The organism is Amycolatopsis acidicola, from assembly GCF_007713735.2.
GTDB lineage: Bacteria > Actinomycetota > Actinomycetes > Mycobacteriales > Pseudonocardiaceae > Amycolatopsis_E > Amycolatopsis_E acidicola.
This window is the reverse complement of the sequence record NZ_VMNW02000081.1, coordinates 1-41,866: the sequence shown is the minus strand read 5'-3', so window position 1 is coordinate 41,866 and position 41,866 is coordinate 1. Positions and strand designations below refer to the sequence as shown.

Genomic DNA, 41,866 nt, shown 5'->3' with positions numbered 1-41,866 from the left:
GCCCGGCCAGCAACCCCCGCCCCCAGCACCACAAACACCAGCCCACTCAGCCCGAACCGCACCCAGCGCCAAAACCCGCGAAGTTCCCGGAAATCGCCACATCCTTGCCTGCGGCGTGGATGGTCAGCCCCTGCTCCCCGACATCCGCACCCGTCGCGAGCAGGCCGGCGGGCATCGCGGGCAGTGGCACCGTGCGGGCGTCGAGCAGCCCGGCGACGGGGGTGCGGCGCAGCGCGGTCGCGGACATCTCCTGGCCGAGGAACCGCACGATCTCGGGCTCCACCTGCAAGGCCGTGCCGTCCACGCGCACGGCGGCCAGCACCGAGCCGAGGCCACCGGCGACGTCGATGGCCATCCGGGCGCCCTCGGCGTGCGCCGTCGCGGGCAGGCCGTTCTGGCTCAGCTGCGACGAAACCGTCGCCCACGGCACCGTCGCTGTCACCGTCACCCCACCGACAGCGCCGTCGCCGCTGATCGGGATGTCTTGTGCCTCCAGGTGCACCCGCGCGTCAGCCGTGGTGAAGTCCGCGGTGACGTCACTCAGCCGCCCGGACACCAGCTGGGTCAGCACCGGAAACCCGTGCACGTCCGCCGTCCCGCCGCAGCCCAGCCGCTCGCCCATCTTGGACGCGATGACCGCCGCGGTCACCCGGTCGGCCGCCACGACGAGCCCCGCGACCGCCACGACCACCACGGCCGAGAGCACGATCCATCGCCGATTCATGACCCCCAGGAAACACGATCACCCCGGCGACCCGCGAACCTGCCGTCCCGCGATCCACAATGGACAGGCCACGAGCGCCTCCCGAGACCGGGCCGAACGGCCGCGACGGGAGGGCGAATCACCCTACCGGTCGGCGGCTCGGGCCGAAAGACTCTCGCCCGAACCCGGAGCGAGCTGGAAACTCTGGGTATTGTTCAGCAACCTGGCAGCGAGAGCACCAAGGCGGTACCAGGAAATGAACCAGAACAAGGCGGCCGGAGTGTGGTCCGCGATCGTGGCGCGGGCGCGCGACGAAGCAGCCCCGGTCGCGCTCCGCCACGTGTGCCTGGCGTGTGCCGAAGCGGTGTCGGCCGATGACGCCGCGCTTTTGCTCGCCAGTACGCTGCAGTCCTGGGAGTTGGCGTGTGCCACGAACCCACTCGGCGAGGAGCTGGTGGAGCTGCAAACCACATACGGCGAAGGGCCCGCGATAGACGCGGCCGCCGGGTTCGGCCCGGTGCTGGTGGAGGAGCTGGACTCGCCCATGAGCCATGCCCGGTGGCCCGCCTACGCGCCTGAGGCGCGAAGGGCCGGGGCGTGCGCGCAGTTCTCGATCCCGTTGCGGGTCGGCGCGGTCCGGCTCGGGGCGCTCGACCTTTTCCGCCGCACGCCGGGGCCGCTCAGCGCCGCCGAACTCGCCGAGGCGGTCGTCTACGCGGACGCGGCGCTCGCGATAGTGCTGAACACGCGTGCCGGCAGCGGGCGGAACGCCACCGAGGAAGACTTCCTGGCCCGCGGCGCCGAACTGCACCAGGCAGCGGGCATGGTGTCGGTGCAACTGGGGGTGCCGGTCGCGGAAGCGATGGTCCGGCTGCGGGCGTACGCGTACCGCCACGGCGAGCGGCTGCGGGACGTGGCGCACGCCGTTGTGAGCCGGCAGCTCCGGTTCGGCCGCTCGGAGGTGGGCGGCGACGGACTATCTGAAGGGGACAGGTCATGAGCGAGCTCGCGAGCGGATCATTCACCGCCGCGCCGGGCGTCAGCGGGGTGCGCGCATGAGCGTACCCAGCGAAAAGCTCGCGCGGACGTTCGTGGAACTGGCCGACACGCTGGTGGCGGACTTCGACCTCATCGGCTTCCTGAACGGGCTCGCGCGGCGGTTCGTGGAGCTGCTCGAGGTCGACGCCGCCGGGCTGCTGCTGGCCGACCTGAACGGCATGCTCACGGTCGTCGCCGCCTCCGACGAGCAGGCGCGCCTGCTGGAGCAGCTCCAGCTGGACGACGAAGAGGGCGCGGCGCTGGACGCCTACCGCACCGGCAACGCGGTGCACAGTGACGACCTCGCCGACGCGGCGCGCCGCTGGCCGCGGTTCGCCGAAGCCGCCCAGAAGGCCGGGTTCTCCGCCGTCACGGCGGTGCCGATGCGGTTGCGCGACGAGGTGATCGGCGCGGTCAACCTGTTCGGCACGGAGGCGCTCGAGCTGAGCGAGGAAGACCTCGGCGTGGGGCAGGCGCTGGCCGACATCGCCACCATCGGCATCCTCCACGAGCGCGCGTTCCGCCGGCACGAGGTGCTCGTCGAACAACTGCAGACGGCGCTCAACAGCCGGATCGTCATCGAACAGGCCAAGGGCGTGCTGGCGGAACGGCTGGGAGTCGGCGTGACGGAGGCGTTCCGGGCGCTGCGCACCTACGCGCGAAGCAGCGGCCGCCGGCTCGCCGATGTCGCGGCAGCAGTGGTGAACGGCGGCCCGGAAGCCGAGGGCGTGGTGGACAGGTACCGGCGGCAGGCGGGCGGTCAGTGATCCTCGGTGAACTCGCGGATCAGGGCCACGCTCTGGTCCAGTGACGTGAGCGCCGCCCTGATCCGCCCCTCCACCCTCGGGTCCTCCGCCAGTTCGGCCGCCCCGGCCAGTGCCACGCCGGCCGTGGTGACCAGTTCGAGCAGGTTGTCGGCGAACTCGCTGACCTCGGGCCAGTCGTCGAGCACCATCGCCACCTGCGCCGCGTAACTGTGCACGAGCACGCTGCTCATCCTGTCGAACCGCGCCCGGGTTTCCCCGCGTGCCAGCAACACCACCGCGTGCACCCGGCCCGGCAGCAGCCCGACCGGCACCACCATCGCCGTGCCGTCCGCGACCACCCCGGGCAGCGCGGTGCGGAACGCCGTGGCTGCCGCCTCTTCGGCCGCCTGCCAGCTGGGCCCGGCCGTGATGCCTTGCGACAGCAGCGTTCCCTCAGGTGTCCGCACCGCGACGGCGTCCGCGCCGACGAGCGCGCGCACCTCCCGCGCCGCGGCGATCAGTGTCTCTTTTGGATCGTCACGGGGCGCGACGCGCAGGCAGGCGTTCAACCAGCGCTGCGCGGACGGGATTTCGTTCGGTGGCGCGTCTTCCTGCATCAGCTTTCCCGGGCACAGTTTGGGGTGTAGCCACCGGGGACTCGGGCGACAGGCCAAGAACGATAGACCCCGCCCGGCAGGCCGGGAAGGAGGGTTCACTCGCTTGGCTCGTCAGCCATCGAGGTCCGCGACCAGCGCCCGCCATTGGGTTTCATGGAAGAACGCGCCGCCGAGGTCGGGCAGCTCGGCCTGGTCCTCGTCCGGCACCGCCGGTATATCCGGGCCCACCTGCAGCGTCACGCGGGCGAGTGTTTCCAGCGCGAGGGTGCGCACGACGGCCTCGGCCACGGTCTCACCGGTGACAGTGACGCCGTGCCCGCGCAGCAGGCACACCGGTTTCCCGCCCATCGCGGCGAGCATCTCCTGCGCGAGATCACGCCGCCGGATCAGCACCGAGCGCGGGTAGACCGGCACGCCGTCGGCAGCCATCCGCATCCCGGGAATGTCGAACGCACCGTAGATCGGCCGTAGTGGCAGGCCTTTCAGCCCGCAGGCGAGCAGCGCGGGCGGATGCGCGTGCACCACCGCGCCCACCTCCGGCCTGGCGCGCAACACCTCGGTGTGGATCGGCAGTTCGTTCGGCACCGTCCACTCGCCGAGTTCGCCCTGGCCGTCCAGGTCCACCAGCCGGATGTCCTCGGGCGTGGTGTGGCGCAATCCCCGTTCGCGCGGGCCGCGCGTGCGCACCAGCAGGCCGCCGTCGACGCGGGCGCTGACGTGGCCGAGTATCCCGCTGACCGCGCCTTTCGCCGCCAGCACCCGGCAGGCGTCGGAAATCGTTTGCCGCAGACTGTCCACTCCGGACCTCACAATCGGAACTCGTCGGACGCCGAAGCCAGCACGATCTCCTCCGCGGCGCGCACCCGCGACGCCAGGCCCTGTTCGTACGAGTAGCGCGCGAACGTCTCCAGCACGTGCCGGTTCTTTTCCAGGCCGTAGTCCCAATAACCGGGCCCGAGCGCGTCGAGCGTCTCCGCCAGGTGCTGCTGCAGCCAAGGCAGCATCACCTTCAACGCGTTGCGGTGCGTCAGATCCTCGTACGCCAGCCGCAGCGATTCGGTGCACGCCTTGGTCAGCGAGCGGGCCAGCCACGGATGCCGTTCGTGCAGTTCACGGCGGAGCACCACGGTGTGCATGATCGGGAAGATCCGGGTGCGCCGGTAGTAGTCCTTCTCGACGGCGGTGAAGTCCTCGAACAGGTGCCGCACCTGGGGCGCGCGCCCGAAGCACGAGGGCTGGGACGCGCTGTAGATCGCGTCGAGTTCCCCGTCGGCGAGCATGGCCGAAAGCGTCTTGCCGTCCTCGATCGGCGTGACGCTGATCGAGTCGGGCAGGTTCAGCCCGATCTTCTCGTGCCTGCCGCTTTCCTCGATCCCGCCGGTGAAGTAGCGCACCGAGTCCACCGGCACCCCGTGCTCCTCCGCCAGGATCCCGCGCTGCCACACCCCGGCCGTCATCTGGTACTCCGGCGTGCCCACGCGTTTGCCGACCAGATCGGCGGGTTCGCGGATGTCGCCCGTGACGTAGATGGACTGGTGCCGGAAGAACCGCGAGGGGAACACGGGCAGCGCCACGAACGGCGGTTCGTCGGAGTCGAGGGTCAGCAGGTACGACGAGAGGCTCATCTCGCTGACGTCGAACTCCCGATGCCGCAACTGCCGGTAGAACGTCTCCTCGACGGGCAGCGAAAGGAAGTTGAGGTCGGCGCCCTCGGGCCGGACCCGGCCGTCCTGCAACGCTCGCATCCGGTCGTAGTCCCAGCAGGCGAAGGACAGCTGGAGACGGTTCACGCGGCGGCTCCTTCCAAGTGCGTGACGGTGGAACGGCGGCGCGCGAGCGGGACGCAGGCCGCCAGCGCCGCGAGCGAGCACAGCCCGCAGACGGCGAATCCGACGAGGTACGAACTGAGCGCGGGCTGCCCCGCCGGGGTGGTCAGGCTTGCGAACAGGACCCCGGCCACGGCACTGCCGACGGAGTTGCCGACCGCGTACATCACCACGGAAAGCCCGAGCGCGATCCCGGATTCGGCCGCGGGCACGGCGCGCAGCACGAGCAGCTGGGTCGCCGCCAGCGCGACCGCCAAGCCCATCGAGTCGAAACCGAGCGACACCAGTTCGATCACCGGGGTGGCGTGCCCGAGCGCGAAACCGAGGAACCCCAGCGTGATCGACAGGAACCCGATCGCCGCCGTCAGCACCAGGCCGCGTGGTCGCGCCGCGCGCAGTACGACGATGCCGAGCACACTGCCGACCGCCTGCGGCAGCGCGAACCAGCCCGCCATCAGACTCGACCAGCCATAGCCGAATCCAGACGCCACCGGCGTCTGCGCGAGCCGGGTGACCGCGGAGAGCGAACCGTAGATCCCGAACGCGATCAGGAAAGTCATCAGGTAGGGCAGCCCGACCTCTGGCCGGACCAAATAGGACACGTCGATGAGCGGCGTCGAGGCGGTGCGTTCGCGCCACCACCACAGCACACCGAGCGCGAGCCCGCCGATCAGCAGTCCCAGCACTGCGGCCGAACCCCAGCCCCATGTCGGACCCTGGCTGAGCCCGAGCAGCAACGCCACGAGCGAAAGCGTCAGCAGGACGGCGCCCGGCACGTCGAGCCCGCCCTTGGCGCGGGCGGGGGAGTCGTGCACGAACACGGCCGTCGCGACCAGCCCGATCAGCGCGGCGATCGCGCATGCCACGAAGAACAGATGCCAGTTCTGCGGGTGGATCCCGATCACCGCGCCGAGCAGCAGGCCGCCGGCGATGCCGAGCCCGGTGCCGACGTGGATGGCGCTGATCGCGGTGTGCGCGCGGGTCGGCGGCAGGGTGTCGCTCGCGATCGCTTCGGGCAGCGCGAGCATCGGCAGCTGCGCGCCGATCAGCACCCGGCCGAGCAGCACCAGCGGGAGCGTGTCGGCGAAGCTGGTGATCACGCAGCCCGCCAGCACCAGCCCCATCGCCAGCAGGATCACGGGTTTCTTGCCGATCAGGTCGGCGAGCCTGGTGAGCACGGCGAGGAAGACCGCGCCCGAAATCAGCCCTGACGTGAGGATCCAGGACGTGCCGGCAGCGGAGGTGTGTAGCGCCTTGCCGATCGACGGCAGCAGCGGAAGCAGGCCGACCTGGACCATCTGCAGCGCGAAACCCAGGTAGGTCAACACGATGACGGCCGCGCGGCCGTTCACGGGGGTGCTCATGAAGGGGACTCCGATCGTCACTGACCGAGCGGGGCCGTACGCTATCGGCGGTCCCGAAAGTATGTCAAGATTTACGTACGTAGATACATATTGGAGTGTGGATGTCCCTGCGGCACGCGTTGCTGGCCCTGCTCGACGCGGGCCCGATGACCGGCTATGAGCTGGCCAAACAGTTCGACCAGTCGGCCGACCGGGTCTGGCATGCGCCGCATCCGCAGATCTACACCGAGCTGCGGCGGCTCGAAGCCGAGCAGCTCGTCGTCGCGGACGAGCAGCCGCGCGGCACCAAAGCGGTCAAACGGGCGTACCGCATCACCGAAGACGGCGCCGCCGAGCTGACGCGCTGGGTGTCGGAAGTCGAAGCGCCGCAACGGGTCCGGGACGTCGCGTACCTCAAGGCCACCTACTTCGAGTACACCGCGCCGGAAACCGTGCGCCGCCACTTCGAACTGCACAAGGCGCACCACCAGGAGCAGTTGCACCGCTGGGAAAGGCACGTCGCGCAGCTGCGCGCGCACGAGACCGAGCTGCTGCAGCGCCGGCTGGCGCAGGCGCCCGAAGAGCGGCACGAAGCGATCGTGGCCTACAAGGTGCACGTGTACGAGGGCATGGCCGAACGGGCGCGCACCGAGATCGAATGGGCCGAGCGCGGGCTCGAACTGGCGGCCAAGCTCGGACGGTGACGCGGGTCACCCGGCCGGACTGTCACAGATCGCGCGTTTTCCCTGTCCTGGGGTCGAGATCCTGACGAAGGGACGGAAGAGATGACGCTGCACATCGTGGTCGCCGGCGCAGGTTATACCGGGCTTGGCGCGGCGAAACTCGCCGCGCGCTGGACCGGCGCGCACGTGACGCTGGTCAACGCGCACGACAAGTTCGTCGAGCGGGTCCGGCTGCACCAGTTCGCCAGCGGGCAGACGCTGCGCGATCTGCCGCTGAGCGCGCTGCTCGAAGGCACGGGCGTGGAGCTGGTCGTCGACCGGATCACCGGGATCGACGCGGACGCGCACACCCTGCGCACCGCCGGCGGCCGGGAAATCCCTTACGACAAGCTGATCTACGCGCTCGGCAGCCGGGCGGACCTGAGCACTGTGCCCGGCGGCGCCGAGCACGCGTACACGGTCACGAGTCTCGAGGAAGCGCGGCGGCTCAAGGAGAAACTGAGCGACAGCCAGACCGTCGCGGTGACCGGCGGCGGGCTCACCGGGATCGAGGCCGCGGCCGAGCTGGCGGAGACCAACCCGGAGCTGAAGGTCCGCCTGGTGACGAACGGGAAGCTCGGCGAAGCGCTGTCGGAGAAGGGGCGGCGGTATCTGCAGAGCGTGTTCGCCCGGCTCGGGATCGAGGTGCGGGAGAACGCGCGCGTCGCCGAAGTGCGCGCGGACGGTCTGGTGCTCGAAGACGGCGCGCACGTCGCGGCCGACACAGTGGTGTGGACGGCAGGGTTCGCCGTGTCCCCGCTGGCGCGCGAAGCGGGCTTCGCCGTGGACGACAAGGGAAGGATGCTCGTCGACGAGACGCTGCGGTCGGTGTCGCATCCGGATGTCGTGGCTGTCGGCGACGCGGCGTCGATGCGGCGGCCGGACGGGCAGGAGCTGCGGATGGCCTGCGCCACCGGCCTGCCCACGATGCAGCGCGCGGTGAAGGGCCTCGCCGCGAGGTTGAAGGGCAAGGAGCCGAAGCCGTTGCGGTTCACGTACCTGAACCAGTGCATCAGCCTGGGCCGCAAGGACGGGCTGATCCAGTTCACCCACGGCGACGACAGCCCGCGCGAAGCGATCCTCACCGGCCGCCTTGCCGCCCGCTACAAGGAGATCATCGTGCGCGGCACCGTGGTGTTCGAGCGCCGTCCGACGATTCCGGTGGGGTGATCGCTCTGGTTCGGGGGTGTGGTGGTGTTCGGGCGCTGTCCGAGAATTCCGGTGGGGTGATTGCTTTGGTTCGGGGGCGGGGTGTTGTTCGAGCGCCGTCCGACGATTCCGGTGGGCTGATCGCTCTGGTTCGGGGGTGTGGTGGTGTTCGAGCGCCGCCCGCCTATCCCCGTGGGGTGATCACTCCAGGTCCACAGCGCGTTGCCGGGCTTCCCTGGTGGCGCGCTGCGCCGCTGTGAGCTCCTTACGCGCGGCTGTCACCTCTGCGCGCTTTTCCCGTTCTGTCTGAACAGCTTCGTCGAGCCGCGCGCGGAGGTCCTCGACGCGTGCGGCGGCTTCATCGGCTTCGTGCTCGGCGTCGCGGAGAGCTTGTTCGGTGGATTCCTCGGCTTCGGCCGCTTCGTCCGCTTCGCGCTGCGCCTTCTTCCGTTCGGCGCGAAGGCGCTTCTCCTCTTCGCGCTCCTTCTCGGTGCGGTTCGGCTTCTTCGCCGCCTTCTTCTTCGGCGCCTCCGGCACGATGGCGGCGGTGAGCCATTGCTCCGGCGAGCCCGGTGTCAGCGCCGTACTCAACCGCGCGGCGCGCACGGCCTCCAAAGCCTGCGGATCGGACACGGCTGCTTCGAAGGTGTCGGCGATCTGCCGCTCCGCGGCGTCACTGAACGAGTAAGCCGCCTTGCGCGCCAGCCAATGCGCCCGTTTGTTCAGCTGGTCGATCGCCTCGTGCCTGCGCCGCGACAACGACCGCAGCTCGTCACCGGACAGGTTCTGGTGCGCGCGGCGCAGCGCCTCGCCGAGTTCGGCCAGCTCGTCGATCTCCTCGGGACAGGCGCGGCTGACCTGGTTCACCAGCCACGCGGCGACCGTCGGTTTGCGCAGCCCGGCTATCCGGTCCGCCAGCTCGCGGTCCGGCCGGGCCTGCTTCGCCCGCTCGTCACGAAGTGCCGTGAACTCCTCGCGCTTCGCGCCGAAGAGCTCGTCGGACACCGCCTCGAACTCCATCGCACACAGTCAAGCACGATCTTCGCGCGGAGACCTGTCAGCGGTTGACGCCGGTCAGCGAGAAGAACTCCTGACGGGACCGGGCGTCGTTGCGCAGGGTGCCGAGCAGGGTGGACGTGACCGTGGTGGAGCCGACGGCCTGGACCCCGCGCAGCGTCATGCAGGTGTGCTCGGCCTCGATGACCACGCCGACGCCCTTGGGCTGCAGCTGTTCGGACAGCCAGTCCGCGATCTGCTTGGTCAGCCGCTCCTGTACCTGCGGCCGCCGGGCGAAGTGCTCGGTGATCCTGGCCAGCTTCGACAGGCCGAGGATCCGCTCGCCGGGCAGGTAGCCGACGTGCGCGATCCCGGTGAACGGGAGCAGGTGGTGCTCGCACACCGAACGCAGCGGGATCGAGCGGGCGAGCACCAGCTCGTCGTAGCCCTCGTCGTTGGGGAATGTCGTGAGGTCGAACGGGCGCGGCGTGAAGAGGTCCGCGTACGCCTTCGCCATCCGGCGCGGGGTGTCGCGCATGCTTTCGCCGTCTTCGAGGACGCCGAGGGCGCGCAGGAACTGGCCGGCGGCCTGCTCCGCGGCGTCGAGGTCGACGTCTTCCGGAGTGTGCACCACGTGCAACGCCGTGTTGGAGTACACCGCAGGCTCCTTGCTCTTCAACAGCTATTTCACCAAAAACTATAGGCGTTATTCTCGGCAGGGTGGACGCGACCCTGAACACTTCGATCACCGCCGTGGCCGCGCTGGAGGACGAGCTGCGTGGCGCGATGTATTTCTACATCCGGCGGGCCCGCCGTCCCATTACGCGGGACGAGGCGGCCGCCAGTGTGGGCATCTCCCGCAAGCTCGCCGCCTTCCACCTGGACAAACTGGTCGATGTCGGGCTGCTGCGCGCGGACTACCAGCCGCTGCCCGGCACCCGCCGCGTCGGCCGCACGCCGAAGGTCTACCGGCCGACCGAGTTGGAGATCCGGGTCGCGATCCCGCAGCGCTCGCACGACGTGCTGACGGAGATCCTCCTCGAGACCGTGCTCACCGGCGCGGAGGGTGAACAGGCGCGAGACGCCGCGGTCCGGGTCGCCGGCGAAATAGGGGAGAGGGCCGAGTTCCCGGAGGGTGGGATAGAGGGCTTCCTCGAGCGGCACGGCTACGAACCCGAGCGCGAGGCCGGTGGCCGGGTGCGGTTGCGCAACTGCCCGTTCCACCCGCTCGCGGCGCGCTCCCCGGAACTGGTCTGCCGGCTGAACCACGCTTTCCTCGGCGGCTGCGTGACCGGGTCCGGAATGCGCGCGGAGCTGAGCCCGCGGGCCGGTGAATGCTGCGTCGAACTGCGTCCCGCGTGAATTCCACCCGTTCGGGTGAGGTCTTGATCATCAGTGGAACGCCGTTCCGGTGGCCGGGTGGAACGGTGCGGAACCGCGGTCTCCGGCAATTGTCTGGACCAGACAATGAAAGGCGGCGCGCAATGACGGCCGGGGAATTGTTTTCCGGCTGCTAGTGTCCGCGGAATGAGCGAACGAAGCGTGCGGGTGGAACGGCATGGGCCGGTGACCACGGTGATCCTTTCCCGGCCCGGGGTCCGCAACGCGGTGGACGGTCCGGCCGGTGAAGCCCTCTTCACCGCGTTCGAGGAGTTCGACGCCGATCCGGACGCCGCGGTGGCGGTGTTGTGGGGCGAAGGCGGCACGTTCTGCGCGGGCGCGGACCTCAAGGCGTTCGGCACCGAGCGCGCCAACCGGCTCGCCCCGGACGGCCGCGCGCCGATGGGGCCGACGAGGATGCGGTTGAGTAAGCCGGTGATCGCCGCCGTCGCAGGTCATGCGGTCGCGGGCGGTCTGGAACTGGCGCTGTGGTGCGATCTCCGGGTGATGGCGGAGGACGCGGTGTTCGGCGTGTTCTGCCGCCGCTGGGGCGTCCCGCTGATCGACGGCGGCACCATCCGGCTGCCTCGCTTGATCGGTGAAAGCCAGGCCATGGACCTGATCCTGACCGGCCGCCCGGTCGGCTCCGAGGAGGCGCTGCGCATGGGGCTCGCGAACCGGGTGGTGCCCTCCGGTACCGAGCGTGAAGCGGCCGAACAACTCGCCGCCGAAATCGCGCGTTTTCCGCAGACCTGTCTGCGGAACGATCGCCTTTCCGTTCTCGGACAGCACGGACTGACTGAGCAGGAAGCGTTTTCCGCGGAATGGCAATTCGGGATGTCTTCACTCACCGCCGATGCGGCTTCGGGTGCGCGCAGGTTCGCCGAAGGAGCGGGTCGCGGCGGTTCTTTCGACTGAGGGGCGACCATTCTTGATGGCCCTTTCCCGGGGTGTGGACGGGTCATGATCCGGATCACCGTCCGTCACTCCGGCGGGGCCGGGCTTTCGGCTTCGTTGAGCCATTTGTGGGCCCGGGGGCTCGGCCGTGGTCACGGCTTGCGTTCGTGTCAGCATGGTGTTTCCCTTCGAGCGCGGCAAAAACCACGTTGTGACCAGCGGCTCAGAGCGGTCTTGGTCTCCTTCACGAGCCAATTCGGGTGCCGACGGGCAAAGTGGGTATGCAACGTTCGTGATCGCCTTGTGAACACTGAAAGGGGGACTCCGGCCGTGAACGGACCATTCGGGCGTGTAGCCCGATTCTGGCGCCGTATCCACCTAGGTCGTAACCCGCTGGCCAGACGCTCGGACCGGGTCGAGGCGGCGATGCTCCTCGTCGTCGTGCTCGGTCTGCTGATCGCACTCCCGCTCGCCGGGATCGTGGGGGCTCACACCTATTCGGGGCAGCTCGCCGTCTCCGCCGAGCAGCGCGGATCGCGCCACCTGTCCACCGCCACGCTCTTGCAGGACGCGCCGACACCCGTGCCCGCGTCCGACAGCGCGTACCTCGGCAACGGCACCGGTTCCGCCGGTACCGCCGCGCACTGGACCGTCGCCGGCGGCGCCGAACGCTTCGGCACCATCGCCGCCGACCCCGGCACACCCGCCGGGACGAAGGTGCCGATCTGGCTGACCGACAGCGGTGACCCGGTGCCCGCGCCACTGACGCCCTCGGATGCGGCGACCACGAGCGTGCTCGCCGGGATCTTCTCGTGGCTGGTGGCGGCGCTCGCGCTGGCCGCCGTGTACTGGATGGCCCGCTTCGTGCTGGACCGCCGCCGCGCGGTCCGCTGGGATCGCGAGTGGGCCCACGTCGGCGACCGCTGGGCACGCGGCCGCAACTGAGGGGCTCGTCGGAGCGGATGCCGCGGGGCGGGATCCGCTCGGCGCCCGCCGCGAGGTGGGGTTTGGTTCCCGGGCGCCTCGGCCGGTGGGTATGTGGTCGCCCGAGGTGGCTTCACTCAGCGCGTGCCGCAGGGGCGAGCTGGGTGCTACGGCCGGTGGTGGGTTTCGCGCAGGGGATGCCGCACGGGCGAAGCTGGATGCGCGCGCCGCGAGGGTGGGGCCTTCGATGCCGGGCGCCGTGGCCGCGAGTGGTCGCCGGTGGTGGCTTTTGCGCAGCGCATGCCGCGCGGGCCGATGCCGGGCGCCGAGGTCGCGAGTGGCCACCGGCGGTTGCGTCGCGCAGGGCAGCGCCGCGCGAACCCTCGAAGCCGGGCCCGCGAGTGGCCGCCAGGGTGGCCGTCGTTCAGCGGACGCCGCTGGGGCGGAACTGGATGCTGATCCTGGGCCCGACCGGTTTGCCGGTCTTGGGGATCGCGTGCTCCCACGTGCGCTGGCACGAACCGCCCATGACGATGAGGTCGCCGGGGCCCAGTGACTGGCGCACGGTAGCCCCGCCGCCCCGGGGCCGCAGCAGCAGCTGACGCTGCGCGCCCACGGACAGGATCGCGACCATCGTGTCCTCGGTGGAACCCCGGCCGATGGTGTCGCCATGCCAGGCGACACTGTCCCGCCCGTCGCGGTAATAACACAGCCCGGCGGTGACGAACGGCTCGCCGAGCTCGTCGGCGTAATGCCGGCTCAGCGCCTCCCGCGCGGAGTCGAGCGACGGCTCGGGCAGCCGCTCGCCTTCGCCGTAGAAACAGAGCAGCCGCGGCACGTCGACGACCCTGTCGTACATCCGGCGGCGCTCGGCATGCCACGGCACCTCCCGCGCCAGCCGCTCGAACAACACGTCCGCGCCGGAGAGCCAGTTGGGCAGGACGTCGATCCACGCGCCGTCACCCAGCGCGGTGCGCCGGAGTGGCGCCAACGGGGCGAGCGCCGGTTCTTCCGTCTGCCCGAAGAGCGAACCCTGCAGTTCCACGCTCATGCGGCCAGCGTACACGACGCTTCGAACACATGTTCGTTCATGGCGAATCGGCCCGATGCCTGCCGGGAGTCGTGCCCATGACGTTCGTGAAGGCCGCGATGAAGCTGCTCGGGTTCGCCCATCCGCAGGCGCGCGCGACGTGCGTGGTGTCGTGGCCTTCGGCGAGCAGCACGAGCGCGTGGCAGATGCGCAGCTGAGTGCGCCATTCGTAAAAGGTCATCCCGAGTTCGTCGTGGACCAGCCTGCTGAGGGTGCGGGCGCTCGCGCCGGTCGCGCGCCCGAGGCCGGCGAGCGGCGTGTTGTCCGCGGGGTTCTCGTGCAGCAATCGCGCGACGGCGCGCAGCCTGTCGTCGCGCGGCTCCGGCAGATGCAGTGGTTGCTCGTGTGCTTCGTCGAGTTCGCCGACGAGCACCCGGTGCAGGCGTGCTGTCGCGGCGCGGTCGTATTCGCGTGAGCCGGTGAGCGCGAGCAGCACTTCGCGGGCGAGCCCGGACGCCGTGAATACGGCGGGCCGGCTCGGGAGGAAGCGTGCCAATGAAGCCGGCAGGAACACGATCCGCATATCGGTTTCGCCGTGCGCGCGGTGGAAATGCGCGAAACCGGCCGGGATCCAGCCGACCCGGTTGGCGGGCACGATCGACGTGCCGCCTTCGGTGTGGACCGAAAGCACGCCGCCGGCCGCGTACACCAGATGCCCCCGCGAATGGGAATGCCGCGAACTGGTGCCGCCCGAAGCCCACAGGTGCGTCCCGCCGGACGGCCAGATTCGCGACGCGCGGGGAGTTTGGCGGCCGACGGGCATACTTTGGCAATCTACCGGTGGCCCGCCCCTCCGCGCCGTGGCGACAGTGGACGCATGGACAAGACGATGCGAGCCGCGGTCTGTGTCCGGGCAGGTGGCCCGGAGGTGCTGGAAATCCGGCGGTTGCCCGTACCCGAGGTGCGGGACGGCTGGAGTTTGGTGCGGGTGCGGGGCGCGGGCCTGAACCGTTCGGAGTTGCGGACGCGGCAGGGCCATTCGCCGAACGTGACGTTCCCGCGGGTACTCGGGATCGAATGTGCCGGAGTGGTCGAGGTTTCGACCGATCCCGCGCTGCCGGAGGGGACGACCGTGGCGGCGATGATGGGGGAGATGGGCCGCGAGTTCGACGGCGGTTATGCCGAATACGCGTTGTTGCCGAACGCGCTGCTGATGCCGGTCACCACCGTGTTGCCGTGGGAGGTCCTGGCCGCACTGCCCGAGACTTACCTGACGGCACAAGGATCTCTGGACGCGCTGGGCGTCGAACCGGGTGGGCGCTTACTGATTCGCGGCGGATCTTCGTCGGTGGGGCTGGCCGCCGCGTCGATCGCTTCCGGCCTTGGCGTCGAAGTCGCGGCCACGACTCGGCGGGAAAGCAAGGCCGCCGCGGTGAAAGCCGCCGGCGCCGATCACGTGCTCGTCGGCACGGAGGTGCGTTCGCTGTGGCCGGACGGGCCGGACTACGTCCTGGACCTGATCGGCGCGAGCACGGCGGTGGACTCGCTGCGCGCGGTTCGCCGCGGCGGGACGGTGTGCGTCGCGGGCTCGCTCAGCGGGTGGCTGATCCCGGATTTCCAGCCGGTGGCGATGATCCCGTCCGGCACCCGGCTCACCGCCTTCCACAGCGACGACCTCAGGGGCAGCACGGCCTTGCTGCAGCGGGTGATCGACGCGGTCGAGGTCGGGAGGTATCGCCCCAACCTCGACCGCGTCTTCGGACTGGACGGAATCGTTGCCGCGCACCGGTACCTGGAGGAGGACCGGGCCGCCGGGAAGGTGGTCGTCCTGCCCTGACCGCCGCTCAGCCCTTCACACAGACCACCTGCTTGAGGTGCGCGACCACCTCGACCAGATCGGTCTGTGCCGCGATGACCGAGTCGATGTCCTTGTAGGCGGCCGGGATCTCGTCCACCACGCCGCCGTCCTTGCGGCATTCCACCCCGGCCGTCTGTGCCGCGAGGTCGGCCTCGGTGAACGTCTTGCGTGCCCTGGTCCGCGACATCCGCCGCCCCGCGCCGTGCGACGCCGAGTGGAACGCGCTCTCCTCACCGAGCCCGCGCACGATGTACGAGCCCGTGCCCATGCTGCCCGGGATGATCCCGAGGTCACCCGCTCCCGCGCGGATCGCGCCCTTGCGCGTGACCAGCACGTCCACGCCGTCGTAGGTTTCCTCGGCGACGTAGTTGTGGTGGCACGAGATCGGCTCGCCGAACCGCGCGCCCGGCAGCTCTTCGGCCACCGCCCGCTGCGCGAGCGCCACCATCGTCGCCCTGTTGCGTGCCGCGTAGTCCTGCGCCCAGAACAGATCCCGCCGGTACGCCGCCATCTCCGGGGTACCCGCCACGAACACCGCGAGATCCCGGTCCGGCAGATCCGCGTTGTGCGGCAGGCGCCGCGCGATGTCGATGTGCCGCTTCGCCAGCTCGTTGCCGATCCCGCGCGAACCCGAATGCAGCATCAGCCACACCCGGCCCTCGTCCGCGCCGCCCTGTTCGAGGCAGACCTCGATGAAATGGTTGCCACCGCCGAGACTTCCGAGCTGCCCCCGCGCCCGCTCGCGCATCCCCTGCACGCCTTCGTGAAGATCACCGAAGGCGGACCAGAACCCGTCCCAGCCACCGAGCCCGGGCACCCGCGCCGGGGACACCGGCGTGCGGTGCATCGCGAACCCGACCGGCACGGCCGATTCGATCCGGCGGCGCAAGGCACCGAGACTGTCCGGCAGATCGCTCGCGGTGAGGGAAGTGCGCACCGCGGACATCCCGCAGCCGATGTCCACGCCGACGGCAGCCGGCGAGACCGCGTCACGCATCGCGATCACGCTGCCGACCGTCGCGCCCTTGCCGTAGTGCGCGTCGGGCATGACCGCGAGCCCGTGCGTCCACGGCAGGTTCGCCACGTTGCGCAACTGGCGCATCGCCGCGTCCTCGACCGACGCCGGGTCCGCCCACATCCGGATCGGTACCCGCGAACCCCGCAGTGCGGTGTGCATCTCCCTGCCCTTCTCTCGGTGACAACACAGAATCATGGCCGCTCACCGTGCCCGCGCGCCAGCGGATTTCGCCGGTGTCCGAACGGGAGCGTCCTCTTCGGACACAGAGATTGAGTCACCGGTTGAACCGGCAACACGTGCGGACCTTCTCCTCTGGCTCACGCCGCCGGTGACGGAGTGTGCTCGCCAGCGGGGAAGCGAAGACCGACCGGGAGGGACCCCCATGAATTCTCCGACGACGGAAGCGCTGCGGGACCGGATCAGCGGCACGGTGATCACCCGTGCCGACGCCGAGTACGACGAAGCACGCAAGGTGTACAACGCGATGATCGACCGCAGGCCGCTCGTCGTGGTGCGGGCTTCGGGTACCGACGACGTGCGCGCCACCGTGAACTTCGCCAGGGACAACGGACTCGACCTCGCCGTGCGCGGTGGCGCGCACAGTGTGCCGGGGTTCGGCACCTGCGACGGCGGTGTGGTGCTCGACCTGTCCTCGCTGCGCGCGGTGGACGTGGACCCGAAGCAGCGCAGGGCACGGGCACAGGGCGGGGCGACGTGGGGCGACTTCAACGACGCGACCCACGAACACGGCCTCGCGACGCCCGGCGGCATCATTTCCACCACCGGCGTCGGCGGGCTGACGCTCGGCGGTGGCATCGGTTACCTCAACCGCGCGTACGGGCTTTCCTGTGACAATCTCGTTTCCGCGCAGGTGGTCACGGCCGATGGCGAACTCGTCACGGCGAGCGAACAAGAACACCCCGACCTGTTCTGGGCGTTGCGCGGTGGCGGCGGGAACTTCGGCGTGGTGGTGTCGTTCGAGTTCGCGCTGCACCCGGTGAAGGAGATCTACGGCGGCCCGATGTTCTTCGAGCTCGACGTGGCCGAGGACCTCCTCCGGTTCTTCCGCGAGTTCATCGTGGACGCCCCCGAACAGCTCGGCGGGTTCCCCGGATTCCAGATCGCGCCGCCGTTGCCGTTCATCCCCGAGGAACGCCACGGGGATCCGCTCGCCTTGTTCGTGGCCTGCTGGGCAGGCCCGGTCGAGGACGGCGAATCCGTGCTGAAGCCCTTGCGCGATCTGGCGCCCACCGTGGCCGAGCTCGTCGGCCCGATGCCTTATCCCGCCTTGAACAGTGCCTTCGACGCGCTGCTCCCGCCGGGGTTGCAGCACTATTGGAAGGCGAACTTCGTCAAGGAACTGAGCGGGGACGCGATCGCGGCGCATGTCGAGAACGGGCCGAAGGTGCCCGCGCTCCAGTCGACGATGCACATCTACCCGGTCAACGGGGCGTGCCATCGCGTGCCGGCGCAGGACACCGCCTTCGCTTACCGGGACGCGAACTTCGCCACGAACATCGTCGGCGTGTGGCCGGACCCGGCCGACGACGAACGCGGCAAGAAGTGGGTGCGCGACTACTACGCCGACGTCGCCCCGTACTCGGAGGAAGGCGGGTACGTCAACTTCATGGCCGCGGACGACGAGGACCGCGTGCGCGCGAACTACGGGGGCAACTACGACCGGCTGGTCTCGGTGAAACGGGCCTACGACCCGCACAACCTGTTCCACCTCAACCAGAACATCGTGCCCTGACGAGCCAAGTACGGGAGTCGAAGAGCACACCGTCTTCCGTGGCGTGACCGGCGAGGGTGTTGCGTAACCGTGCGAGCGCACCCCGCCGGTCTTCACTTGCGGCCAATGCTTCGCGCGGGTCCTGCAGGCCCAGTACGAAGCCTTCGGCGGTTTCGGGATCCGGGCCGTAGTAGACCGGCTCCCGGATGTCGGTGAACCGCACGTCGTGAAACCCGGCCGTGACGAGGATCTCCTCGACGCGGCCGGGGTCCGCGAAGGAGAAGGCCGGGCCCGGCGGGGGAAGTTCCTTAGCGGGCGCAAGCGCTTCGAGGGGCGCGAGGGCCCACTCGTTGTGTTCGCGGTGTTGCCAGACGAGAATCGCCAGCCGCCCGCCAGGGCGCAGGGCGCGCGCGAGATTGCGGAAAGCGGCGACCGGATCGGCGAAGAACATCACCCCGAACCGGCTGATCACCACGTCGAACCCGGCTTCGGGAAACGGGTGGACCTGCGCGTCCGCCCGCAGATAGCGCACGTTCGGAAGGTCGGCGCTCTGCTGCCGCGCGTGCTCCAGCATCACCTCGGACAGGTCGGCACCGAGCACACTCGCCGCGAACCGGGCGGCCTCGCGAGTGGAAACGCCGGTGCCGCAGCCCACATCGAGCACCGCGTCGCCCGCGGCGATCGGCACCAGTTCGCGGAAGCGCTGGTCGTGCCGCCGTGTTTCGGCCTCGAAAACCTGTGCGTAGCGGACCCGGTGCGCACCGGAGTTCTCGTTCCACAGCATTTTTTCACGGTATCCGCATACGCCCGGTGCTTTGCTTCGATCTTGTGAGCGCGTCTCGTTCGGCGAAGATCACGGGCCGCACCGTGATCGCGCTGGTGTCCCTGCTGGTGTTCGGCGGCACTCTGGTGGCCTGGACCCAGGTCAGCAGACTGAACGGGCTCGCCACCGCGGACGTGATCGACTCCGGCGCGGCGGCCGGCCCGGCGCAGGAGCAGAACATCCTCCTGGTCGGCCTCGACACCCGAACCGACGCGCAGGGCAACGAACTCCCGCAGGACATCCTCGACCGCCTGCACGCCGGGGAAGCGAGCGATGGCGGCGACAACACGGACACGATGATCGTGATCCACATCCCGGCAGGCGGGAAGAACGCGGTCGCGTTTTCCATTCCGCGCGATTCCTATGTCCAGCTCGCCGGCGGCTATGGCAAGCACAAAATCAACTCCGCCTACACCTACGCGCAGGTGGCGACGTCGAACAAGCTGCGCGCGCAGGGAGTGGGCGGCGCGGAGCTGAACGTGCAGGCGGCGCAGGCCGGGGCGAAAAACGCGATCCAGACGGTGCAGCAGTTCACCGGGCTGACCATCAACCACTTCGCGTCGGTGAACCTCGTCGGGTTCTACGACATCAGCGAAGCGATCGGCGGGGTGCCGGTGTGCCTGAACGCCCCGGTGCACGATTCGTTCTCCGGCGCGGACTTCCCGGCGGGGGAGCAGACCCTGTCCGGGGCGCAGGCGCTGGCTTTCGTCCGGCAGCGGCACGGGCTGCAGAACGGCGACCTCGACCGGATCCGGCGGCAGCAGGCGTTCATGGCGAGCATGGCGCACACCGTGTTGTCGGCGGGCACACTGACCGACCCCGGCAAGCTGAGCGGTCTCATCGACGCGGTCAAGAAGACGGTGGTGATCGACAAGACCTGGGACGTGTTCTCGTTCGCGCAGCAGCTGCAGAACCTCAGTGCCGGGAAGGTCCAGTTCCAGACCATCCCGGTGGGCGACCCGGCGTTGCAGACTTCCGACGGGGACGCGGTGGAGGTCGTTCCGTCGCAGGTCCAGTCCTTCGTACGCCAGGCGATCGGTGAGACGGCTCCGTCCACAGTGGCCCCTGCGACCACGACCACGGCCCCGTCGCAACAGAAATCCGGGGACGTGGTCGACGTCGAGAACGCCAGCCCTGTCACGGGTCTCGCCGGGCGGGTGGCGCAGGAGCTGACCGGACGCGGTTACACCACCGGCGAGGTGGGCACGGTGTCGTCGCGGCGGTCGACCGTTGTGGACTATCCGGCCGGCGAGCGCGCGGCGGCCGAAAGCCTCGCGGCGGTGCTCGGCTCCGGAGTGGACACTGTTCAGGATTCCGCCCTGCGCTCCGGGCATTTCCGGGTCTACCTCGGCACGAGCTACGACGGCCCGGGCGCCACCGCGAGCTCTTCGGCATCGGCGACGTCGTCCGCTCCCGCCACGCCCGTGATCAGTGCGGGCGGCCAGAACTGTGTGAACTAGCGTCCGACAGTGGGGCGTGATCCCGGCCACGCCCCACTCTCACGGAAAAACCCTAGAGCCGTTCCTGCAGAGCCTCCGCCGCGGCGAGCAGGTCCGCGGCCCACCGCGCGCCCGGCTTCCGCCCGATCCGCTCCACCGGGCCGGAAACCGACACCGCCGCGATGACCGTGCCGGAGGAATCCCGCACCGGCGCGGAAACGCTGGCTACGCCCGGCTCGCGTTCGGCCACACTCTGCGCCCAGCCGCGCCGCCGCACCTCCAGCAGGGTGCGTTCCCCGAACACCGCGTCTGCCAGAATCGCCCGTTGCGTGTGCGGATCCGCCCACGCGGCAAGGACCTTCGCCCCCGAACCGGCCGTCATCGGCAGCCGGGAACCGATCGGCACGGTGTCGCGCAGCCCGCTCGTGGGCTCGGAAGTCGAGACGCAGACACGCTGCACCCCGTCACGCCGGTACAGCTGGACGCTTTCCCCGGTGATGTCCCGCAGCTTCGGCAGGATCGAGCCCGCCGCGTCCAGCAGGGGGTCCGTCGTCCCGCCCGCCAGCTCGGAAAGCGCGGTGCCGGGCCGCCAGCGGCCGTCCGGGCCGCGGCGCAGCAGCCGGTGCACCTCGAGACCCACCGCGAGCCGGTGCGCGGTCGCACGAGGCAGCCCCGTGCGGGTGCAGAGTTCCGCGAGCCCGCAAGGATCTTCGGCGACGGCTTGGAGAACGGCGACGGCCTTGTCGAGAACACCGATACCGCTGTGCTGGTTTGAAGGGCTATGCTGTCCCACGACGCGATACTAGCTTCCCGAAGTATGGGAAGTCCACAATCTGGGAAACATCGGACTCGAGGTGCGGTAGCGGCCGCGCTCGCGTCGGCTCCGTGATCGGGTTCCTTTGCTCCCAACCAACCTCTTGGGAGGAGCGCAGATGACCGCGACACGGCCCCGCACACTGGCCGAGAAGGTCTGGGCGGCGCACACGGTGCGCCGAGGCGAAGGCGCGGAGCCCGACCTGCTCTACATCGACCTGCACCTGGTGCACGAAGTCACCAGCCCGCAGGCGTTCGACGGGCTGCGCCTGGCGGGACGTCCCGTCCGGCGGCCGGATCTCACCATCGCCACCGAAGACCACAACGTGCCCACCGTCGACATCGAGCTGCCGATCGCCGACCCGGTGTCCCGCACCCAGGTCGACACCCTTCGCCGCAACTGCAAGGAGTTCGGCATCCGGCTGCACCCGATGGGCGACGCCGAACAGGGCATCGTGCACGTGATCGGCCCGCAGCTCGGGCTGACCCAGCCGGGGATGACCGTCGTCTGCGGCGACAGCCACACCTCCACGCACGGCGCGTTCGGCGCGATGGCGTTCGGCATCGGCACCTCCGAGGTGGAGCACGTGCTGGCCACGCAGACGCTTCCGCTGCGGCCCTTCAAGACGATGGCGATCAACGTCGAGGGCACGCTGCGCCCCGGCGTGACGGCGAAGGACATCATCCTCGCGGTGATCGCGAAAATCGGTACCGGCGGCGGCCAGGGCTATGTGCTGGAGTACCGCGGCAGCGCGATCCGCGCGCTGTCGATGGAGGCGCGGATGACCGTCGCCAACATGTCCATCGAAGCGGGCGCCCGCGCCGGGATGATCGCCCCGGACGAGACGACCTTCGCCTACCTCAAGGATCGTCCGCACGCGCCGAAGGGTGCGGACTGGGACGCCGCGGTCGAGAACTGGAAGTCACTCGCCACCGACGAAGGCGCCGAGTTCGACGCCGAGGTGACCATCGACGCCGACGAGCTGACCCCGTTCGTCACGTGGGGCACCAACCCGGGCCAGGGTCTTCCGCTGAGCGCCTCGGTGCCGGACCCGGAGCAGATCGCGGACGAGAACGCCCGCTTCGCCGCTGAGAAGGCCCTGTCCTATATGGACCTGAAGCCGGGCACGCCGCTGCGTGAGATCTCCGTGGACACCGTCTTCCTCGGCTCCTGCACGAACGGCCGGATCGAGGACCTGCGGGCCGCGGCGGGCGTGCTGGAGGGCCGCAAGGTCGCGGAGTCGGTGCGGATGCTCGTGGTGCCCGGATCGATGCGCGTCCGCAAGCTGGCCGAGACCGAAGGGCTGGACCGGATCTTCCTCGACGCCGGCGCGGAATGGCGGCAGGCGGGCTGTTCGATGTGCCTCGGCATGAACCCCGATCAACTGGCCCCCGGCGAGCGCAGCGCTTCCACCTCCAACCGCAACTTCGAGGGCAGGCAGGGCAAGGGCGGGCGGACGCACCTGGTCTCGCCGCTCGTCGCCGCCGCTACGGCCGTGCGCGGCACGCTGTCCTCCCCGGAGGACCTGCTTGCAGGGTCCGACCATTAACACCGCAGACCTGTTCCCAGCGACTTAAGGAAGCTACCCACCATGGAGCCGTTCAAGACCCACACCGGCATCGGCGTGCCGCTGCGCCGGTCCAACGTGGACACTGACCAGATCATCCCCGCCGTCTACCTCAAGCGGGTCAGCCGCACCGGTTTCGAGGACGGGCTGTTCGCGGCCTGGCGCGGCGACGAGACCTTCATCCTGAATCAGGAACCCTTCAACGCGGGCACCGTGCTCGTTGCGGGACCGGACTTCGGCACCGGCTCCTCGCGCGAACACGCTGTCTGGGCATTGATGGACTACGGGTTCCGGGTCGTCATCTCCGCCCGCTTCGCCGACATCTTCCGCGGCAACTCCGGCAAGCAGGGTCTGGTTGCCGCCCAGTGCGAACAGTCGGACGTCGAACAGCTGTGGAAGATCCTGGAAAACGAGCCGGGCACGGAGGTCACCGTCGACCTCGAGGAGAAGACCGTGCGGGCCAAGGACTTCGTGGCGCCCTTCACGATCGACGACTACACCCGCTGGCGGCTGCTGGAGGGACTGGATGACATCGCTCTCACCCTTCGACACGCCGACGAGATCGGCGACTTCGAGTCGAACCGTCCCAACTGGAAGCCGGTGACCACCTCCCCGGCGCCCTGAAAAGCAGAGATTCCCTGCTCAGCAAGGGAATAGCGGACTAGCGCGAGCACGCCGGACGGCGCGCGGAAGAGCCCGAAAGGGTCGCTCGGAGGGCGGAAACCATGCCCCGGGCGGGAAAAAATTCCGCGCGCCGTTTGGAATTTCCGGGCAGTTGGTAATACCGTGTGCGCAAGTCGGCCGATGTGGCCGTGTGACAAGTAGTTCTTCATGGAGGACTGGAATGGCCAACAAGGCCCAGCTGATCGAGGCGCTCTCCGAGCGTTTGGGCGACAAGAAGGTTGCGTCGGAAGCGGTCGACGGTCTCGTCGACATCATCATCCGTACGGTGAACAAGGGCGAGAAGGTGAACATCACCGGCTTCGGTGTGTTCGAGAAGCGCGCCCGCGCCGCCCGTACCGCGCGCAACCCGCGCACCGGTGAGACCGTGCGCGTGAAGAAGACGAACGTTCCCGCGTTCCGCGCCGGGACCACGTTCAAGGACGTCATCAGCGGCGCCAAGAAGCTGCCGAAGGCCACCGCGGTGAAGCGTGCGACCGCTTCCTCGTCGCGTGCGACCACCACGCGCGCCACCACGACGCGGGCCACCGCTTCGCGTGCGACCGGCACCCGGACCACCACGCGTCCGACCGCCACCCGCAGCACCACGCGCGCCACCACCACCCGCACCCGTGCGGCGGCCGCCACCAAGGCTGCGCCGAAGACCGCGGCGAAGACCACGGCGGCCAAGGCCACGGCGAAGAAGGCCACCACCAAGGCCGCGCCGAAGGCTGCCGCCAAGGCCGCACCGAAGGCGGCGGCGAAGAAGACCTCCGCCGCCCGGAAGAAGAAGTAACTCCGTTCGTTCACTCGAACGGCTCTTCTCGGCAGGGCCCCCGCGAATCCTCGCGGGGGCCCTGCCGCGTTCGCGGGGTTCCTTGCCGCTGCTGTGGATCTCCTGTGCGTCCGGGGCGGAAAGCCCGCTACTTGGCCGAAGGCGCCGGATGCGGCAGCGCGGTGGGGTAGTAGTCGGCCGCGGCGAGGCGCGGTCCTCCGTTGTCGTTGCCGCCCGAGAAGGACAGCACCCACAACGAACCCTTCTTGCTCGGCGCCAGCCCGCCCTTGCCCGCGGGCAGCGCGAGACCGGACCGTTCCGCGAGCGTGCCCACCACGTCCGGGATCACGCCGCCCTGGCTGGAAACGAGGGAGACCCCGCCGGCGGAGACGAGCGCGAGCAGCCGGGCGAGCCCGCGCGGGGGATCGGCCCAGTAACCCTCCTCGGACAGCAGGGGTTCGTGCGTCACGTCCGTGCCGAGGTTTTCCGCCAGCTCACGCACCGTCTGCACGCAGCGCAGCCGCGGCGCGGAGAACACCTTGTCCACTCCGAACAGCGGCGCCAGCTTCGCGACGGCGGTCGCCTGCTGGAACCCAGCGGGCGAAAGCGGGCGCAGATCGTCGTCTCCCGTCCATTCCTCGCGTTTGCCCGCCTTGGCATGGCGGACGAGCAGCAGGGTGCTCAGCGGCACCGGCAGGGCGGTGAAAGCGCGCAGCACGTCGACATCCGCCGCGTAGCTCAGGACTTCCGGGGCCTCGTCCGTGGTCAGCCAGCGCAGCCGGTCGACCTCTTCGTTGGGGCGGAATTCGCCGGGGCGCGCGGCCGCGGCGAAGTAGTCGACCACCTTCCGCCCCGCCGCCACCGGATACTCCACGGTGTGCAGATGCCTGCCGAGCACGGCGGGGAAACCGGTCTCCTCCAGCACCTCGCGCACCGCCGTGCCGGGGATGGTCTCCCCGGCGTCGTGCTTCCCCTTGGGCAGGGACCAGTCGTCGTAGCGGGGCCGGTGCGCGACCGCGACCTCCACCCCGCGCGGGCCTTCGCGCCAGAGCACCGCGCCTGCCGCGCGGATCGGGTCCGCGCTCACCCGGTCGCCCCGTGCATCTTGACGAGTTCGACCTGGTGGTCGCGCACCTTCGAATCATCCGCGGGCGACGGGGTCCATTCGCCGGTGGTGGTGAGCACCCAGCACCGGGTCTCCGGATCGAGCGCCGAATCGAGGACGTAATCGAGCTGCCCGGTCAATTTCGGGTCCTTGACGCAGACCAATGCCTCGATTCGCCGGTCGAGATTCCGGTGCATCATGTCGGCACTGCCGATCCAATGGGAACCGCCGGCCCGGAAATGGAAGATCCGGGAATGCTCCAGGAACCGGCCGAGAATCGAACGGACCGAGATGTTCTCGCTCAAACCCGGCACCCCGGGCTTGAGCGCGCAGATACCCCGGACCACCACCTGCACTCCCACACCCTGCTGCGATGCGCGGTAGAGCGCGTCGATGACCTGTTCGTCCACCAGTGAGTTGCACTTGATCCGGATGCCTGCTTCCTTGCCGGCGTGCTTGTGCTCGATCTCCTCGGCGATCATCCGCAGGATCCCGCGCCGGATCCCGTTGGGGGAGGTGAGGATGTTGCGGTAGGTCTCCTGCCGCGAGTAGCCGGTGAGCACGTTGAACAGGTCCGTCACGTCCGCGCCGATCGCCGGGTCCGCCGTCAGCAGGCCGAGGTCTTCGTACAGCCGCGCGGTCTTCGGGTTGTAGTTGCCCGTGCCGAGATGGCAGTAGCGGCGGATCGTGGCGCCCTCCTGCCGCACCACCATCGCGATCTTGCAGTGCGTCTTGAGTCCGACGAGCCCGTAGACCACGTGCACGCCGGCACGTTCGAGCGTGCGGGCCCAGGTGATGTTGGCCTCTTCGTCGAAGCGGGCCTTGATTTCCACGAGTGCCACGACCTGTTTGCCGGCCTCGGCCGCGTCGATGAGCGCGTTCACGATCGGCGAGTCACCGGAGGTGCGGTACAGCGTCTGCTTGATCGCCAGCACCTTGTCGTCGTTCGCGGCCTGCTCGATGAAACGTTGCACGCTCGTGGAGAACGAGTCGTACGGGTGGTGCACGAGGACGTCGGTCTCGCGCAGGGTGGAGAAAACGCTCTTGGGCGTCTCGCGTTCACCGAAGGCCGGATGCGTCGCCGGCACGAACGGCCGGTCCTTGAGCTCCTTGCGGTCCAGCCCGGAAAGCTGGAACAGGCAGGTGAGATCGAGCAGTCCCGGCACCTCGACCACGTCGTGCGGGTCGACTTCCAGTTCGCGCAGCAACAGATCGAGCATGTGCTCGCTCATGTCCTGCGCGACCTCGAGCCGCACCGGCGGGCCGAACCGCCGCTGCGCCAGCTCGCGTTCCAATGCCTGCAACAGATCCTCGTCGCGGTCCTCCTCCACCTCGAAGTCCGCGTTGCGGGTGACGCGGAAGACGTGGTGCTCGGTCACCTCCATGCCGGTGAACAGCTCGCCGAGGTGCGCGGCGATCAGCTCCTCCAGCGGCAGGAAGGTGGCGGTGCGGGATTCCCGTTGCTGCTCCACGCGAATCAGCCGCGGCACGTTGTTCGGCACCTTCACGCGCGCGAAGCGTTCCGTGCCGCCTTCGGGGTCCCGCACCGTGACGGCGAGGTTCAGCGACAGCCCGGAGATGTACGGGAACGGGTGCGCGGGGTCGACGGCGAGCGGCGTGAGCACCGGGAAGATCTGCTCGCTGAAGTAGTTCGACAGCCGCAGCTGGTCGGCCGCGTCCAGGTCCGCCCAGCCGACGAGGTGGATGTCGTGCTCGGCGAGCTCGGGCCGCAGGTGCTCCTCGAACGCCAGCGTGTGCCGCTCCACCAGATCCTGGTTGCGCTTGGCGATGTACGCCAGCTGCTCGCGCGGGGTGAGCCCGTCCGCGCTGCGCACCGGCAACCCGGTCTCGTCGCGGCGCTTCAGCCCCGCGACCCGGACCATGTAGAACTCGTCCAAATTGGACGCGAAGATGGCGAGGAACTTCGCCCGCTCCAGCAGCGGCTGGGACGAGTCCTCGGCGAGCGCCAGCACGCGGGCGTTGAAGTCCTGCCAGGACAGCTCGCGGTTGAAGTAGCGGTCGTCGGGCAGCGCTTCCGGGGACGGCACCGGCACCGGGGTGGTCACCGCCGGCGGTGCCGAGGGCACGGCACGGAACTGCTGCGGGGGCCTGGCGTCGCCACCGGTGTCCTCGGTCTGGACGGTCTGGTCCGGGATGCTCGTCTCGTCGCTGCTCACGAGGACATTGTTCCTTACTTGGGGTGCGCTTGCCGATACTCCGATCGCCGCCGTGACGATCGAGGAGGTGGCGCGCAGGACGGTCCGGAGAAGTTGGCCCAGCGGACGCCCGATGTTCACGCCACGCGCCCCTGCACGAGCAGCTCCGCGGTGCGCGCGCCGAGCCCGATCCGCCGCGCGTGCGCGAGATCCGCGGGGCTGTCCACGTCGCGGCGCAGGCTCGGCGCGGCCAGCTCGAGTGCCCGCGCGCCCGTTTCGCGGTGCGCCCGCGCCGAACCCGGGCCGAACTTCGGCTCCAGCGCTTCGCCGGGAGCGGATAACAACAGTGTGGTTCCGGTGCCTTCCCAGTCCGCGACGAACGCGCGCCGCCCCGCCGCTTCGGCGATCGCGGCGGCCAGTTCGTCCGCGCGCAGCGCGGGAAGATCCGCTTGCAGCGCACCGATCACCGCGTCCGGATCGTCCGCCCGCAACCGTTTTTCGCCCTGGCGCAAGGCGGCGTTGAGCCCGTGCGCGCCTTGCTCGGCGACGATTTCCACGCCGGGACGGCGCAGCCGCATCACCGCGTCCACGTCGCTCGCGACGATCAGGATCCGGTCCGCCACCTCGCCCGCGGCGGCGAGCGTGTCCTCGGCGAGCGCCAGGACGAGTCCGGGATGCGCGGCGTCGGCGACGGCTCCGCGCAGCCTCGACTTCCCGGCGCGCGGGGGCTTCATCGGGACGACCAGGGCTACGGGTGCGGGCACGCCACCATCTTCCCTGATCGGGCCCCCTAGGATCAGCGGGAGGCAACGGAGACCACAACTGGAGGAGCCTTGGCCGGTCGAGAGAAGGGCGGATTCTGGGTCGGATTCGCCGCCGCCCTGTTCTACCCCGTCAGCTGGATCGGCAAGCGCGTGTACACCGGCGGCGAAAACGTCCCGCGCGAAGGCGCCGCGCTGCTGGTGATGAACCACGTTTCGCACATGGACCCGGCGGTGGACGCCGTGTTCGTGCACCGCCAGAAGCGGGTCCCGCGCTTCCTCGCGAAGGACAGCGTGGCCAAGGCGCCGATCTTCGGGAAGATCTTCCTGGGCTCGGGCGGGATCCCGGTGTACCGGGGTTCGGCGAGCGCGGGCGACAGCCTGCGCGCGGCGCACCAGGCGCTGGCGGAGGGCAAGGTCGTCGTGATCTACCCCGAAGGCACCATCACGAAGGATCCCGAAGGCTGGCCGAAGCGCGCGTACACCGGCGCCGCCCGGCTCGCGATCGGCAACGACGTCCCCGTCATCCCGGTCGCCCGCTGGGGCACCAACGAAATCCTGGACTTCTACCACAAGAAACTGCGCCTGTTCCCGCGCAAGACGATCACGCACGCGGTCGGCGAACCACTGGATCTCTCGGAGTTCCGCGGCAAGGAACCCACCGCGCCGGTGCTGCGCGAGGTGACCGACGTGATGATGGGCCGGATCACCGAACTGCTGGCGGAGGTGCGCGGCGAGACCCCGCCGGCGAAGAAACCGGTGGCGGACGGCGAATGATGGCACCGCAGCACATCACCGTGCTCGGCGCGGGCTCGTGGGGCACCGCGTTCGCGAAGGTGCTCGCGGACGCCGGCCGCGACGTGACGATCTGGGCCCGCCGTCCCGAGATCGCCGCCGAGATCTCCGGCGCGCACACGAATTCCGGTTACCTGCCGGGGATCGCGCTGCCCGCGGGGCTCAAGGCCACGGCGGACGCGGAGGAGGCGCTCGCTCACGCGCAGGCGGTGGTGCTGGCGGTGCCCAGCCAGAGTCTGCGCGCGAATCTCACCGGCTGGCGCGAACTGCTGCCGCCCGACGCGACGCTGGTGAGCCTCGCCAAGGGTGTGGAACTGGGCACGCTCAAGCGGATGAGCGAGGTGATCGCCGAGATCACCGGGGCGTCCGAGAGCCGCATCCTCGTCGTCACCGGGCCGAACCTGGCGCGCGAGATCGCGCAGGAACAGCCTGCCGCCGCGGTGTTCGCGTGTGTGGACCACGAGCGCGCGGTGGCTTTCCAGCAGGCGAGTTCAGCACCGTATTTCCGGCCGTACACCAACACCGATGTGGTCGGCGCGGAGCTGGGCGGGGCGTGCAAGAACGTCATCGCGCTCTCGTGCGGCATGGCGGCCGGGCTCGGCTACGGGGCGAACACGCTCGCCACGTTGATCACCCGCGGGCTCGCGGAAACGGCCCGCCTCGGCACGAAACTCGGCGCGGACCCGCTCACCTTCGCCGGGCTGGCCGGAGTGGGCGACCTGGTCGCGACGTGTTCTTCGCCGCTTTCCCGCAACCGCACCTTCGGCGAACGCCTCGGCCACGGCGAGACGCTGGAGGAGGCGCAGCGCGCCGCGGGCGGTCAGGTCGCGGAGGGCGTGATGTCGTGCTCGTCGATCCGGGAGCTGGCCCAGACCAAGGGCGTCGACATGCCGCTGGCCGACGCGATGCACCGCGTCTGCCACGAAGGCGCGGACCCGCGCAGGGTCGGCGCCGAACTGCTCGGCCGTGAGCGCAAACACGAGTGGTCCTGACCCGCCCGTGTTGGCCGCTCGCGCCGGCGTGTTTGCCCCTCCCGTCGGTGAGTTGGCCGCTCGCGTCGGTGGGTTGGCTGGTGGCGTTGGTGGGTTGGCGATGCACCTCGCCTCGGTCGGTTGGCCGCTCGCGCCGGTGAGTTGGCCGCTCGCGTCGGTGAGTTGGCCGCTCGCGTCGGTGGGTTGGCCGCTCGCGTCCGTGAGTTGGCCGGTGGTGTTGGTGTGGTGGCCGATCGCACGCCGATCGCCTCCGGAAGGCGGGCTCCGCGGGCGTGACGTTGCGCCCAGTTGGTGGGATCGAGTTGACGGAGCCGGTCCGCGCTGGTTCGCTGGGCGCCATGTTCACGCGTGGCATGCCGGAACGGCGGGGCGAGATTCGCCTCCGTCGCGTTGCCAGCGCGCTGTGTCCTTGTTGTCGGTGATCCACCCCAGCCGGCCCTTTTCCGTTCTTCTTTCCCAAGGACGCCTGTATCCATGTTCGCCGTTCCGGACAACACCGTCGCCCTGACCGAAAAGCCCCTGCTGCGCCACCCCGTGCGCGTCGCGCTGGAGTACGCCGCCGAGCGTGAGCGCTGGCGCCACCTCCTCCGCTACGACCCCGACGAGCGCTTCTCGGCCCTCGTCACCGAAACAGCCGAAGAAGAGGTGTGGCTGATGGGCTGGCTCCCCGGCCAGCACACCGATCTGCACGACCACGCCCAGTCCACCGGCGCCTTCACGGTCGTCACCGGCGCCCTGTCGGAGACGGTGGCGCGCCGCGCTCCCGGCGGCCGCGCGGTCACCGAGCTGCACGCGCTTTCGGCCGGGCAGTCCCGCGTTTTCGGCCCCGGCTACGTGCACCAGGTGCGCAACGAGGGACCGGACCCGGCCGTCAGCATCCACGTCTACCGCTCGGGTGGCCGCGCGATGCGCGCCTACCACCTCGACCCGGTCACCGGGCCGGTTCGCGATTGACGTGCGCCGGGATCGGCGCGCCGTCGGGCACGTAGTCGGCTGAGACCGGCGCGCCGAAAATGGTCTGGACCGGTACCACGCCGGCCCAGATGTGGTCGCTGGCAACGTCTTCCGGCTCTTCGGACGGCCCGCCGTCACGCAGTTTCACCGACGCCTCGCCGAGGTCGAGCGCGAGCACGCTGACGGACGCGAACTCCTTCGCGTTGACAGCGCGCGCGTGCTCCCACGAGCCCGGCGCGAGGTGCTCGGTGACCACGTGCAGGCCGTGCATCTTCTCGTCGGGATCCTGGACGTCCCGGGCGCGGCCGTGCACGACGGCGCTGCGGTAGTTCATCGAGTGGTTGTTCAGCGAGCGCGCGTAGACGATCCCGTCGAGCAGGGTCACCGTGACGCAGACGTCCGCGCCGGTCGCGGCCGCGCGGAGGTTGCCCGATCCGGTGGAGCCGTGCAGGTACAACGTGTCCCCGTCGCGTCCGTAGCCGGTGGGCAGGACGACGGGCGAACCGTTGAGCACGAGCCCGAGGTGGCAGATCATTCCCTGGTCGAGTACTTCATGGAGGTGTGCCCGGTCCGTCGCCGCCCGGTGCTTCTTACGGGTCAACGTGGTGCGCGGGGTCGGGGAGAGGGTCGTCATGAGGACAGCATGCGGCCTATAGTGGACCCGTAGAATAGCCACTTTTGTCGTTGATCAGAAGGCCACTTTGACTCACTCCGGCACCGCGCTGCCCGTCACGCTCGACAGGGAGTCCTCCGTCCCGCTCGCCGTGCAGCTGGCGGACGCGCTACGTCAGGCCGCTTCCACCGGGCATCTGCGAGGCGGCGACAGGCTGCCCTCCACGCGCGCGCTCGCCGAACGCCTCGGCGTGAGCCGCACAGTGACGGCCGCGGCGTACGAACAGTTGCACGCCGAGGGCTGGATCGCCGGGCGGCACGGCTCCGGTACCTATGTCACCACATCACCGCCGGTCGACCGGCCGGTCCACCGCACGATCCCCGGCGAAGAGGCCGAACCGGAGAGCGTTCTCGATCTCACCCCTGGCACCCCGTGGGCGGCAGGGGTGGACAAGGCGGCCTGGCGGCGGGCCTGGCGCGCGGCGGCGGACGCGGCGCCGTTGGTCCGCGCGCACCGCGCGGGATTGCCGGAGTACCGCGCCGCGATCGCCGAACATCTGTTGCGCCACCGGGGTTTGGCCGTGGGCACCGACTCCGTGCTGGCCACCGGCGGCACGACGGCCGCCGTCGTCGAGCTGGCCGGTTCGGTGCTTTCGGCCGGGGACGTGGTGGCGGTGGAGGAGCCCGGGTATCAGCGTGCGGTGCAGGCGCTGACCGCGGGCGGGATGCGCGTGGTCGGTGTCCCGGTGGACGAAGAAGGCCTGCGCCCGGACGCGATTCCGGCCGGGGCGCGGGTGGTCTACTGCTCGCCGGCGCACCAGTATCCGATGGGCAGCCGGATGAGCGCGGCCCGCCGCGTCGAGCTGATCGAACGCGCCCGCGCGGAGAACATGGTCGTCGTCGAGGACGATTACGACGGCGAACTCCGGTTCGACGTTGCCCCGTTGCCCCTGCTCGCCGCGCTCGCGCCCGACGTCGTCGTGCACCTCGGCACCACGAGCAAAATCCTCACCCCGACTCTCGGCGCGGGCTGGATGGTCGCCCCGCCCGCCGTCAGTTCCGCCTTGCTGGCCTATCGCGAACGCACCGGAACGCGCGCGTCACCGGCGGGGCAGCGGGTGCTGATCGAACTCGCGCGCCACGGCGATCTCGGCCGTCACCTGCGAAAACTCCGCCGTGAACTGTCCGAGCGGCGGGCTTTGCTGGTCGCGGCGCTGCGCGCCGGTGACGTTCCGGTGATCGGTGACGAAGCGGGCGCGCACCTGGTGGTCCCGTTCGATTCCGCCGCCGGGGAAAGGGAATGCCTCGCCGCGGCGGCGACGCGCTCGATCCTGCTGGACGGGCTGGCGCGGCATTTCGCGGGCGAGCCCAGCGCTTTCGGCGTGGCGATCGGCTACGCCGGCTGCTCGCGAGAAGCGCTGCGCGAGTCCCTCGACGCGCTCGTCGGCCTGCTTCGCGAATACTGCGCCGGGCATCCGGTGGCAAGCGCCCGGTAGGGTGACCGGCCATGAGCGCACGCAAGACGCGGGTGGCCGTGGTGTTCGGCGGCCGCAGCACCGAGCACACCATTTCCTGCGTCTCGGCCGGCAGCGTGCTGGCCAATCTCGACCCGGAGCGGTTCGAGATCGTGCCCATCGGCATCACCCGCGAAGGCGGCTGGGTGCTCGGCCCGTCCGACCCGGCGCGGCTGGCCATCCAGGGCCGCGAGCTGCCTTCGGTGGAGCAGAACGGCAAGGCGCTCGTGCTCGCCGGCGACCCGACCCGGCGCGAGCTGGTCGGCATCGAACCCGGCACCGAGGCGCTCGGCGGGGTCGACGTCGTCTTCCCGTTGCTGCACGGCGCGTTCGGCGAGGACGGCACCATCCAAGGGCTGCTGGAGCTCGCCGGGATCCCGTACGTCGGCGCCGGGGTGCTCGCCAGCGCCGGGGCGATGGACAAGGAGTACGCGAAGAAACTCCTTGCCGCGGAAGGGCTTCCGGTCGGCACGTACGTGTCCCTGCGGCGCAACCAGTCCACTTTGGATGAAGCGGACCGGGAACGGCTCGGGCTGCCCGTGTTCGTCAAGCCCGCCCGCGCCGGCTCCTCGATCGGCATCAGCAAAGTCACCTCCTGGGACCAGCTCGACGACGCGATCGCGCTGGCCCGCCAGACCGATCCGAAGGTGCTCGTCGAAGCGGCCGTCGTCGGCCGCGAGGTCGAATGCGGCGTGCTGGAGTTCCCCGACGGCCGCGTCGAGGCGTCCCTGCCCGCGGAGGTCCGCGTGGTCTCCGAGGACGAAGGCGCCTGGTACGACTTCGAAGCGAAGTACCTCGGCAACGACGCGGAACTGGACATCCCCGCCAAACTCGACGACGCGATCACCGAGAAACTGCGCGCCGCCGCGGTGCGCGCCTTCGAGGCGCTGGACTGCCAGGGCCTGGCGAGGGTGGACTTCTTCGTCGGCGCGGACGGCGAGCTGACCATCAACGAGGTCAACACGATGCCCGGGTTCACCACGACCTCGGCCTACCCGAAGATGTGGGCCGTGACCGGGGTCGACTACAGCACCCTGTTGTCCACCCTCATCGACACCGCGATCGCCCGCGGCACCGGCCTGCGCTGAGTCGTCGGCGCCGCGGTTCGAGCGCTAGAAGCGGAGTGGCACGGCGGGCAGCTTGCCCGAAACCGTGTCGGAGATCTCCTGCAGCGGCCCGGTGCCCGCGCTGTCCGGCACCGTCAACCCCAGGTACACGTTGCGGTCGACCACGTACCAGGTCGACGAGCCTGCACCCTCCACCGGCAGCCACTGCACGCCGGAAACCACGCGCAGCTGCGCGGTCGGCGTCAGCTCCGGCGGCTTCTCCAGGCCGCACCGCAGCACGATCGCGTCAGGGGCGCCCCACGCGACAGTGGCTTCGGGCGCCGGATCGGCCAGCTCGCGGCGGGTGAGCTTCGCGCCGTTGGACACGAGCTCGGCAGGCAGCGCGGGAATGAGGTTCGCGCAGTCCTCGGAACCGGCTTGCGGCGCGGGCACGGACACCAGCGCGAGCGGGCCGTTGTCCGGCTGATCCTGATTGGACCCCGCGCGGATGCCCAGCACGGCGACGACGGCGGCGAGCGCGACCGCCAGCACGGCCGCGATGATGATCAAGCGCCGGGACGGGGCCCCGGTCGTATCGGCTTCGGGCACGTTTTCAGAGGTGTACCACCGGGCAGGTCAGGGTTCGCGTGATCCCCTCCACGCCCTGCACCTTGGCGACGACGAGCTGGCCGAGCTGGTCCACGGTTTCGGCCTCCGCGCGGACGATCACGTCGTAGGGGCCCGTCACGTCCTCCGAGCTGGTGACCCCGGGAATGCCGGCGATCTCCCCGGCGACCGCGGCGGCCTTACCGACCTCGGTCTGGATGAGGATGTATGCGTGAACCACGGCGCGCCCCTTCGTCTTCGTCGTAGAACTCAAGGTAGGAACGTGGGAAGAACCTACCCCACCTGGGAACAATAGGTGATCCGACTGTCAGACGGACGAGGGACGGAGGCGGCGAGTGTCGTCACAGAACGTGCCGGAACCCGGCACGGTCGCCGAACTGGGTGAGTTCGGCCTGATCCGTGCGGTGACGGAGAACCGAAGACAACCCGGCAGCACCCTGCTCGGCCCCGGCGACGACGCGGCGGTGACCGCGACCTCCGACGGGCGGGTCGTGACGAGCACCGACGTGCTGGTGCAGGGCGTGCACTTCCGCCTCGACTGGTCCACTCCGGACCAGGTCGGCCGCAAGGCGATCGCGGTGAACCTGGCCGACATCGCCGCGATGGGCGCGGTCCCGACGTCGGTGCTGGTCGGTCTCGCGTGCCCGCCGGACACCCCGGCGAAGGTGATCACCGGCCTGGCCGACGGGATGTGGGCCGAGGCCGAGAGCGCCGGTGCCGGCGTGGTGGGTGGGGACATGGTGCAGGCCGACCAGATCGTGGTCAGCATCACCGCGCTGGGTGATCTGCGCGGCCGCGAGCCGGTGACCAGGGCCGGCGCCCGGCCCGGCGACATTCTCGCGATCTGCGGCAGGCTCGGCTGGGCGGCGGCCGGTCTCGCCGTGCTGCACCGCGGCTTCCGGTCCCCGGTCACGGTGGTCAACGCGCAGCGCTATCCGGAACCGCCGTACGCCGCGGGCCCGGCCGCGGCGGAAGCCGGGGCCACGGCGATGATCGACGTGTCGGACGGCCTGCTCGCCGACCTCGGGCACCTCGCGGAGGCTTCGAACGTCGGGCTCGACCTCAGCCGCGAAGCACTGGAGTTGCCCAAACGCCTCGTCGAAGTCGGCACCGCGTTGGGCGCGGACCCGTGGCGCTGGGTGCTCACCGGCGGCGAGGACCACGCGCTGGCCGCGACGTTCCCGTCGTTCGCCGACCTGCCGGAGGGCTGGCGCCAGATCGGCGTGGTGAACATGCCGGATTCCGGAGTCACCCTCGACGGTGAGACCTATCACGAAGAATCCGGTTGGGAACACTGGCGCTAGGCGAATAACGTGCGAATGTGGATTTGCGCGTGACGCCTTTCGATCACCCCGATTCGGTCGAGCTGATCGAGGCCGTCCAGCAGGAGTACGTCGTCCGGTACGGCGAACCCGACGGGACGAGGACCGATCCGGAGCAGTTCGCGCCGCCGCGTGGCCTTTTCCTGATCGGGTACGAGGGCGGGGTCCCGGTCGCCAGCGGTGGCTGGCGCACGCACGAGGAACCGCCGGAAGGACTGCGCCCCGGCGACGCGGAGCTGAAGCGCATGTACGTCGTGGATGCCATGCGCGGCAAGGGTTTCGCGCGTGCGGTGCTGGCGGAGTTGGAGCGCACGGCGAGCGCGGCGGGGCACCGGCGGGTGGTGCTCGAGACGGGTTTGGCGCAGCCGGAAGCGATAGCGCTGTACCGGTCTTCCAGCTATACCGACATCCCGAAGTTCGGCCTGTACCGGCACGACGAGCTGAGTGTCTGCCTGGCCAAGGACCTCATCGCGGAGTGAGCCGCAGCATCACGGCGCCGCGCGCGGGCACCTGTGCGCGCAGCGTTCCGTCGCTGGTGCCGGTGTTCGCGTGCTGCCACAGGTCGCGGACGGCCCAGTGCCCCGGCACGTCCGCGGAAACCGTGGCGGGGGAGTCGCCCCGGTTGAGCAGCACGACCGCGTAACCGCCGCCGGACAACGGTTTCCCCCACACGTCGGTGCTGCCGTCGACGGCGAGGCGTTTCCCTTGTGCCCCGGCGAAATCCTGGTCGACGGCGATCACTTCACGGTTCAGCAGCGTGCCGAGGTCCTGGTCCGTCGGCGCGGTCCCGGTGAACAGCGGCGCGTTCAGGATCGACCACATGCTGAAATGCGCCCGTGCCTCGGATTCGGTGAGGCTGCCGTTGCCGATCTGCAGCATGTCGGGGTCGTTCCAGCCGCCGGGGCTGCCGGTGGTCACGTCCGCCTGCTGCTCGATGGTCGCGGAAACCGAGGACCAGTCGGCGGAAAGATCGTTGGTGGTGCGCCACATGTTCGCCACCGGCCGCGCCCACTCCCACGGTTTCTGGGCGCCGTACTCGGAGATCGCGTACAGGATGGGCCTGCCGGTGCGCTGCAGCTCGTCGCGCATCTTCTCGAACGCCGTCTTTTCGTCGAGGCCGTCGTAGGTGTCGGCGTAGCACCAGTCGTACTTGAGGTAGTCCACGCCCCAGCTCGCGAAGGTCTCGGCGTCCTGGCGTTCGTGCCCGAGCGAACCGATTCCCTTGGCGGGGTAACCGGAGTTGTACATCGCGCAGGTGCCGGTGCCGGGCACGGCGTAGATCCCGAAGAGGAGCCCGCGCGCATGCACGTAGTCCGCGAGCGCGGCCATGCCGTGCGGGAACCTGTCCGGGTTGGGTCGCAGCGCGCCGTCGGCGCCGCGGGTCAGCGCCTGCCAGCAGTCGTCCACGACGACGTACCGGTATCCGGCGTCACGCATCCCGGTGCGCACCAGGTTGTCCGCCGCGTCGCGCACCACCTGCTCGTTCAGGCCGGCGCAACCGACCTGGTTCCAGCTGTTCCAGCCCATCGGTGGCGTCGCGGCCAGTCCGTTGCGCAACTCACCGCCCGGTTCCGATGGCCAGATCATCGCGGCCGCGAGCGTCACGACGGCGAGGACTATCCGGCCGAGCATGGCCGTGATCCAATCAGTCCGGGGATGGGTTCCGGTTAAGGGGCCCCGGGACGAACACAGATTGGAGCACCCGTTGGCGATCTACGCGCTCGGTGACCGCGAACCCAGCATTCACCCGCAGGCCTACGTGCACCCGGACGCCACGGTGATCGGGGACGTGCGGATCGGCGCGCACGCGTCGGTGTGGCCGCAGACGGTGTTGCGGGGTGACCACGGTTACATCGAGCTCGGCGAGCGGTCGAACATCCAGGACGGTTGTGTCGTGCACTGCACGGAACAGGACCCGACGATCCTCGGCCCCGGTTCGGCGATCGGTCACGCGGTGCACGTCGAGGGCGCGAAGATCGGCACGGGCTGCCTGCTCGCGTCGGGTTCGGTGGTGCTGAACGGAACCGTGCTCGAAGACGGCGCGATGGTCGGCGCCGGCGCGGTGCTGTCCTATCGTTCGCACGTGCCGAGCGGGCACATCGCGCTCGGCGTCCCGGCGAAGACCCGGCCGAACACCTCCTTCGGCCCGGAGCAGATCGCCGGTGTCGTGGAGTCCTATGTCGAGCGGGCGCGCGTGTTCCGCGAGCAGTTGCGGCGCCTGGACTGAGGGTTCAGCAGAGGCCGGGGTTTTCGGCGCTCAGCAGCGAGACGGCTCTGTCCGCGATGTCCGGGAAATCGTCCGGGATCTGGGGATAGGCCTCCGTCGTCCGCATGTCCAGGGTCACTACGGCGTTCCCGCACAGCAGCCTTGCCGTCGCGTGCCTGTCGTAGGTGAGCCAGTAGCCGGGATGTGGTGCCGTCAGCTCGGCTATCCGGCCGTGTTGGGCGTCGAAGGAGCGGTAGTCCTCGAGCTGGTCCTCGGCGCCCTGGTGCGCCGAACGATTCCACGTTCGCGCCGCGACGTCATAGATCGTCTGTACCCATCCGTCGGGAGTCCCCAGTATCGATGCCGCCAGCGTGCGCTGGCAGGTGCTGGTGGTCAGCGAATTCGAAGGGACCGCCACGGAGCTCGGGGCCGCACCGAAAATGTCGAGGTCACGGTAAGAAGGGACCGCGGCCTCGATGTTTTCGTCGCTCAGCGCCTGGCACGCGTCCGGCGGCCCGTCCGCGATCACGCCCTCCCAGACCCACGGCCTGTCCGTGGTCACCAGCAGCACGCCCGCCAAGACGATCACTACGGCCGCCCGCGCCGCCGACGGCGCCCAACGCCTGTCGACCACGACCGTCGGCGAGCCACGCAGGACGCTGTGTTCCCGGATCTTCTCCAGCGCGGCGGCCCACGAATCCCGGTTGCCCACCCAGGAACGGCTCGGCGCGGGCAGGGGCAGCCATGGCCATTGTGGACGGTCACCGCGCCGCACCGTCAGGCTCTTGCCGAACAGCCCCGACCGCGCCTCCACGGCGAGGATCGCCGGCCAGGGCACGGTCGCCGAACGGAACGGAGACACGCGCACGCCGCGATCCTCCAGGTACGTGCGCCCGGTGAGCGCCAGCACGATGCGCAGGATCGCTGCCAGTACAAGCAAAATCCCCACCACGGCGGCCGACCACAGCGCGCCCTGCCGGAAACCGGCCAGGCCCGCCCAGATGATCACGCCGCCGAGGACCGCGACGGGAACCGCGGTGGCGAGCATCCGGCGATCCGGCCGCAGCGTGACCGCGGGCGTGGGCGGTGAGGTGCGAGACCTGCGCGCCGACGTGCCGGGTCTCCTTGCCGCGACGAGGAAATCGCCCTGCCCGCCGATCAGGTACCAGCACGGCGTCTGGCCGGGGTTGACCTCGCGGACCGTGTCGAAAACGTAGTAGTACAGCTCGTCCAGCGTGATCCGCTGGTCGAGGTTGTCGTCGGCTTCTCCGGTGTCGAGGCCGTGGATCAGCGCCTCGGTGAAGGTGGAGGTGGCCTCGTCGCGCTCGTCTTCGCGCAGGGTCGTGCCTTCGAAGGCGTACTCGATCGCCGTGGTCGCGGTGATGATCGCGAGGCCCCGGCCGGAGAAGCTTTCCCGGACGTGCACGGTTTCCCCGGCCTTCGCGAGCATCCCGCGGCCGAACGCGCCGCTGTAACAGCAGTCCAGGATCAGCAGGATCCGCCGCGAGCGGCAGGCTCGCAGCCACCTGTTCAGCTCGGTCGCGGGGATGGCGGTGTGATCGAGATCGTCGAGGCTGGAATCGGTGCCGGTGAGGAAGAGGTCCCCGGCCACGTCTTTCACGCCGTGCCCGGAAAAGTAGATCACCAGCGCGTCCTCGGGAGCGCGGCCCGACAGGAACTCGCGCAGGGAATCGGTGAGCTTCCCGGCTGTTTCGTCGACGTGCGTGGTCACTTCGTACGCGCCCACCTCGGGATCGCCCAGCACCGCGCCGAGCCGTTCGACGTCCTGAGCCGGGGCGTGCAGCTGGCGCAACGACTGATCGGTGTAGCTGCTGGTGCCGATCAGGAACGCGGCCCGCGTCATTCGCTGCCCCGCGAATGGTGCTCGATGAAGAACTTCAGCGCGTCGTCCTTCTGTGCCGCGGAAGCGCCCGTGAACTCCAGCCGGTTCCCGTCGATTTCGATCACCACCTTCCGCGACGCCTCGACGTCGGCCCAGCGGCGCACCACTTCGAGCACTGCCGTGAGCACTTTCCGCGAAACGGCGACGGTGACCCCGAGCGCGCCGATCACCGCGCTGACGCCCTTGCTGCCGTCGGGCGCGGCTTGCCCCGGCACCGTGCTGAGCGTGGCCCCGGGTAGCTCCCGCAGCAGGTGGCCCAGCTCCGCGGCCCGTTCGTCGCGCTCCTCGTCGTCCCAGTCCGGGGCCCCTACCGTGATCATCATCGAAACGGCCGGCATGACGAAGTGATCTCCTCCCAGTGGCTTGCGCTACGACGTTACCGTTCTCGCACGCTCCGTCGCGGAAAGTCGCGGAAGAAAGCGCGGGGCCTCGTGGAACGCGGGGGGCGGAGGGCTAGGCTCGCGGGCCGTGACCGGAAAACCGTTGCAGGAAGTCGTGGAAGCCGGGTGGGCCGAGGCACTGGCGCCGGTCGCCGACCGGATCACGGCGATGGGGGAGTTCCTTCGCGCCGAAATCGCCGCGGGCCGGCGCTACCTGCCCTCCGGGGACAACGTGTTGCGCGCGTTCAAGCAGCCCTTCGCCGACGTCCGTGTGCTCATCGTGGGGCAGGACCCGTACCCGACGCCGGGGCACCCGATCGGCCTGTGCTTCGCGGTCGCGCCCGACGTGCGGCCGCTGCCGAAGAGCCTGCAGAACATCTATCGCGAGTATTGCGACGATCTCGGCCACCCGATGCCTTCGAACGGCGATCTCACGCCGTGGACCGAGCAGGGTGTGCTGCTGCTGAACAGGTCCCTCACCGTCCGGCCGGGTTCGCCGAACTCGCACAAGGGCAAGGGCTGGGAAGAGGTGACCGAGCAGGCGATCCGCGCACTCGCCGCGCGGGGCGGGCCGCTGGTGGCGATCCTGTGGGGTAGCAATGCCCGCAGCCTGAAACCGCTGCTCGGCGGACTGCCGTCGATCGAGTCGGTGCACCCGAGTCCGATGTCCGCGCACAACGGTTTCTTCGGCTCGCGCCCGTTCACCAGGGCCAATCAGCTGCTGGCCACGCAGGGATGCCCGCCGATCGACTGGAAGTTGCCCTGATTCCCGGGGTTGGGTCCGGGGTTTGAGCCCGCGGCTGCGGCGAGGGTTGACGGTCCGACCGGAGCCGAGTTCGAGGCGCGCCAAGGCCGAAACCGAGCCGACGCTGATTTGGGGCTGGGCCGGGTGCCGGGCTGCGCCTGCGGCCGGACTGAGCCTGCTGTCGAGCCTTTGCCTGATCCGGAAAACCGGGACCGATGCCGCGCCCGAGCCTGGCCCGGCGGTCTGCGGGCGGGGCTTGCGTCTGAGTTCGGGTCAGGCTGTGCCGCGTGCGTGCGGCTTGGTCGGGCAGTCTGCGGGCGAGACTTGCGCTTGAGTTCGGGCTAGCCCGCGCCCGTGCCCGCTTGGTCCGGCAGTCTGCAGGCGGGGCTTGCGCTTGAGTTCGGGCCAGCCTGTGCCGTGCCCGTGCGAGCTTGGTCGGGCAGTCTGCGGGCGAGACTTGTGCCTGAGTTCGGGCCAGCCTGCGCCGCACCCGTGCGAGCCTGGTTCCCCCACTTCGCGCCTTTATCCAGGGCCCGCGCTCGTCCGACCCTGATCCAGGAGCCCAGCCCGCGCCTGGTTCTCAGAGCCCGAGCCTGGCCCATCAGCCCGAGCCTTGCCCGGCAGCCGAGGGCCGCGGCCACACCAGCGCCCGCGCCTGGTCCGGCAATCCACCGCCGTGCCCGTGCAAGAT

At 69.9% G+C, this 41,866-nt stretch carries 43 protein-coding genes; 22 read left to right on the top strand and 21 right to left on the bottom strand.

Going from position 1 to position 41,866, the window contains the following annotated elements; all coding sequences use genetic code 11:
• Positions 1–46: 46 nt before the first annotated feature.
• Positions 47–724, bottom strand: a complete 678-nt coding sequence (locus tag FPZ12_RS35790) for an LmeA family phospholipid-binding protein (protein ID WP_144751458.1) — start codon at positions 722–724, stop codon at positions 47–49.
• 235 nt (positions 725–959) lie between these two features.
• Here FPZ12_RS35790 and FPZ12_RS35785 point away from each other — a divergent pair, with 235 nt between their 5' ends.
• Together FPZ12_RS35785 and FPZ12_RS35780 are read left to right on the top strand one after the other, a co-directional pair.
• On the top strand, positions 960–1,703 hold the full coding sequence (locus tag FPZ12_RS35785; RefSeq protein ID WP_144751455.1) for a GAF and ANTAR domain-containing protein: 744 nt from the start codon (positions 960–962) through the stop codon (positions 1,701–1,703).
• A 55-nt stretch (positions 1,704–1,758) separates the two neighbouring features.
• Positions 1,759–2,508 carry a GAF and ANTAR domain-containing protein gene (locus FPZ12_RS35780; RefSeq protein ID WP_144751453.1) on the top strand — a complete coding sequence of 250 codons (750 nt, stop codon included), beginning with the start codon at positions 1,759–1,761 and terminating at the stop codon, positions 2,506–2,508.
• Here the strand turns inward: FPZ12_RS35780 and FPZ12_RS35775 are convergent.
• The 4 genes from FPZ12_RS35775 to FPZ12_RS35760 form a co-directional block, all read right to left on the bottom strand.
• Positions 2,502–3,104, bottom strand: a complete 603-nt coding sequence (locus tag FPZ12_RS35775) for a hypothetical protein (protein ID WP_144751450.1) — start codon at positions 3,102–3,104, stop codon at positions 2,502–2,504. The genes FPZ12_RS35780 and FPZ12_RS35775 overlap by 7 nt on opposite strands.
• 111 nt (positions 3,105–3,215) lie before the next feature.
• Positions 3,216–3,914, bottom strand: a complete 699-nt coding sequence (gene phtC, locus FPZ12_RS35770) for a 3,4-dihydroxyphthalate decarboxylase (protein ID WP_243770207.1) — start codon at positions 3,912–3,914, stop codon at positions 3,216–3,218.
• Positions 3,911–4,894: a substrate-binding domain-containing protein gene (locus tag FPZ12_RS35765; protein ID WP_144751447.1), complete on the bottom strand. Its 984-nt coding sequence runs from the start codon at positions 4,892–4,894 to the stop codon at positions 3,911–3,913. Before FPZ12_RS35765 ends, phtC begins: the two co-directional genes overlap by 4 nt.
• Positions 4,891–6,294 carry an MFS transporter gene (locus FPZ12_RS35760; RefSeq protein ID WP_144751444.1) on the bottom strand — a complete coding sequence of 468 codons (1,404 nt, stop codon included), beginning with the start codon at positions 6,292–6,294 and terminating at the stop codon, positions 4,891–4,893. The genes FPZ12_RS35765 and FPZ12_RS35760 overlap by 4 nt, the downstream gene beginning before the upstream one ends.
• A gap of 101 nt (positions 6,295–6,395) precedes the next feature.
• Here FPZ12_RS35760 and FPZ12_RS35755 point away from each other — a divergent pair, with 101 nt between their 5' ends.
• Positions 6,396–6,977, top strand: a complete 582-nt coding sequence (locus tag FPZ12_RS35755) for a PadR family transcriptional regulator (protein WP_144751441.1) — start codon at positions 6,396–6,398, stop codon at positions 6,975–6,977.
• Between the two features lie 81 nt (positions 6,978–7,058).
• Entirely contained in the window at positions 7,059–8,165 is a 1,107-nt protein-coding gene (locus FPZ12_RS35750; RefSeq protein WP_144751438.1) for an NAD(P)/FAD-dependent oxidoreductase, read from the top strand.
• Between the two features lie 180 nt (positions 8,166–8,345).
• On the opposite strand, the gene FPZ12_RS35745 is transcribed toward FPZ12_RS35750, so the two are convergent.
• Together FPZ12_RS35745 and folE are read right to left on the bottom strand one after the other, a co-directional pair.
• Complete coding sequence (locus tag FPZ12_RS35745) at positions 8,346–9,164, bottom strand: hypothetical protein (protein ID WP_243770206.1); 819 nt, start codon at positions 9,162–9,164, stop codon at positions 8,346–8,348.
• 37 nt (positions 9,165–9,201) lie between these two features.
• Complete coding sequence (gene folE / locus FPZ12_RS35740; RefSeq protein WP_144751432.1) at positions 9,202–9,798, bottom strand: GTP cyclohydrolase I FolE; 597 nt, start codon at positions 9,796–9,798, stop codon at positions 9,202–9,204.
• Positions 9,799–9,926: 128 nt separating this feature from the next.
• Here folE and FPZ12_RS35735 point away from each other — a divergent pair, with 128 nt between their 5' ends.
• From FPZ12_RS35735 to FPZ12_RS35725, 3 genes are all read left to right on the top strand, one after another.
• The gene (locus tag FPZ12_RS35735; protein ID WP_144751472.1) at positions 9,927–10,502 is read left to right on the top strand and encodes a helix-turn-helix transcriptional regulator; all 576 of its coding nucleotides are present in this window, start codon (positions 9,927–9,929) and stop codon (positions 10,500–10,502) included.
• 165 nt (positions 10,503–10,667) lie between these two features.
• Complete coding sequence (locus FPZ12_RS35730) at positions 10,668–11,438, top strand: crotonase/enoyl-CoA hydratase family protein (protein ID WP_144751429.1); 771 nt, start codon at positions 10,668–10,670, stop codon at positions 11,436–11,438.
• A gap of 282 nt (positions 11,439–11,720) precedes the next feature.
• A complete protein-coding gene (locus FPZ12_RS35725) occupies positions 11,721–12,362 on the top strand; it encodes an Rv1733c family protein (RefSeq protein WP_424923676.1) in 642 nt (213 codons plus the stop codon).
• 403 nt (positions 12,363–12,765) lie between these two features.
• Here the strand turns inward: FPZ12_RS35725 and FPZ12_RS35720 are convergent, their stop codons facing one another.
• Together FPZ12_RS35720 and FPZ12_RS35715 are read right to left on the bottom strand one after the other, a co-directional pair.
• Positions 12,766–13,392, bottom strand: coding sequence for an alpha-ketoglutarate-dependent dioxygenase AlkB (locus tag FPZ12_RS35720; protein ID WP_144751423.1), 627 nt, complete (start codon positions 13,390–13,392; stop codon positions 12,766–12,768).
• A gap of 37 nt (positions 13,393–13,429) precedes the next feature.
• Positions 13,430–14,194, bottom strand: a complete 765-nt coding sequence (locus tag FPZ12_RS35715) for an AraC family transcriptional regulator (RefSeq protein WP_144751420.1) — start codon at positions 14,192–14,194, stop codon at positions 13,430–13,432.
• Between the two features lie 54 nt (positions 14,195–14,248).
• Between FPZ12_RS35715 and FPZ12_RS35710 the strand changes: the two genes are divergently transcribed.
• A complete protein-coding gene (locus tag FPZ12_RS35710; protein ID WP_144751417.1) occupies positions 14,249–15,208 on the top strand; it encodes a zinc-binding dehydrogenase in 960 nt (319 codons plus the stop codon).
• 7 nt (positions 15,209–15,215) lie between these two features.
• On the opposite strand, the gene FPZ12_RS35705 is transcribed toward FPZ12_RS35710, so the two are convergent.
• Entirely contained in the window at positions 15,216–16,406 is a 1,191-nt protein-coding gene (locus FPZ12_RS35705; RefSeq protein WP_144751414.1) for an RtcB family protein, read from the bottom strand.
• A gap of 223 nt (positions 16,407–16,629) precedes the next feature.
• Here FPZ12_RS35705 and FPZ12_RS35700 point away from each other — a divergent pair, with 223 nt between their 5' ends.
• Positions 16,630–18,000 carry an FAD-binding oxidoreductase gene (locus FPZ12_RS35700; protein WP_144751411.1) on the top strand — a complete coding sequence of 457 codons (1,371 nt, stop codon included), beginning with the start codon at positions 16,630–16,632 and terminating at the stop codon, positions 17,998–18,000.
• On the opposite strand, the gene FPZ12_RS35695 is transcribed toward FPZ12_RS35700, so the two are convergent.
• Positions 17,978–18,763 (bottom strand): class I SAM-dependent methyltransferase, encoded by a 786-nt coding sequence (locus FPZ12_RS35695; protein ID WP_144751408.1) that lies wholly within the window; start codon positions 18,761–18,763, stop codon positions 17,978–17,980. The two genes, FPZ12_RS35700 and FPZ12_RS35695, sit on opposite strands and share 23 nt — an antisense overlap.
• 44 nt (positions 18,764–18,807) lie before the next feature.
• On the opposite strand from FPZ12_RS35695, the gene FPZ12_RS35690 reads away from it, so the two are divergent.
• On the top strand, positions 18,808–20,262 hold the full coding sequence (locus tag FPZ12_RS35690) for an LCP family protein (protein ID WP_144751405.1): 1,455 nt from the start codon (positions 18,808–18,810) through the stop codon (positions 20,260–20,262).
• A gap of 52 nt (positions 20,263–20,314) precedes the next feature.
• On the opposite strand, the gene FPZ12_RS35685 is transcribed toward FPZ12_RS35690, so the two are convergent.
• Positions 20,315–21,034, bottom strand: coding sequence for an IclR family transcriptional regulator (locus tag FPZ12_RS35685; protein ID WP_144751402.1), 720 nt, complete (start codon positions 21,032–21,034; stop codon positions 20,315–20,317).
• A gap of 139 nt (positions 21,035–21,173) precedes the next feature.
• Here FPZ12_RS35685 and leuC point away from each other — a divergent pair, with 139 nt between their 5' ends.
• The 3 genes from leuC to FPZ12_RS35670 all read left to right on the top strand — a co-directional run bounded on the left by leuC (position 21,174) and on the right by FPZ12_RS35670 (position 24,078).
• Positions 21,174–22,604 (top strand): 3-isopropylmalate dehydratase large subunit, encoded by a 1,431-nt coding sequence (gene leuC / locus FPZ12_RS35680; protein ID WP_144751399.1) that lies wholly within the window; start codon positions 21,174–21,176, stop codon positions 22,602–22,604.
• A 42-nt stretch (positions 22,605–22,646) separates the two neighbouring features.
• A complete protein-coding gene (leuD, locus tag FPZ12_RS35675; protein WP_144751396.1) occupies positions 22,647–23,246 on the top strand; it encodes a 3-isopropylmalate dehydratase small subunit in 600 nt (199 codons plus the stop codon).
• Between the two features lie 220 nt (positions 23,247–23,466).
• Positions 23,467–24,078 (top strand): HU family DNA-binding protein, encoded by a 612-nt coding sequence (locus FPZ12_RS35670; protein WP_144751393.1) that lies wholly within the window; start codon positions 23,467–23,469, stop codon positions 24,076–24,078.
• A gap of 127 nt (positions 24,079–24,205) precedes the next feature.
• On the opposite strand, the gene FPZ12_RS35665 is transcribed toward FPZ12_RS35670, so the two are convergent.
• The 3 genes from FPZ12_RS35665 to cofC form a co-directional block, all read right to left on the bottom strand.
• Positions 24,206–25,144, bottom strand: a complete 939-nt coding sequence (locus FPZ12_RS35665; protein WP_243770204.1) for an NUDIX hydrolase — start codon at positions 25,142–25,144, stop codon at positions 24,206–24,208.
• Positions 25,141–27,339 carry an RNA degradosome polyphosphate kinase gene (locus FPZ12_RS35660; RefSeq protein ID WP_144751390.1) on the bottom strand — a complete coding sequence of 733 codons (2,199 nt, stop codon included), beginning with the start codon at positions 27,337–27,339 and terminating at the stop codon, positions 25,141–25,143. Before FPZ12_RS35660 ends, FPZ12_RS35665 begins: the two co-directional genes overlap by 4 nt.
• Positions 27,340–27,455: 116 nt before the next feature.
• Complete coding sequence (cofC, locus tag FPZ12_RS35655; RefSeq protein ID WP_144751466.1) at positions 27,456–28,052, bottom strand: 2-phospho-L-lactate guanylyltransferase; 597 nt, start codon at positions 28,050–28,052, stop codon at positions 27,456–27,458.
• 99 nt (positions 28,053–28,151) lie between these two features.
• Here cofC and FPZ12_RS35650 point away from each other — a divergent pair, with 99 nt between their 5' ends.
• The 3 genes from FPZ12_RS35650 (at position 28,152) to FPZ12_RS35640 (ending at position 30,820) form a co-directional block, all read left to right on the top strand.
• Complete coding sequence (locus tag FPZ12_RS35650; protein WP_144751388.1) at positions 28,152–28,856, top strand: lysophospholipid acyltransferase family protein; 705 nt, start codon at positions 28,152–28,154, stop codon at positions 28,854–28,856.
• On the top strand, positions 28,856–29,866 hold the full coding sequence (locus FPZ12_RS35645) for an NAD(P)H-dependent glycerol-3-phosphate dehydrogenase (RefSeq protein WP_144751463.1): 1,011 nt from the start codon (positions 28,856–28,858) through the stop codon (positions 29,864–29,866). Before FPZ12_RS35650 ends, FPZ12_RS35645 begins: the two co-directional genes overlap by 1 nt.
• A gap of 474 nt (positions 29,867–30,340) precedes the next feature.
• Positions 30,341–30,820, top strand: coding sequence for a cysteine dioxygenase (locus tag FPZ12_RS35640; protein WP_144751385.1), 480 nt, complete (start codon positions 30,341–30,343; stop codon positions 30,818–30,820).
• Here the strand turns inward: FPZ12_RS35640 and FPZ12_RS35635 are convergent.
• A complete protein-coding gene (locus tag FPZ12_RS35635; RefSeq protein ID WP_144751382.1) occupies positions 30,798–31,454 on the bottom strand; it encodes a pyridoxamine 5'-phosphate oxidase family protein in 657 nt (218 codons plus the stop codon). The two genes, FPZ12_RS35640 and FPZ12_RS35635, sit on opposite strands and share 23 nt — an antisense overlap.
• A gap of 67 nt (positions 31,455–31,521) precedes the next feature.
• Here FPZ12_RS35635 and pdxR point away from each other — a divergent pair, with 67 nt between their 5' ends.
• Both pdxR and FPZ12_RS35625 read left to right on the top strand, forming a co-directional pair.
• Positions 31,522–32,928 (top strand): MocR-like pyridoxine biosynthesis transcription factor PdxR, encoded by a 1,407-nt coding sequence (pdxR, locus tag FPZ12_RS35630; protein ID WP_144751379.1) that lies wholly within the window; start codon positions 31,522–31,524, stop codon positions 32,926–32,928.
• An 11-nt stretch (positions 32,929–32,939) separates the two neighbouring features.
• On the top strand, positions 32,940–34,034 hold the full coding sequence (locus tag FPZ12_RS35625) for a D-alanine--D-alanine ligase family protein (RefSeq protein WP_144751376.1): 1,095 nt from the start codon (positions 32,940–32,942) through the stop codon (positions 34,032–34,034).
• Between the two features lie 24 nt (positions 34,035–34,058).
• Here the strand turns inward: FPZ12_RS35625 and FPZ12_RS35620 are convergent, their stop codons facing one another.
• Complete coding sequence (locus FPZ12_RS35620; RefSeq protein ID WP_144751373.1) at positions 34,059–34,601, bottom strand: DUF3515 domain-containing protein; 543 nt, start codon at positions 34,599–34,601, stop codon at positions 34,059–34,061.
• 4 nt (positions 34,602–34,605) lie between these two features.
• Positions 34,606–34,839 carry an Lrp/AsnC family transcriptional regulator gene (locus tag FPZ12_RS35615; RefSeq protein ID WP_144751370.1) on the bottom strand — a complete coding sequence of 78 codons (234 nt, stop codon included), beginning with the start codon at positions 34,837–34,839 and terminating at the stop codon, positions 34,606–34,608.
• A 115-nt stretch (positions 34,840–34,954) separates the two neighbouring features.
• Here FPZ12_RS35615 and FPZ12_RS35610 point away from each other — a divergent pair, with 115 nt between their 5' ends.
• Positions 34,955–35,923: a thiamine-phosphate kinase gene (locus FPZ12_RS35610; protein ID WP_243770203.1), complete on the top strand. Its 969-nt coding sequence runs from the start codon at positions 34,955–34,957 to the stop codon at positions 35,921–35,923.
• Between the two features lie 17 nt (positions 35,924–35,940).
• Positions 35,941–36,420, top strand: a complete 480-nt coding sequence (locus FPZ12_RS35605) for a GNAT family N-acetyltransferase (protein WP_144751368.1) — start codon at positions 35,941–35,943, stop codon at positions 36,418–36,420.
• Here FPZ12_RS35605 and FPZ12_RS35600 read toward each other — a convergent pair.
• On the bottom strand, positions 36,407–37,573 hold the full coding sequence (locus tag FPZ12_RS35600; protein ID WP_144751365.1) for a glycoside hydrolase family 27 protein: 1,167 nt from the start codon (positions 37,571–37,573) through the stop codon (positions 36,407–36,409). The genes FPZ12_RS35605 and FPZ12_RS35600 overlap by 14 nt on opposite strands.
• Before the next feature lie 73 nt (positions 37,574–37,646).
• On the opposite strand from FPZ12_RS35600, the gene FPZ12_RS35595 reads away from it, so the two are divergent.
• Positions 37,647–38,168 carry a gamma carbonic anhydrase family protein gene (locus tag FPZ12_RS35595; RefSeq protein ID WP_144751362.1) on the top strand — a complete coding sequence of 174 codons (522 nt, stop codon included), beginning with the start codon at positions 37,647–37,649 and terminating at the stop codon, positions 38,166–38,168.
• 4 nt (positions 38,169–38,172) lie between these two features.
• Here FPZ12_RS35595 and FPZ12_RS35590 read toward each other — a convergent pair whose 3' ends face one another.
• Positions 38,173–40,011: a caspase family protein gene (locus FPZ12_RS35590; protein WP_144751359.1), complete on the bottom strand. Its 1,839-nt coding sequence runs from the start codon at positions 40,009–40,011 to the stop codon at positions 38,173–38,175.
• The gene (locus FPZ12_RS35585) at positions 40,008–40,388 is read right to left on the bottom strand and encodes a hypothetical protein (protein ID WP_144751356.1); all 381 of its coding nucleotides are present in this window, start codon (positions 40,386–40,388) and stop codon (positions 40,008–40,010) included. Before FPZ12_RS35585 ends, FPZ12_RS35590 begins: the two co-directional genes overlap by 4 nt.
• Positions 40,389–40,518: 130 nt before the next feature.
• On the opposite strand from FPZ12_RS35585, the gene FPZ12_RS35580 reads away from it, so the two are divergent.
• A complete protein-coding gene (locus tag FPZ12_RS35580) occupies positions 40,519–41,196 on the top strand; it encodes a uracil-DNA glycosylase (RefSeq protein WP_144751354.1) in 678 nt (225 codons plus the stop codon).
• Positions 41,197–41,866: the final 670 nt, after the last annotated feature.

What these genes read in the sequence shown, in the direction of transcription:
- FPZ12_RS35790 (WP_144751458.1), bottom strand. Translation starts at nt 724, where the DNA reads ATGAATCGGCGATGGATCGTGCTCTCGGCCGTGGTGGTCGTGGCGGTC.
- FPZ12_RS35785 (WP_144751455.1), top strand. Translation starts at nt 960, where the DNA reads ATGAACCAGAACAAGGCGGCCGGAGTGTGGTCCGCGATCGTGGCGCGG.
- FPZ12_RS35780 (WP_144751453.1), top strand. Translation starts at nt 1,759, where the DNA reads ATGAGCGTACCCAGCGAAAAGCTCGCGCGGACGTTCGTGGAACTGGCC.
- FPZ12_RS35775 (WP_144751450.1), bottom strand. Translation starts at nt 3,104, where the DNA reads ATGCAGGAAGACGCGCCACCGAACGAAATCCCGTCCGCGCAGCGCTGG.
- FPZ12_RS35760 (WP_144751444.1), bottom strand. Translation starts at nt 6,294, where the DNA reads ATGAGCACCCCCGTGAACGGCCGCGCGGCCGTCATCGTGTTGACCTAC.
- FPZ12_RS35755 (WP_144751441.1), top strand. Translation starts at nt 6,396, where the DNA reads ATGTCCCTGCGGCACGCGTTGCTGGCCCTGCTCGACGCGGGCCCGATG.
- FPZ12_RS35750 (WP_144751438.1), top strand. Translation starts at nt 7,059, where the DNA reads ATGACGCTGCACATCGTGGTCGCCGGCGCAGGTTATACCGGGCTTGGC.
- FPZ12_RS35745 (WP_243770206.1), bottom strand. Translation starts at nt 9,164, where the DNA reads ATGGAGTTCGAGGCGGTGTCCGACGAGCTCTTCGGCGCGAAGCGCGAG.
- FPZ12_RS35735 (WP_144751472.1), top strand. Translation starts at nt 9,927, where the DNA reads ATGTATTTCTACATCCGGCGGGCCCGCCGTCCCATTACGCGGGACGAG.
- FPZ12_RS35730 (WP_144751429.1), top strand. Translation starts at nt 10,668, where the DNA reads ATGAGCGAACGAAGCGTGCGGGTGGAACGGCATGGGCCGGTGACCACG.
- FPZ12_RS35720 (WP_144751423.1), bottom strand. Translation starts at nt 13,392, where the DNA reads ATGAGCGTGGAACTGCAGGGTTCGCTCTTCGGGCAGACGGAAGAACCG.
- FPZ12_RS35715 (WP_144751420.1), bottom strand. Translation starts at nt 14,194, where the DNA reads ATGCCCGTCGGCCGCCAAACTCCCCGCGCGTCGCGAATCTGGCCGTCC.
- FPZ12_RS35710 (WP_144751417.1), top strand. Translation starts at nt 14,249, where the DNA reads ATGGACAAGACGATGCGAGCCGCGGTCTGTGTCCGGGCAGGTGGCCCG.
- FPZ12_RS35705 (WP_144751414.1), bottom strand. Translation starts at nt 16,406, where the DNA reads ATGCACACCGCACTGCGGGGTTCGCGGGTACCGATCCGGATGTGGGCG.
- FPZ12_RS35700 (WP_144751411.1), top strand. Translation starts at nt 16,630, where the DNA reads ATGAATTCTCCGACGACGGAAGCGCTGCGGGACCGGATCAGCGGCACG.
- FPZ12_RS35695 (WP_144751408.1), bottom strand. Translation starts at nt 18,763, where the DNA reads ATGCTGTGGAACGAGAACTCCGGTGCGCACCGGGTCCGCTACGCACAG.
- leuC (WP_144751399.1), top strand. Translation starts at nt 21,174, where the DNA reads ATGACCGCGACACGGCCCCGCACACTGGCCGAGAAGGTCTGGGCGGCG.
- leuD (WP_144751396.1), top strand. Translation starts at nt 22,647, where the DNA reads ATGGAGCCGTTCAAGACCCACACCGGCATCGGCGTGCCGCTGCGCCGG.
- FPZ12_RS35670 (WP_144751393.1), top strand. Translation starts at nt 23,467, where the DNA reads ATGGCCAACAAGGCCCAGCTGATCGAGGCGCTCTCCGAGCGTTTGGGC.
- cofC (WP_144751466.1), bottom strand. Translation starts at nt 28,052, where the DNA reads ATGAAGCCCCCGCGCGCCGGGAAGTCGAGGCTGCGCGGAGCCGTCGCC.
- FPZ12_RS35645 (WP_144751463.1), top strand. Translation starts at nt 28,856, where the DNA reads ATGGCACCGCAGCACATCACCGTGCTCGGCGCGGGCTCGTGGGGCACC.
- FPZ12_RS35640 (WP_144751385.1), top strand. Translation starts at nt 30,341, where the DNA reads ATGTTCGCCGTTCCGGACAACACCGTCGCCCTGACCGAAAAGCCCCTG.
- FPZ12_RS35635 (WP_144751382.1), bottom strand. Translation starts at nt 31,454, where the DNA reads ATGACGACCCTCTCCCCGACCCCGCGCACCACGTTGACCCGTAAGAAG.
- FPZ12_RS35625 (WP_144751376.1), top strand. Translation starts at nt 32,940, where the DNA reads ATGAGCGCACGCAAGACGCGGGTGGCCGTGGTGTTCGGCGGCCGCAGC.
- FPZ12_RS35600 (WP_144751365.1), bottom strand. Translation starts at nt 37,573, where the DNA reads ATGCTCGGCCGGATAGTCCTCGCCGTCGTGACGCTCGCGGCCGCGATG.
- FPZ12_RS35590 (WP_144751359.1), bottom strand. Translation starts at nt 40,011, where the DNA reads ATGACGCGGGCCGCGTTCCTGATCGGCACCAGCAGCTACACCGATCAG.
- FPZ12_RS35585 (WP_144751356.1), bottom strand. Translation starts at nt 40,388, where the DNA reads ATGCCGGCCGTTTCGATGATGATCACGGTAGGGGCCCCGGACTGGGAC.